Source organism: Mucilaginibacter sp. dw_454 (assembly GCF_018449775.1).
Taxonomy (GTDB): domain Bacteria; phylum Bacteroidota; class Bacteroidia; order Sphingobacteriales; family Sphingobacteriaceae; genus Mucilaginibacter.
Window position 1 is genome coordinate 1 of record NZ_JAAVVB010000004.1, and the last position, 57,671, is coordinate 57,671.

The 57,671-nt window shown below is 42.4% G+C and carries 48 protein-coding genes (1 of these 48 running past the window's edge); 32 read left to right on the forward strand and 16 right to left on the reverse strand.

Annotation, left to right across the window (positions count from 1 at the left end; all coding sequences use genetic code 11):
• The 3 genes from HB679_RS13400 to HB679_RS13410 all read left to right on the forward strand — a co-directional run.
• Positions 1-266: hypothetical protein (locus tag HB679_RS13400; protein WP_214072508.1), on the forward strand; the 266-nt coding region annotated here is incomplete at its 5' end.
• Between the two features lie 43 nt (positions 267-309).
• Positions 310-1,680: an RsmB/NOP family class I SAM-dependent RNA methyltransferase gene (locus HB679_RS13405; protein WP_214072509.1), complete on the forward strand. Its 1,371-nt coding sequence runs from the start codon at positions 310-312 to the stop codon at positions 1,678-1,680.
• Positions 1,681-1,846: 166 nt separating this feature from the next.
• On the forward strand, positions 1,847-2,917 hold the full coding sequence (locus HB679_RS13410) for a glycoside hydrolase family 130 protein (RefSeq protein WP_214072510.1): 1,071 nt from the start codon (positions 1,847-1,849) through the stop codon (positions 2,915-2,917).
• A gap of 155 nt (positions 2,918-3,072) precedes the next feature.
• Here HB679_RS13410 and HB679_RS13415 read toward each other — a convergent pair whose 3' ends face one another.
• A complete protein-coding gene (locus HB679_RS13415; protein WP_214072511.1) occupies positions 3,073-4,017 on the reverse strand; it encodes a rhodanese-related sulfurtransferase in 945 nt (314 codons plus the stop codon).
• A gap of 128 nt (positions 4,018-4,145) precedes the next feature.
• Complete coding sequence (locus HB679_RS13420; RefSeq protein ID WP_214072512.1) at positions 4,146-6,635, reverse strand: DUF5686 and carboxypeptidase regulatory-like domain-containing protein; 2,490 nt, start codon at positions 6,633-6,635, stop codon at positions 4,146-4,148.
• 125 nt (positions 6,636-6,760) lie between these two features.
• Here HB679_RS13420 and kbl point away from each other — a divergent pair, with 125 nt between their 5' ends.
• From kbl to HB679_RS13450, 6 genes are all read left to right on the forward strand, one after another.
• Entirely contained in the window at positions 6,761-7,951 is a 1,191-nt protein-coding gene (kbl, locus tag HB679_RS13425; protein WP_214072513.1) for a glycine C-acetyltransferase, read from the forward strand.
• 210 nt (positions 7,952-8,161) lie between these two features.
• Positions 8,162-9,196: a phenylalanine--tRNA ligase subunit alpha gene (pheS, locus tag HB679_RS13430; RefSeq protein ID WP_214072514.1), complete on the forward strand. Its 1,035-nt coding sequence runs from the start codon at positions 8,162-8,164 to the stop codon at positions 9,194-9,196.
• 5 nt (positions 9,197-9,201) lie between these two features.
• Positions 9,202-9,618, forward strand: a complete 417-nt coding sequence (locus tag HB679_RS13435; RefSeq protein WP_214072515.1) for a hypothetical protein — start codon at positions 9,202-9,204, stop codon at positions 9,616-9,618.
• 5 nt (positions 9,619-9,623) lie between these two features.
• Entirely contained in the window at positions 9,624-10,205 is a 582-nt protein-coding gene (locus HB679_RS13440; protein ID WP_214072516.1) for a TetR/AcrR family transcriptional regulator, read from the forward strand.
• Between the two features lie 266 nt (positions 10,206-10,471).
• Positions 10,472-11,251, forward strand: coding sequence for a hypothetical protein (locus HB679_RS13445; RefSeq protein WP_214072517.1), 780 nt, complete (start codon positions 10,472-10,474; stop codon positions 11,249-11,251).
• A 223-nt stretch (positions 11,252-11,474) separates the two neighbouring features.
• Positions 11,475-11,726, forward strand: a complete 252-nt coding sequence (locus HB679_RS13450; protein ID WP_214072518.1) for a helix-turn-helix transcriptional regulator — start codon at positions 11,475-11,477, stop codon at positions 11,724-11,726.
• 39 nt (positions 11,727-11,765) lie between these two features.
• On the opposite strand, the gene HB679_RS13455 is transcribed toward HB679_RS13450, so the two are convergent.
• Entirely contained in the window at positions 11,766-12,164 is a 399-nt protein-coding gene (locus HB679_RS13455; protein WP_214072519.1) for a DoxX family membrane protein, read from the reverse strand.
• A gap of 186 nt (positions 12,165-12,350) precedes the next feature.
• Between HB679_RS13455 and HB679_RS13460 the strand changes: the two genes are divergently transcribed.
• From HB679_RS13460 to HB679_RS13470, 3 genes are all read left to right on the forward strand, one after another.
• Positions 12,351-13,142: a 5'-nucleotidase, lipoprotein e(P4) family gene (locus tag HB679_RS13460; protein ID WP_214072520.1), complete on the forward strand. Its 792-nt coding sequence runs from the start codon at positions 12,351-12,353 to the stop codon at positions 13,140-13,142.
• A 174-nt stretch (positions 13,143-13,316) separates the two neighbouring features.
• Positions 13,317-14,183 (forward strand): aldose 1-epimerase family protein, encoded by an 867-nt coding sequence (locus HB679_RS13465; RefSeq protein ID WP_214072521.1) that lies wholly within the window; start codon positions 13,317-13,319, stop codon positions 14,181-14,183.
• 12 nt (positions 14,184-14,195) lie between these two features.
• Positions 14,196-14,957, forward strand: a complete 762-nt coding sequence (locus tag HB679_RS13470; protein ID WP_214072522.1) for a class I SAM-dependent methyltransferase — start codon at positions 14,196-14,198, stop codon at positions 14,955-14,957.
• Positions 14,958-14,990: 33 nt separating this feature from the next.
• Here HB679_RS13470 and HB679_RS13475 read toward each other — a convergent pair whose 3' ends face one another.
• From HB679_RS13475 to HB679_RS13485, 3 genes are all read right to left on the reverse strand, one after another.
• A complete protein-coding gene (locus HB679_RS13475) occupies positions 14,991-17,789 on the reverse strand; it encodes a DNA gyrase/topoisomerase IV subunit A (protein ID WP_214072523.1) in 2,799 nt (932 codons plus the stop codon).
• Positions 17,790-17,960: 171 nt separating this feature from the next.
• On the reverse strand, positions 17,961-19,496 hold the full coding sequence (locus HB679_RS13480; RefSeq protein WP_214072524.1) for a CotH kinase family protein: 1,536 nt from the start codon (positions 19,494-19,496) through the stop codon (positions 17,961-17,963).
• A gap of 145 nt (positions 19,497-19,641) precedes the next feature.
• Positions 19,642-20,154: a YdeI/OmpD-associated family protein gene (locus HB679_RS13485; protein WP_214072525.1), complete on the reverse strand. Its 513-nt coding sequence runs from the start codon at positions 20,152-20,154 to the stop codon at positions 19,642-19,644.
• Between the two features lie 157 nt (positions 20,155-20,311).
• Here HB679_RS13485 and HB679_RS13490 point away from each other — a divergent pair, with 157 nt between their 5' ends.
• The gene (locus HB679_RS13490; protein WP_214072526.1) at positions 20,312-20,734 is read left to right on the forward strand and encodes a hypothetical protein; all 423 of its coding nucleotides are present in this window, start codon (positions 20,312-20,314) and stop codon (positions 20,732-20,734) included.
• 65 nt (positions 20,735-20,799) lie between these two features.
• On the opposite strand, the gene HB679_RS13495 is transcribed toward HB679_RS13490, so the two are convergent.
• From HB679_RS13495 to ftcD, 4 genes are all read right to left on the reverse strand, one after another.
• Positions 20,800-21,285 (reverse strand): cytidine deaminase, encoded by a 486-nt coding sequence (locus HB679_RS13495; RefSeq protein ID WP_214072527.1) that lies wholly within the window; start codon positions 21,283-21,285, stop codon positions 20,800-20,802.
• A 152-nt stretch (positions 21,286-21,437) separates the two neighbouring features.
• Entirely contained in the window at positions 21,438-23,342 is a 1,905-nt protein-coding gene (locus HB679_RS13500; RefSeq protein WP_214072528.1) for a DNA topoisomerase IV subunit B, read from the reverse strand.
• A gap of 178 nt (positions 23,343-23,520) precedes the next feature.
• The gene (locus HB679_RS13505; RefSeq protein ID WP_214072529.1) at positions 23,521-24,144 is read right to left on the reverse strand and encodes a hypothetical protein; all 624 of its coding nucleotides are present in this window, start codon (positions 24,142-24,144) and stop codon (positions 23,521-23,523) included.
• Positions 24,145-24,255: 111 nt separating this feature from the next.
• On the reverse strand, positions 24,256-25,266 hold the full coding sequence (gene ftcD / locus HB679_RS13510; protein ID WP_214072530.1) for a glutamate formimidoyltransferase: 1,011 nt from the start codon (positions 25,264-25,266) through the stop codon (positions 24,256-24,258).
• Between the two features lie 142 nt (positions 25,267-25,408).
• On the opposite strand from ftcD, the gene HB679_RS13515 reads away from it, so the two are divergent.
• From HB679_RS13515 to HB679_RS13540, 6 genes are all read left to right on the forward strand, one after another.
• Complete coding sequence (locus HB679_RS13515) at positions 25,409-26,257, forward strand: ABC transporter ATP-binding protein (protein WP_214072531.1); 849 nt, start codon at positions 25,409-25,411, stop codon at positions 26,255-26,257.
• Entirely contained in the window at positions 26,241-27,017 is a 777-nt protein-coding gene (locus tag HB679_RS13520) for a hypothetical protein (RefSeq protein WP_214072532.1), read from the forward strand. The genes HB679_RS13515 and HB679_RS13520 overlap by 17 nt, the downstream gene beginning before the upstream one ends.
• A gap of 3 nt (positions 27,018-27,020) precedes the next feature.
• Positions 27,021-27,407 (forward strand): GntR family transcriptional regulator, encoded by a 387-nt coding sequence (locus tag HB679_RS13525; RefSeq protein ID WP_214072533.1) that lies wholly within the window; start codon positions 27,021-27,023, stop codon positions 27,405-27,407.
• Positions 27,394-28,080 (forward strand): DUF2807 domain-containing protein, encoded by a 687-nt coding sequence (locus HB679_RS13530; protein WP_214072534.1) that lies wholly within the window; start codon positions 27,394-27,396, stop codon positions 28,078-28,080. Before HB679_RS13525 ends, HB679_RS13530 begins: the two co-directional genes overlap by 14 nt.
• Before the next feature lie 203 nt (positions 28,081-28,283).
• Positions 28,284-31,070: an outer membrane beta-barrel protein gene (locus HB679_RS13535; RefSeq protein WP_214072535.1), complete on the forward strand. Its 2,787-nt coding sequence runs from the start codon at positions 28,284-28,286 to the stop codon at positions 31,068-31,070.
• A gap of 7 nt (positions 31,071-31,077) precedes the next feature.
• Complete coding sequence (locus HB679_RS13540; RefSeq protein WP_214072536.1) at positions 31,078-31,848, forward strand: GLPGLI family protein; 771 nt, start codon at positions 31,078-31,080, stop codon at positions 31,846-31,848.
• A 4-nt stretch (positions 31,849-31,852) separates the two neighbouring features.
• Here HB679_RS13540 and HB679_RS13545 read toward each other — a convergent pair whose 3' ends face one another.
• Both HB679_RS13545 and HB679_RS13550 read right to left on the reverse strand, forming a co-directional pair.
• Positions 31,853-32,929, reverse strand: a complete 1,077-nt coding sequence (locus HB679_RS13545) for an alpha/beta hydrolase-fold protein (RefSeq protein ID WP_214072537.1) — start codon at positions 32,927-32,929, stop codon at positions 31,853-31,855.
• A gap of 249 nt (positions 32,930-33,178) precedes the next feature.
• Positions 33,179-35,044: a chloride channel protein gene (locus tag HB679_RS13550; protein WP_214072538.1), complete on the reverse strand. Its 1,866-nt coding sequence runs from the start codon at positions 35,042-35,044 to the stop codon at positions 33,179-33,181.
• Between the two features lie 227 nt (positions 35,045-35,271).
• Between HB679_RS13550 and HB679_RS13555 the strand changes: the two genes are divergently transcribed.
• From HB679_RS13555 to HB679_RS13585, 7 genes are all read left to right on the forward strand, one after another.
• Positions 35,272-36,387: a carboxypeptidase-like regulatory domain-containing protein gene (locus HB679_RS13555; protein ID WP_214072539.1), complete on the forward strand. Its 1,116-nt coding sequence runs from the start codon at positions 35,272-35,274 to the stop codon at positions 36,385-36,387.
• Positions 36,384-37,505, forward strand: a complete 1,122-nt coding sequence (locus HB679_RS13560) for a carboxypeptidase-like regulatory domain-containing protein (protein WP_214072540.1) — start codon at positions 36,384-36,386, stop codon at positions 37,503-37,505. Before HB679_RS13555 ends, HB679_RS13560 begins: the two co-directional genes overlap by 4 nt.
• Positions 37,502-38,617 carry a carboxypeptidase-like regulatory domain-containing protein gene (locus HB679_RS13565; protein WP_214072541.1) on the forward strand — a complete coding sequence of 372 codons (1,116 nt, stop codon included), beginning with the start codon at positions 37,502-37,504 and terminating at the stop codon, positions 38,615-38,617. Before HB679_RS13560 ends, HB679_RS13565 begins: the two co-directional genes overlap by 4 nt.
• 7 nt (positions 38,618-38,624) lie before the next feature.
• A complete protein-coding gene (locus tag HB679_RS13570; protein ID WP_214072542.1) occupies positions 38,625-39,740 on the forward strand; it encodes a carboxypeptidase-like regulatory domain-containing protein in 1,116 nt (371 codons plus the stop codon).
• A 6-nt stretch (positions 39,741-39,746) separates the two neighbouring features.
• Positions 39,747-40,862 carry a carboxypeptidase-like regulatory domain-containing protein gene (locus HB679_RS13575; protein ID WP_214072543.1) on the forward strand — a complete coding sequence of 372 codons (1,116 nt, stop codon included), beginning with the start codon at positions 39,747-39,749 and terminating at the stop codon, positions 40,860-40,862.
• 261 nt (positions 40,863-41,123) lie between these two features.
• Positions 41,124-42,245 (forward strand): carboxypeptidase-like regulatory domain-containing protein, encoded by a 1,122-nt coding sequence (locus tag HB679_RS13580; protein ID WP_214072544.1) that lies wholly within the window; start codon positions 41,124-41,126, stop codon positions 42,243-42,245.
• Between the two features lie 357 nt (positions 42,246-42,602).
• Positions 42,603-43,742: a putative sensor domain DACNV-containing protein gene (locus HB679_RS13585; RefSeq protein ID WP_214072545.1), complete on the forward strand. Its 1,140-nt coding sequence runs from the start codon at positions 42,603-42,605 to the stop codon at positions 43,740-43,742.
• A 113-nt stretch (positions 43,743-43,855) separates the two neighbouring features.
• Here HB679_RS13585 and HB679_RS13590 read toward each other — a convergent pair whose 3' ends face one another.
• Positions 43,856-46,102: a glycoside hydrolase family 95 protein gene (locus HB679_RS13590; RefSeq protein ID WP_214072546.1), complete on the reverse strand. Its 2,247-nt coding sequence runs from the start codon at positions 46,100-46,102 to the stop codon at positions 43,856-43,858.
• Between the two features lie 79 nt (positions 46,103-46,181).
• Complete coding sequence (locus HB679_RS13595; RefSeq protein WP_214072547.1) at positions 46,182-48,086, reverse strand: GxGYxYP domain-containing protein; 1,905 nt, start codon at positions 48,084-48,086, stop codon at positions 46,182-46,184.
• 233 nt (positions 48,087-48,319) lie between these two features.
• Here HB679_RS13595 and HB679_RS13600 point away from each other — a divergent pair, with 233 nt between their 5' ends.
• The 5 genes from HB679_RS13600 to HB679_RS13620 all read left to right on the forward strand — a co-directional run bounded on the left by HB679_RS13600 (position 48,320) and on the right by HB679_RS13620 (position 55,136).
• Positions 48,320-49,561: a sugar MFS transporter gene (locus HB679_RS13600; protein WP_214072548.1), complete on the forward strand. Its 1,242-nt coding sequence runs from the start codon at positions 48,320-48,322 to the stop codon at positions 49,559-49,561.
• 127 nt (positions 49,562-49,688) lie between these two features.
• Positions 49,689-50,096 carry a BlaI/MecI/CopY family transcriptional regulator gene (locus HB679_RS13605; RefSeq protein WP_214072549.1) on the forward strand — a complete coding sequence of 136 codons (408 nt, stop codon included), beginning with the start codon at positions 49,689-49,691 and terminating at the stop codon, positions 50,094-50,096.
• 18 nt (positions 50,097-50,114) lie between these two features.
• Positions 50,115-52,115: a M56 family metallopeptidase gene (locus HB679_RS13610; protein ID WP_214072550.1), complete on the forward strand. Its 2,001-nt coding sequence runs from the start codon at positions 50,115-50,117 to the stop codon at positions 52,113-52,115.
• A 36-nt stretch (positions 52,116-52,151) separates the two neighbouring features.
• Positions 52,152-52,652: a hypothetical protein gene (locus tag HB679_RS13615; RefSeq protein WP_214072551.1), complete on the forward strand. Its 501-nt coding sequence runs from the start codon at positions 52,152-52,154 to the stop codon at positions 52,650-52,652.
• A gap of 36 nt (positions 52,653-52,688) precedes the next feature.
• A complete protein-coding gene (locus HB679_RS13620; RefSeq protein WP_214072552.1) occupies positions 52,689-55,136 on the forward strand; it encodes an outer membrane beta-barrel protein in 2,448 nt (815 codons plus the stop codon).
• Positions 55,137-55,238: 102 nt separating this feature from the next.
• Here the strand turns inward: HB679_RS13620 and HB679_RS13625 are convergent, their stop codons facing one another.
• The gene (locus tag HB679_RS13625) at positions 55,239-55,997 is read right to left on the reverse strand and encodes a basic secretory protein-like protein (protein ID WP_214072553.1); all 759 of its coding nucleotides are present in this window, start codon (positions 55,995-55,997) and stop codon (positions 55,239-55,241) included.
• A gap of 134 nt (positions 55,998-56,131) precedes the next feature.
• On the opposite strand from HB679_RS13625, the gene HB679_RS13630 reads away from it, so the two are divergent.
• Positions 56,132-56,578, forward strand: coding sequence for an anthrone oxygenase family protein (locus HB679_RS13630; protein ID WP_214072554.1), 447 nt, complete (start codon positions 56,132-56,134; stop codon positions 56,576-56,578).
• A 56-nt stretch (positions 56,579-56,634) separates the two neighbouring features.
• On the opposite strand, the gene xylA is transcribed toward HB679_RS13630, so the two are convergent.
• Positions 56,635-57,671, reverse strand: partial view of a xylose isomerase gene (gene xylA, locus HB679_RS13635; RefSeq protein ID WP_214072555.1) — the 3' portion only. It continues 292 nt past the right edge of the window; only the last 1,037 of its 1,329 coding nucleotides appear in the window; its start codon lies beyond the right edge, outside the window; it ends in the stop codon at positions 56,635-56,637.

Below are 57,671 nucleotides of genomic sequence, written 5' to 3' on the forward strand. Positions count from 1 at the left end.
TTTGGTGGTTGCAATCTCAATTTCCAAGTGTTTCCCGTCAATCGCTGGCGGGCTGCAAAGGTATCATTCGTTTCGATATCTACCAAGTGTTATTTTACTTTTTTTATATCTATTTTCAACCTTGCAATTTCAAAAAACAACCGCTCTTTCTTCCTGAGCGGGTTGCAAATGTAGGAAGAATCTGTCATCCGCCAAAGAAATTCTTCGCTTTTTTCAACAATGTTTATAACGTGCTGAAAAACAAGTATTATAAATCACATCAATAGGCAAACAATAGAGTAATTTTTGATTTCGTATATTTGAAATCACATGCAAAACCATCCATTTCCTGCAAATTTCCTGGAATCGTTAGCAGACGAGCCAGGCTTTGATCATAAAAATTTTGTCGAAGTACATCAAAAAAATGATGCACCGACGTCTATTCGTATCAATCCTTTCAAAAAAAATGCGAAAAAAACCGATGAACAAGTGCCCTGGTGCGCCGAAGGTTTTTATTTAGGTACACGACCATCCTTTACTTTCGACCCCTTATTTCACGCGGGAGCCTATTATGTACAGGAGGCATCGTCTATGTTTGTTGATCATATATTAAAACAGATCAAGCCCGATGCGCCAGCGAATATCCTTGACCTATGCGCCGCCCCGGGTGGTAAAAGCACCCTGCTTAATTCGGCCATGACTGCTGATGATTTGCTTGTGGCTAATGAAATTATTAAAACACGGGTGCCCGTGCTTGCCGATAACCTGACCAGATGGGGCACTGCTAATACTATTGTTAGCAACAACGATCCGAGAGACTTTAGCAGGCTAACCAGTTTTTTTGATATCGTTTTGGTTGACGCACCATGTTCTGGCTCCGGAATGTTTCGTAAAGACCCGGATGCGATGGACGAATGGAGCGAGGCAAATGTTAACCTATGTCATCAGCGGCAGGAGCGTATCCTGGCAGACATTTATCCTACCATAAAAGAGGATGGATACCTTATATACAGTACCTGCTCTTATTCGCGCCAGGAAAATGAGGATATCCTGGATTGGCTATGCAATACTTTTGCCTTGGAGAGCATCCGCATACCTATTAATGCAGCGTGGGGAATTGTCGAAACGCAATCGCCGGAAAAGAAAGCCTGGGGGTATCGCTTTTATCCGGGTAAGGTTAAGGGCGAGGGTTTGTTTGCATCGGTTTTAGTTAAGCGCGAAAGCAGCGGCAGCTTTGTATCCTTTAAAAATAATAAGAACCAAAAGGTGCCAATGAATGAGTTGGAACTGATCAAACCTTATATCAAAGATCCATCCGCCTTTTACTTTTTTAAGGTAAATGATGACTGGATGGCCATTAACCAACAACATAAAGAGAGCCTCAATTTATTGCAACATCACCTGTATATTAAAAAATCGGGGGTACGGATTGGCAAAATAGCGGGCCGTGATTTGATACCGGATCATGAATTGGCGCTAAGCAATATCGTCAATAAAGATAACGTGGCGCAAACCGAGTTAGATTATGACCAGGCAATACTTTATCTGCGACGTGAGAACTTGGATATTGATGAAGCAAAAAAAGGCTGGAGTTTGATGAACTTTGAAGGGCAGCCGCTTGGATGGGCGAAATTATTGCCGAACAGGGTTAATAATTATTACCCGAAGGAGTTAAGGATATTATCACAAGGGCCAAAGTAATCCCGACCCCTTTGTCATTCTGAGCATAGCGAAGAATCTGCGCGCGTTCGATAACCTGTCGGCAGATTCTTCGCCATGCTCAGAATGACAAACTATTTATACTAATCTCTCCAAACCTTATACTATATAATACTGTTAAAAAAACAAACAGTATATATAATATAGTATGAAAGACATTGCCCGGCGTTTTCCTGAAAATCCATTGTTATCTCCCATTGATTTAAAATGCAGCGAAGACGGCCTGCAGATAATCTGTTTATTGAACCCTGGCGTTTTTACTTTTGAGGGAAAGACCTGGCTCATCGTTCGTGTGGCTGAGAATGCTGTGCAAAAGGAAGGATCTATATTCTTCCCGGTGTTGAATGAATTGGGTAAGACCGAGATCATGGAACTACCATCAGAACACCCTGAGCTGATCACCACCGATCCTCGGGTAATTCGTTATATGGGATTAGATTACCTAACCACCCTATCGCACCTGCGTTTGTTGAGTAGCGACGACGGTGTTCATTTTTATGAACCAGAAGGTTACCCAGCCTTGTTTGGCATTGGCGCTTCTCAAGCTTTTGGCATTGAGGATTGCCGGGTGACATTATTAGAAGGGCAATACCATTTAACGTTCACCGCAGTTTCGGGCAGTGGTGTAGGCGTGGGCATGCGTACCACCACCGACTGGAAAACTTTTAAAAACCACGGCATGATCTTGCCCCCACATAATAAAGACTGCGCTATTTTTGAGGAAAAGATAAATGGAATGTATTACTGCCTGCACCGCCCAAGCAGCGTTGATATCGGCGGTAACTTTATCTGGCTGGCCGAGTCGCCGGATGGTGAGCATTGGGGCAATCATAAATGTATAGTTAAAACCCGCAAGGATAATTGGGATTGTGAACGCGTTGGGGCAGGTGCCGCACCGATTAAAACAAAAAAAGGCTGGCTGGAAATATATCATGGTGCTAATAAAGAACATCAGTATTGCCTGGGCGCTTTTTTACTCGATTTAAATGACCCGTCAAAAGTATTGGCCCGTACGGATGCGCCAATTATGAAACCTACTGAGCCGTATGAGTTAAGCGGATTTTTCGGCAACGTGGTATTTACCAATGGCCATATTGTAGATGGTGATACTATTACTATATATTATGGTGCTTCAGATGAGTTTGTTTGCGGGGCGAAGTTCTCTGTTAAGGAGATATTGGCGGCATTGGGGGGTATAAATTTGAGCGCTTTCAAATAGAGTCTTCGTTATTCTACTATTATATAAAATAAACTGTCATTGCGAGGAGGAACGACGAAGCAATCGCAAGGATGCAATGTTCGCGATTGCCGCGCTCCGCTCGCAATGACAATCAAAAAAAGAGGCTGCCCAATCAGGCAGCCTCTTTTTTTAAGCTAAATTACTTTTTCCTTTTTATTTACCGGCTGTGGTACCTTAACATAATAACCCGTACCATCGTAAACTCGCTTGCGCGGATGTTCTTTGCAAGCGTCGCTGCAGCAACCTTCCATAGCTGTGCCGCATTCGTCACACTGCGTAAAGTGCTCGTTGCACTCAGGGTTAGCGCAGTTGATCATTTTTTCGGTAACCTTGCCGCAATTGTAGCAGGTTGATATGGCTACCGGGTTAATGGTATTGACCTCCACCGCAAGGCGATTGTCGAACACATAACATTTGCCTTCAAAATCCTCGCCGCCGGCTTCTTTACCGTATTTTATAATACCGCCGTGCAACTGGTATACATCGGTAAAACCTTCGTGTAGTAACAGGGCCGATGCTTTTTCGCATTTGATGCCACCGGTACAGTAGGTAATAATCTTTTTGTCTTTGTATTGCGCCAGCTCATTGATCATATCCGGGAAATCGCGGAAGTTTTCAATATCTAACGTGATAGCCTTTTTAAATTTGCCCAGATTATGCTCGTAGTTTGAACGTACGTCTAAAATGATTACGTCCTCCTCATCCTTCATCTCCAAAAAATCTTTTGGTTCCAGATGGATGCCGGTTTTTTGTTGGGGATTGATGATGTTAGGGTCGCGCAGGCCGGAGTGAACGATCTCGTCCTTGTAACGCACATGCATTTTCACAAACGATGGCGTATCTACCTCATCGACTTTAAAATCAATTGAAGCAAAACGCGGATCGGCATGCACGACATCCATATAGGTTTTACAGGATTCTGCAGAACCGGAAACTGTACCGTTTAAACCCTCAGTGGCCACAATAATGCGCCCGGTTAAATTAAGTGACTTGCAAAATTTTAAATGATCGGCAGCAAATTGCTCCGCATCGGCTATTGTCGAATAACAATAGTATAATAGTGTATTGTATTGTGCCATAAAATCATTGATGCCGCTGCAAACGGTGTTAAATGAAGGGCAAAGATAGGGTTTTGAGCTGAAAGCTGAAAGTCTAAAGCTAATCTGCGCTATCAAAAGCTTTATGCATTTAGCTTTCGCCTTTAGGCTTACCTGATACCATAAAATATCCTGATCCCCTGTATGTATTTCTTGTCGCCGGCATAAGATACACCATAGTCAACACGGAAGATAAAGCGCTGCAGGCCCACATAAAATTCGCGGTAATCTTTATTGTTTTTCTCCGTCAGGTAGTTGGCGCCGATAATTTCTTCTAGTTTTAGTTTACGCATAAAACCGATATTATTTAACAGCGTGCCCGCGAAATTGTGCTGGTAATGCGCTTCCAGGTAAGCGCTGTTGGCGCTAAACTGGTAAAATGGCAAGAAGTGAAAACTGCCCACATAGGTTGGGTCGAAGGTGGTACCCTGGTTACCCAAAAAGTGGTTATAATCCATAAAGTACAAGTTCTTTTTGGTAAAGAAATCACCGGCCGAGAGTTTGAACGAAGAATAGCCCATCAACCCTACTCGTATTTTATCCTGTGATAAGTCTATCGATCCAAAATCATAATTAGCATCAGACCCAAAAACACCCGGGATAGCCTTACGATAATTAACCGTTAGCACCGGATAAGCCGATGGCAAGTAGATCTTCCCGGTTGGCCGGGTGATGTATTGCTGATCGAACGTAAATTTAACGGAGGTAGTTAGCGTCAATGCCTGATTTTGCGGGAACAGCTCTGAACGATCGGTTGCCGGTACGCTATCAGGCGCCAGCGGGTTGTTGGAGGTAAAAGTCCGCTTTGATGATTTGAAAATGTGTGCGTACGAGTTATTATAAAGTTGGGTACGATTAGCGTATGAGAGCGATGCTTTGAATAGCACACCATTGGCCAGTTCGCGCATAAAACCAACATCGCCAAATTCTGAGCGGTAATATTTTACGTAGTTATTATTACTCAAGAGCGTACTTAGCGTATTGAAATATAGCGAGCGTGTACCAACATTATTCAGGTCTAATATATCGTTACCAAAATCCAGGAAGAAACGCCCTTCGTTAAACGGATCATACTTATAATAAGAATGTATGTTGGCGCTAAATAATTTATCGGATACACCATATCGTAAGTTCGGTGTAACACTTAAAGTTTTAAAGTCGTCGGAAGTTGTAGATAAGCGTGCTTTTAAGTTCAAACCAACGCCTTCAACCGTATTATAAAACAGCGTTTGGTTAAATGGAAAAACATAAAGCGAATCTTTTCTATCCCTGCTGGTCATGGTAAAACCAAATATGGTATATGGAATGATTAACACCCTGTTTTTGCTTTTTTGCAGCGAATCAAGGTAAGGCTTGGTTTTTTGCAGACGGGCTATGCTATCCTTTTTCTGATAGTCGCGCGTCTCTTGCAAAGTCAATGGTACCGGGCGGCTTTTAAACCAATAATCGGCATTCTTTAAACTGGCAGCAGTGTCCAAACGCATAATCTCGCCGTTGAAGAAATGCGGCGGATAGGTTACGTTAAACTTATAATTATTATATATACTGATATAGTATCCTTCAAATTTAAAACCCAGCACATCGCCATTATAATCGTACTGAACAGAAGCCGGCATCCAGGTGCTATCTGCAACCGGGATATATTGCTGGCTAATTTTCATGGTATCAACCAAATTCAGGCGATTTATTTTATTGGTGAGTTGCAGATCGACACTGTAAATGCGCCAGTCGCGCTCTAAAATATAGATATAACCTTCAAAGCTATATTCACCATCGCCACGAGGCGTTAGCTTAATCTTATCTATAGTTCGGCCGTTTTCTACTGTCGTACCTTCTAAATGAAATCTATAATAGCTAAAAGCGTTCTTCGCGACCGGCGATACAAAAGCATGGCTGCTCAGTCCCTGTATCGTGAATAAATTCTCATAGAAATTGGCTTGCAGATCTGACGCCTTATTATAGCTAAACGTTGGCGAAATACCCGCTACACGGGATGAAAGTGTTATCTCTTTCTTTTTATCGGGACGTTGGTAACTAAAATCAGATATCGATTCTGACTGGTATAAAATCCCCCGGCCGTTGCTGTCCAGATCAAGCACTTTTGATACGCCGTTGGTTAGCAGTTTCTTTGGTGCGCTGGTTAATTTCTGCACACCTTTAACATATACTGCGCACGAATAGGAATTGATCTGGTTCAAATAAAACTCTCGTTTAGCAATAACCTTACGCATAATCATGGAGGCAGCGGTGTCGCGGTTACGCTTATCGACAACATTTACCGTTTTAAGCTGAAAGATCTCATCCTGTAGTTGGACATTATGTAGTATTGCCCCATCGGTGATAGTAATATGGTCGATGTGTTCCTGATAGCCCACATAGCGGTAAATAACATCGTATTCGCCGGCACTTAGGTTAAATTTGTAAACACCCTGCTCGTTAGTGGTGGTTCCATAAGTACTGTTTCGGATATAGACTGATACGAACGAAATTGGCGCGCCCTTGCTATCAGTAACATGGCCCGATAATATATACTGTTGTGCCGACGCCTTAAAGACAAAAGCGTTGAGTGATAATAAGACTAATAGTAAATATCTTTTCATGTAGTTCCACAAATAATGTTTTTAGCGCCTAAATGTTTGAGCAAACACATATTATTATTTAAAACGCAGGCGCTTTGAAGCTAAATGCCCATTAATGCTTAGTTTTGCAAAAATTAACTGTAAACATGTATAACACACTACAACCGGTTTTGCAACAAGAGCTTGCAGGTATTGAAGAAGCAGGCCTATTTAAAAAAGAACGCATTATTACCTCGCCGCAGGGTGCGGACATTACCGTGCAGGGCGGCAAAGAAGTTATAAACTTTTGTGCCAATAACTACCTTGGTCTTTCGGGCGATAAAAGGGTAATTGAAGCTGCTAAAAATGCAATGGATACGCATGGCTACGGCTTGTCGTCTGTTCGTTTTATTTGTGGTACGCAGGATATCCATAAAGAATTGGAGAAAAAGATTGCCGATTTTTTAGGCACCGAGGATACTATATTATATGCAGCAGCTTTCGATGCCAACGGTGGCGTGTTTGAACCATTGTTTGATGCACAGGATGCGATCATATCTGACGAGTTGAATCACGCTTCTATCATCGACGGTGTGCGTTTGTGTAAAGCACAACGTTATCGTTATAAACATGATGACATGGCCGACCTGGAAGCCAAGCTACAGGAAACTGCCGGTTTACGTCACCGTATAATTGTTACCGATGGCGCGTTCTCTATGGACGGCACCATTGCCCAACTGGATAAGATCTGCGCTTTGGCCGACAAATACAACGCTTTGGTGATGATTGACGAAAGTCACTGCTCTGGCTTTATGGGTAAAACCGGTCGTGGTACGCATGAGCATCATGGTGTAATGGGTAAGATCGATATCATTACCGGCACCTTGGGTAAAGCTTTAGGCGGTGCGTCTGGTGGTTTTACTTCTGGTCGTAAAGAAATTATTGATATGCTGCGTCAGCGTTCAAGACCGTATTTATTCTCGAACACCCTGGCTCCTGCTATTACCGGCGCTTCGATTGCGGTTTTGGATATGTTGAGCGAGACTACACAACTGCGCGATAAATTGGAAAGTAATACTCAATATTTCCGCAAAGCGATGACCGATGCGGGTTTTGATATTAAGGCAGGTGTGCATCCTATCGTCCCAGTGATGTTGTACGATGCTAAACTGGCGCAAGAGTTTGCTGCCAAAATGCTGGACGAAGGCATTTATGTAATCGGGTTTTACTACCCGGTGGTTCCGCAAGGTAAAGCGCGTATCCGTGTTCAAATTTCTGCTGCGCATGATAAGCAACATTTGGATAAAGCCATTGCTGCATTTACTAAGGTTGGTAAAGAGTTGGCAGTGATAAAATAATACCCGGATGTCACTGTGAGAAACGAATCTATCTATCTGATATAGTTCGCGATTGCCGCGCTATCGCGCGCAATGACATTCGGTTTGTCATTGCGAGGGCCGAAGCAATCGCACGCTGTAAAATTCGCGATTCTGGTGCAATGACAAAATATATTAAATTTGCCACTCGTTCATTTTAAAGATGGATGGCACAAAAGGAAACTTAATACAATGCAAGAACAAATAGATCAATATACCGCCGAAATTAACGCTTTTTCGCCTGCTAACGCAGATGAACTGGAAACCTTCAGAATTAAATTTTTAGGTACCAAGGGAATCATCAAAGATCTTTTTGAGCAATTTAAAACTGTTGGCCCTGAAGAGAAACGCACCTTTGGTAAAGTCTTGAATCAGTTTAAACAACTGGCCGAAGCAAAGTATAATGATCTGAAAGAGAATTTCAGCACCGATCAGGGTTCGCAAAAATCTGATCTGGATTTGACCTTGCCGGGCGATAATTTTCAGGTGGGTTCACGTCACCCATTATCATTGGTGCGTAATGAGATCATCGATATATTTAAACGCCTGGGTTTTGTTGTTGCCGAAGGACCGGAAATCGAAGACGATTGGCATAACTTCTCGGCCCTGAATTTCCCTGAGGAACACCCGGCCCGCGATATGCAGGATACCTTCTTTATCAAAAAGAACAATGGCAAAGACGACATCGCTTTGCGCACCCATACATCATCGGTACAGGTGCGTATGATGGAGAATGGCAAACCGCCGTTCCGCGCTATAATGCCGGGTCGCGTTTATCGTAACGAGGCTATCTCTGCACGTGCGCATTGTTTCTTCCACCAGGTAGAAGGTTTATATATCGACGAGAATGTTTCCTTTGCCGATTTGAAACAAACACTGTATCACTTCGTTCAAGAATTATATGGCGAGGGCACGCAAGTTCGCTTCCGTCCATCTTACTTCCCGTTTACTGAGCCATCTGCAGAGATGGATGTATCATGTACTATTTGTAAAGGCGCAGGTTGCAATATGTGTAAATACAGCGGTTGGGTAGAGATATTAGGTTGCGGTATGGTTGACCCGAACGTTTTAGAGAACTGCGGCATCGACAGTAAGAAATTTACCGGCTTTGCGTTTGGTATGGGTATGGAACGTATTGCCAACTTAAAATATGTGATACGTGATCTGCGTTTATTTAGTGAAAACGACGAACGTTTCCTGAAACAGTTCCAAACTGAAATTATATAAAAACGATGGTTAAGAAATTAGGGGTAGTATTTGTATTGATTTTAAGTAGCCTTGCCTGCGGTAAAGCCAGCGACTATGTCCCTAATGTTTCGGTTAACTTCCAGATGGCTTTGACAGACCCACGTTTAAATGCTTTGCATAACACCGGCGGCGCTGTACTTGTTAACGGCTATGGTGTAGCCGGCTTAATATTATACCGCAAAGCGGATGGAAGTTATGCCGCTTACGACCGTTGCAGCGCTTATTTGCCTCAAAACAAATGTGCTGTTACTTTAGACAATCCTTCGCTTACCTGCACCGACCCATGCAGCGGTTCTAAATGGATACTGGAAGACGGTACTCCTACTAAAGCCCCGGCTATAAAATCATTGAAAGCGTATGCTGTAAATACCAATGGTTTTGAGATATTTGTACAGAACTGATCTGAATGGAAGCCGATAAAATTAAAGATAGCATTAAACGTGCAGCGCAAGAGCTGTTTCGCAAATTTGGATACCATAAAACCAGCGTAAACGAAATTGCCAAACGGGCCAAAATTGCCAAGGCTACTATCTATAAATATTTTGACAGCAAAGAGCACGTACTGCATACGCTGCTAATGGATTATATCCGCACCAGCGTTGATGAGCTGATCCTGTCTAACGCGGCCGAAACCGACGAAGAAACCCACCTGGGTAACCTGATCATGAAAACCTGCAGATTGAGCTACACAGTCTGCAATGAGTTTATCGGTTGGGATTTCATTCGCGAAAGCACCAACTCTCAAGATTTTTTAAAAAATTTAAGTAATGAGTTAGAAGATTTGTTGCTGGCTTCTTTCATCCGCATCAGTGCTATTCGTAAAATTGAAAACTATCATCAGCGGATGCGCTTTTTAATAAAATGCAGCAAAAGCATCGTTTTCAGCTTCGCATTTACTTCGGTTAGCGATTCGGATGTGCGCAAAAACTTTGTATCCTTCCAAAAAGAAATATTGCCTTACCTGGTAAGGGCGGCTATTACTATCTAAAAATCAAGAATCATTTATTGTGAGCCAGGTACGCTCAGTGAAACCTTAAATGTGATAAGGTTTAGGTTATTCAATTTTACCGATAATCTTTGGCTTTGTCGATATATAATTCAAAAACAGGTATTTCTACGTGGTGTTGAATGTTAATGCGTTTGCTTTTCATAATGGGTGATCTATTTAAAAAAACTAAAAACTTTTTTGAACGTTAAACCATTAATCATATAGTTAGTCATAGAAATGTCTTGAAACTTAGTCATCTAGAAACAATGAAAACAATAAAATTAGTTCTAATTGTACCGATGTTGCTTTTTGCAATCTCGTGTAAAAAGGACAATAACAAAACCGCCGCCAACTCTAATATCTCTGTAGATGTTGCTGCTGATCTCACAGTAAGTTCGGTTGCTTCAAACTCGTTGGGTTTTGCAAGTGTGGCCGATAATATTAGTGCCAATGCGCAAGCCGTTAGTTCGGCAGGTAATGGCCAGGCAGTGAACTCTACAGCGCCTAACGCTGTAATCCGTCAAACATGCGGAAGTACAATATCTGATAGCTTAAGTTTTTCTGGCACCACAAATGCAGTATCAATTGATGCATTTTATAAATATTCTCAAACGTTAAACTGTAACAACGACAGTCCCGACAATCTGGCTAACGTGATAACCTTTCATGGAACGTTTGACGGCCCGCGCTTATCTTCATCTGTTTCAGGTACCTCTGCGGTTACCATCAGCGGCTTAGCAAGTAGCGCAAACAATTTTACCATAAACGGCCTTTACAGCCGCAAAGGGTCATTCACTTCAAAAGTTGATGCCAAATCCAGCGGAAGCAGCGTGGTAGCTATTACTGTAACTAATGTTACGCTAAGCAAACCGGGCCGCGTTATTACGGGCGGCAGTGCAAATATTACTGTGTCAGGCACCGTACCTGCCGGTGCATTTAGCTTTAACAGCACCTTGGTATTTAATGGCAACAACCAGGCTACCCTAACTATAGGCGCGTCGGTATATATCATTAATTTACTTAACGGCACCTACACCAAGCAATAAAGAAACTACCTCACTTACCTATGAAAAAAGAGACGCCAGGGAATTCCCTGGCGTCTCTTTTTTGTTAGAAATCGTCAAAACGATTAAACACCACAAGATTACCGACTGATAATCAACAACATAAACCAACAATGTTCATTTTATTCATTATCAATCATTATCGTTCATTGGCGAAATAGTTGCTTGCCATATTATAATTTTATAATACAAACTAAGCACTGTTATGAACGTAGACAACCAATTACAAGCCGTAGCTTCCAACATCAGAAACAGACGTATTGATTTACACCTGTCGCAAGTACAGATGGCCGGACTCTTGAACATTACTCAAAATGCTTACAGCAAAATTGAAATGATCAAAACTAAAATGTCTGTAGAGCGTCTTTGTGAAATTGCAGAGATCCTAAAAATATCGCCGCGCCAGCTTTTGACAGTAAACATACTAACAATGCACCCGGCAAAAAAAGCAAGTTGAGCTTTATTACCGGGCGCAATATATATCGTTAAGCTTATATTAGCCTACCGTTGGCTTTGCTGTAAAAATGGTGGTATAGTACTTTATGTAAGCTATACATAAAAAGATATTCAATACTAATATACCAATGCCCATCGGCGCACCTGCAGGAGCTAATATGGTATGGAACAAGCAAATGTTTAAGCTAATTGGCAATAGTACCAATAGAAAGAAAGCGGTGTAACGATTAATTAATAAGAATATACCGCTTAAGATTTCAAGAACCTTCATGTACTGGAAAAAATAACCAGAACCCCAAAGCCCGCCAGAAAAGGCCATAGCTTCTTTACTCATGGGAGGTTGAGCCATATGTAAAACTTGAGGGAAGAAGAAATTCAGTCCAAATACTACAAAGATCAAACCCAGTAATATCCGGGCAATTAATACTGCAATTTTCATAATGTGGTGGTTTTATAAGTTAAACTAATAATTCATTTTAAAGTTTCTCAAAAATACATGTTTAAACAAGTATTTTACAAATTGCAATGTCATTGTTTAGTTATATTACTGATACGGCGAAAAACAGTTAAAGGTTGATTGTTAATTTACTGTTAACATTAAGCTCGAATTACTATACTTGCCTTAATGAAAAAACTTTTACTCCTTTCTATTTCGTGCTTGTATTTTTTCGCAGCACAAGCACAAGACACTCCTTTATCAACCGCCAATGCCGGTAAAGTTTGGTCGTTATTATATCAACAGCGGGCGGCCGAATATAAGGCCTTATGCTTCCAGGCTTACAATATAGCTAAATTACGGTTAGACGAAGCTTTAAGGCATAAAGGCAAGAAGCCCCTGGCCGTGGTAACCGACATAGACGAAACCTTATTGGATAACAGCCCGCTGGATGCAGCGCTGGCTATTAATAACCGTGAGTTTGATCTGAAAGCCTGGAAACAATGGACCGCTAAAGGTATTGCTGATACAGTTCCGGGGGCACCGTCATTTTTTAAATATGCAGCCTCAAAAGGTGTTGCGGTATTTTATATTACCAATCGTGATGAGGATGAACGCCCGGGTACCACCAAAAACCTGAAACTATATAACCTGCCTTATGCAGACAACCAACACATCATCCTGAAACAAAATACATCCAGCAAAGAAGCACGTCGCCAAGAGGTCTTGGTTAAATACAATATCGTTTTATTATGTGGCGATAACCTGGCCGACTTTGACGCGTTGTACGATACTAAACCATCCGAAGAAAATCGCGCGGCAACTACCGAGCACTTAAAAAAGCAATTTGGTAGTAAATATATTGTGATACCAAACGCAGCTTATGGTGATTTTGAGAATGCTTTATTCAATTACAATTATAAGCTGAGTGGTGCGCAAAAAGATTCTATTATCAAATCATTGATTAAGGTTGACAGATAGTAGCGCGACGACAAGCCTGTTTTAACAAAAACGAAACAGGATGACGATTAACGTGTTAAATAGTGATTGAAGAATAGCTTGAGCTAAGGTAGATTTTATTGAATATATATTGATAATTTTATCCTAAGATTCTGATATGTCAGGATTGTTTCAACCACTAATAACCGTATACCAATGACAATTATCGAGAACCATCTTTTTAAGGTAGCCATCCGCAATCAGGGCGGCGAATTAACCTCGTTTTATAACAAAACCACAGGAGTTGAACACCTATGGCAAGCCGACCCAAGCGTGTGGCCATGGCATGCACCAAACCTATTCCCTATTGTTGGGCAATTGATAGACAATCAATTACTGGTTGCTGGGCAAGCTTACGAATTGCCGCGTCATGGCTTTAACCGTACATCGGAATTATTGTTATTACAATCTAACGAGGTGTCTGCCTGGTTCTCTTTGCCATATTGCGAAAAAACGTTGGCAAAATATCCTTATAAATTTGATTTTCAAATCCATTACGACCTTATAGATGACGCTTTGCGCGTAACCTATAAACTGATCAACCTCGATAAAAAGCCTATTTACTTTTCGGTCGGCGGGCACCCGGCGTTTAACGTTCCGTTTAATAAAGGCGAGAATTATGAAGATTATTATTTGGAATTTGAGGTTGATGAAAAGCTTAAGACTCATTTATTATCGACAGAGGGATTATTTAACGGAGAAACAGAGCCGGTAGCTACAGACGGCGGAAAGCTGCATCTTACCCGTGATATGTTTAACAAAGACGCGCTGGTATTTAAAAATTTGAAGTCGAGAGTGGTTAGCATCAAAAGCACTAAACATGATCAGACGCTTACAGTCGAATTCCCGCATTTTAATTACCTGGGCCTTTGGGCCAAGCCCGGTGCAGACTTTGTTTGTATAGAACCATGGCTGGGTTGTGCCGATAGTGTAGATAAACATGTTGACATAAGTGGAAAAGAAGCGATACAAAAATTACAAGTTGGCCATGTTTTTGAAGCCGCATTCTTTATTAGCATGTAACTCAGCCATTTTATGACCATAGCCCCTACTTTACGTTTCAGCAACCGTGTAAACAATTATGTAAAATACCGTCCGGGATACCCCGATGAAGTGTTAGATTTTTTACGACAAAAGGCAGGGCTATCGGCTGATTCAATTGTTGCCGATGTAGGCTCGGGCACAGGCATATTTACCAAATTATTATTAGATAAGGGCTACAACGTTTACGCTGTCGAGCCTAACGATGCCATGCGCAAAAGCTCGGTTGAACAATTAACCGACTTTGATAAATTTCAGGCAGTAAACGGCACTGCAGAAGAAACTAATCTGCAAGACGGTAGTGTTGACCTTGTAGTATGCGCGCAGGCGTTCCATTGGTTTGATCAGCAAGCTTGTAAGCCTGAATTTAAGCGGATATTAAAACCAAAGGGCCAGGTAGCATTGATATGGAACAACAGGCAAACAGAATATGATGCTTTTGCGGTTGGTTACGAACTATTGCTGCAAAAGCAAAGCTCTGACTACGCTGAAGTAAATCATCGCAATATAACAGATGTAGATTTTACCAATTTCTTTAAGAACGGGAAGTATCAAACCGGAAAGTACCAGAACATCCAGGTTTTTGATAAGGAGGGGCTAATTGGCCGTGCATTTTCGTCGTCATATATCCCACCAAAAGATACAGAAGCCGGTCAGGCTTTTTTGGCCGACCTGACAGCGCTTTTTGATCAAAATCAGGCTGACGGCACTATTAACTTTGTGTACCAAACAGAGGTATATTTAGGAAAGGTATAATAGCTTATCGCGATTATACCTTTCTTTTACTTTTTAGAATAATCCCAACTGCCCGGTGTCATCTATGTCAATGTCGTCCGGGTTGGTGATCTCAAAATCTATCTTCTTAGGTTGAGCTGTTTCTGATGCAGGTTCAGGCGCTTTCTCAGGCTTCTGCGCAACCGGAGTTTCTTCAACCAGCTCGTCGATATCATCCGGTGCATTTACTTCGGCAGTTGGCTCTTCATCAATTACATTTTTAGCCTCAGGAGTGATAACTATCTCTGTATCGGCTACCGAATCCGGGCTTGGATCCGGCACGTCGGCTTCATCATCATGTTCGGTTTCCAGGGTCACGCTTTGCACCAAATGTACAGATAGGCGGTTACCCATGGCTTTCATCCCCTTTACGTCAATCAAATCGACCAGGTTAAGCTCAACAGTCTCTGGTATCTTTGTTGCACCTTTCAATTGGTCAACCTTTACCACTACCTGCGATGCGCCGGAAATTACCACCATTTTCGACCCGCTTTCATCACTAATTATACTTGCTTGCTTACCAATAGCTGTATTTTCGAATACAAAACGTTTGATGAGGTAGTTTTTAGATTTCCCTTCGTAATGCACCACCGAGTACACTTTTTCAGGATTATACTTTTCTATCACCACCATTTTATCATCGAAATGATTGTTCAGATCGAAACTGGTTAGTTCGTAAATACCATTCGAGAACACGGTTAGGATACGATCATCGCCATCAAACTCTCCCAGGAATTTACCGCGGCCATCCACGTTCAGGCGTTTTAATATTTCGTCAAACCAAATCTTACGGCCTGCCAGCGTTGATAAGCCTTTACTTTTCAGAATGATTTTTTTAACCGGGTATTTGGTAATGATATTACCCATTGATCCGCGGCCTTTGATGGCCAGCTGTGCAAAGTCTTCATCAAACTGCAATTTCTTTAACTTGGCATGAGGTTTTAGTTGAACATTTACTACCTCGGCCTCGCCATTTGGGTTGGCAGAGAAGTAAAGTACTTTTGAACCCTTGCTACCTTTGGTCAAATCGTATTCCTTATCGCGGGTTACACCGGTCACGGCAAAACGTTTGATATAACTTACCCCACTGGTGCCATCTTTATAAACCATGTTATACACGGTGCGTTCATCGTTCTTTTTAAATACCGCAACGTGGATGATCTCTTTCCCCACAAAAACTTTTTCCTGCACTTTGGTGATCACGCAACGTCCATCCTCTCGGAAAACAATGATCTCATCAATGTCAGAACAATCGCCAACAAAAGTTACAGATTCGTCTTTCTTTAAGCCGGTACCTATAAAGCCATCAATTTTGTTAGCATAAAGCTTAACGTTAGCCAACGCAACTTGCGATGCATCCACTTTGTCGAATGTGCGCAACTCGGTTTTACGCTCGCGGCCCTTACCGTATTTCTCTCTGAGTTTTTCAAACCAGTCGATAGTATATTCAACCAGATGTTTGAGGTGATTTTTTACGGCCTTGATCTCGTTCTCCAGGTTCTTGATCTGCTCATCTGTTTTCTTAAAATCAAAGCGGGTAATGCTGCTCATTGGTTTATCAATCAGCTTGCGGTAATCCTCGGCCAGGATAGGGCGATAGAATAAAGGTAAAAACGGATCAAATAAACGGTTTAGTACCACCAACACTTCATCAAAAGTGCCTGATGTTTCATAGTCAGGGTGCTTGTACATCCCCTCCTGGATAAAGATCTTAAGTAATGAGCTAAAGAAAATCTTTTCCATCAGCTCCTTAAGTTTTATCTGCAGCTCCTGCTTTAACAACTCTTTGGTAAAATGCGTGCTTTCGGTAAGCATGTCATTCACGCTCATAAAGCGCGGCTTGTCGTCCTGTATTACGCAGGTGTTTGGCGATATAGAAACTTCACAGTCAGTAAATGCATACAGCGCATCAATAGTTACATCCGGCGAAATACCCGGCGCCAGGTGAACCACAATCTCAACATTCTGAGCGGTATTGTCTTCTATCTTTTTGATCTTGATCTTACCCTTATCATTGGCCGATATAATGCTGTCTATCAAACCACCTGTAGTAGTGGTGAAAGGTATTTCGGTAATTGCCAGCGTCTTTTTATCGCGCTCCAGGATCTTTGCACGTACACGTACACGGCCCCCGCGCTGCCCATCGTTATAAGCCGAAGCGTCGGCCATACCGCCCGTTGGGAAGTCGGGCAGTAAATTAGGGGTTTCGCCCTTCAGAACCGCTATCGAAGCATTTAATAACTCTATGAAATTATGCGGTAAGATCTTGGTAGCTAAACCTACAGCAATGCCTTCTGCTCCTTGCGCCAACAGCAACGGAAACTTAACAGGCAGCGTAATAGGCTCTTTATTACGACCGTCATAACTAGCCTGCCAAATAGTAGTATCTGCATTAAAAACAACCTCTAAGGCAAATTTCGACAAGCGCGCCTCAATATAACGTGGGGCCGCCGCCGAGTCGCCGGTTACCGGGTCGCCCCAGTTTCCCTGGCAATCTATTAATAAATCTTTTTGGCCAATCTGCACCATGGCATCGCCAATGGAAGCATCGCCATGCGGGTGATACTTCATGGTATTACCAATAACGTTGGCAGCTTTGTTAAAGCGGCCATCGTCCATTTCTTTAAGCGAATGGAGGATACGGCGCTGCACGGGTTTTAAGCCGTCATTAATATGCGGAACGGCACGGTCAAGAATTACATATGATGCATAATCCAGGAACCAGTTTTCATACAGTCCGTCGAGTGAGGTTACGTTGTGTATTTTTTCGTCTTTGTTATCAGGTGTCGCGTTTTCGTTCAGATCTTCACTCATTACTTACAAAAAATTATTTGGATTGGTAAAGATAGTTAAATGTGCAAATCTGTCGATGCCGGATTGCCGTGATTTTATACACATTTACTACGTTTTACACGTTAAAAACTAAGGCTGATGCTATTACCTAAAATAACATCAGCCTTAAAGCTTATAAAAGAAATAACGCGGCTACATATTGGCGTTCATCCAGTCAATCCGGGTTTTGAGCCATGATTTCAGGTAGTCAATTTCGCCCTGGTATGAACCAGCGATCTGCGAATTGGGCCACACATAAACGTTAAGTATTGGCCACGTAGCGAAATTTTGTTGCTGCGATAAATTAAGATAGGCAGCATTTTTATCAATATTGTTTAAGATAAGAGGCAGTGTGGGTTGTAGTGCCTGCCAGCGTTGTTTTACCCTGGCATTAAAAGCCGGGTCCTGAAACAACCGGCTAAACCAGTGTGCATTTCTTACCCACCAACCTGTCGGGTCGTTAGATTCTGTACCCACATAGTTTCCGGCCGCAATATCAAAATCCCACACAGGGCCCATCCCTAATTTCCCGTTCAAATCCTTATAATAATAGATACTACTAAAATCGTCCGCATCATTATCCTTCATCAACTCCTTTACTAAATACCAGTCTATAAACGAGTCGACGTTGATATATTTTGTGTAACCGTTAACCGGATCAGCGAAATTATCTGCAAAAATAGCGTCTTCTGTTTGTTGAACGTAGTTGTCAATGTAAGCTAACTGTTGCGCTGTAATGGCGTCAGGATCACTAATAGTAAACGGCAAACCTGCGTTTGAGTAAAAATAGTAATCAGCGTCTAACCTTTGATCAAGCTCCAGTAAGTATCCGCCGCTGATATTACTGTCATCGTTATCAATAGTTGACAATTCATTAATATTTACTCTATTAGGATCAACCTCCACCTGTTCTGTAAGCGTGTAGCCTCCCTGATATACCCCATTCATTACCACTTCAACAAAACGGTAGTGCGGTGTAAAATCGGCACCAAACTGGTGGCCCATATCAAATGCAACTGCATTTCGTAGTAATGATTTATCACTGTAATTAGCCAAAAGCACCCAGTTTTTTGCAGCCGGCAAACCTAACATCGACTGCTTATTATTGAATTTTATGCGATAAGGCTTTTTAGGCATAGCCCAGGTAGTGTTTCCACGGCCTTTTATATTTAATCCGACGTTTGAGGGGAAGGTAGCAAATTGGCCATTCACGTTAATATTTAAACTACCTGTTACATAATCATCTTCTGAAACCACAGGTGCCGACGTGTTTAAAAACAATATTGGGATACCGGTAAAGTTTGTAATAGATACTTTGATATTTTTAGCTTCACCATTTGGGTTGGTATAGGTATAAATAACGGGTTGTGTGAAATCATTTACTGTAACACCGCTTTTTTGCGATACGCCGTTAACCTTCAAGTTGGCATTAACAGGTTCAAAACTTAGTACAAATGAACGATTAGTTGAAATGCCAGGTACGTTAACATTTACAGAGTCGCCAACCAAACTAAGTTGAATACCCGCTGAATCTATGTTGCCGTTATTACTTTTTGATTCCAAAAAAAGTTTGACCGTGGTGTCAACGGCGGTCACCTCTGTTTTGGTAATCGGATTTGTTTCGACTGAGTTTTTTTTGCAACCGGTCAATGCCACAATCAGCAGCAGACCTGGTAATAGGTTTTTCATAATAAACTTTAGGTAGGGGTAGTATTAAAATAGGGGTAAGCAAACGTAAATAATTACCATGGCACCACAGCCTGCTAAAGCTATATTAACAAGATTTTTACGTTTAGTTAACGTAGCGGCTATTAATTTGGTATGTATAAATAGCCTACTCTCTTTCTTTTTTTATTTCGCGAAGCATTTGATTATAAGGCCACTTGCGTAACATGGCGTTCATGGTATTTACAATACGTGTTGTCCTTGTTTCCTGCGTTTTGGCACTTTCTATCCACTTAATAAAGTAATTGCGGTGCGACATAGCCAGGCTATTAAATTGAACTAAGGCTTCAGGGTCAAAGTCAAAGCAATCTTGCAGATCTGATGGGATATAAACCTTAAAATCGGCATGTTCTTCCAACTTTATAGTTAGCGTCGCGCCGGCTTCCTTGCGGATAGCTTTGCGGATATCGGCTTTGATAGGCATGATAAATTTACCTTCGCCCATGGGCATTAATGCAAATCCGCTTATAGCGTAATTGTCCAAAAAACCTTTTACACGGAATGACTTTTTATTGTTGGGTTTTAACTGTTGCGCTAGATCTGCAGGCACTTCAATATATCGCCAACCGGTTTTTTCGCCCATTTCGCCAAACTGTAACATCGTGGTTTCGAACTCAATCATGCTATAAATATGGCTTAAAATTGAGTTCTATCAAAATCGTTCAAATGTTAAATCTTTGTTAATTCTCAAATAAATATCTTTTTTACTGTAACGTTTCAGCAAGTAGCACTGTCTTATGGATATAAAATTTAATTAATAACCTTAAATACCAGATATTATGAAAACTCTAAAATCAATCCTGTTAGGCTTAACTCTTGTAGTAGCAACCACAATAGCAAATGCATCAACTCCACCGGCAGCGCTTTTATCTAAAAACGACGTATTAAATATTTATGTAAATGCCGTAGTACACGGTAAAGTAGACGGTGTTGAGAGTGTATTGGCTAAAGATGTTAAATATGTGATTTACCGTAACGAAAAAGAATTTGATCTTAATAAAGCACAAATTATTGAAACATTAAAAGGTTCAGAAAACGTTGACCAAAATTGTACTTACACCACTTCAATTATGGACGAAAGCGATAAAAAAATGGTTGTAAAATTAACCTTACGTTATGACGGTTACATCCGTAACACCATGATCACTATCGCTATGAATAAAGGCGATTTCCAAATCACTAAAATTGAAAGCGAGTCTTAATTTAGTTTAGTTTTGTTTATAGTTAAATGCCCGCCATTAGGTGGGCATTTGTTTTTTATGCCTGCTTACGACAGCCTGTCCTCGAAAAACAAAAATGGTAAAAAGCTTTCTATGCCATTAGTTACCCAAACCGGACCCTTAGCAACAAACAGGATGACTTTTACGGGTGACTGCTGCATCTTCTCGCACTCGGCCAATACCTGCAGGCATGAGCCGCATGAGGTTACTGGCTTTTGCAGTTCAAACTCATCTGTATGTGCAGTAACAGCCATACTTTCTATAGGGTCATCTGGGTGGTTAGCGCCCCAATAAAACAAAGCCACCCGTTCTGCACAAAGGCCTGATGGATAAGCAACATTTTCCTGGTTACTGCCATGTATAATTTTGCCGCTTTTTAAACGCAAAGCTGCACCTACGCTAAATTTTGAATATGGCGAATGCGAATTTTCCATCGCCTTTACTGCCCCGGCGCACAATTCCTGATCTATGTTAGCTAATTCATCTACTGAAGAATACTCTTGAAAAGCTATTTTAATTTCGTGGTTAGTCATTTATCAACCCCTCTGAAAAAAGGAGGGGAAACAAGATAAGGAAAATTTTGATATAAAGTTTAAAATAATTGTCATTGCAAGCAAAGCGCGGCAATCGCAAGGATGCTTTAACGCGTGCGATTGCCGCGCTTTGCTCGCAACGACAGTATCGATTAACTTGCTATTGGCAACTCTTCTGAGTTATTGTCTGCGGTGTCATCAACAATAGTAGGATTCACCGTTTCGTCATCCTTCTCTACGCGCAGGTTACCAATAATATGCTGCTGCCTTGCCGGAGTGTTTTTACCCATAAAATATTCTAACAGGCCTTTTATATTGGCATCTTTCAATATCACCGGATCAAGGCGTATGTCTTTACCAATGAACAAGCCAAACTCATCCGGCGAAATCTCGCCCAAACCTTTAAAGCGGGTTATCTCTGGCTTGTTGCCTAATTTGGCAATGGCGTTACGACGTTCTTCATCGCTATAGCAATAAATGGTTTCTTTTTTATTGCGCACGCGGAACAGCGGGGTCTGCAATATCGATACATGGCCAGCCTTTACCAAATCAGGGAAAAACTGCAGGAAGAACGTCATCAGCAACAAACGGATGTGCATACCGTCTACATCTGCATCAGTAGCTATTACGATATTGTTGTAACGCAAATTGTCAAGACCGTCTTCAATATTCAACGCGTGTTGCAATAGGTTAAACTCTTCGTTTTCATAAACCACTTTTTTGGTTAAGCCGAAACAGTTTAGCGGCTTACCTTTTAAGCTGAACACCGCCTGGGTCTGCACATCGCGCGATTTGGTGATGGACCCGCTTGCCGAGTCACCTTCTGTGATGAATAGCGTGGTGTCTTGTTTACGCTCGTGGTTATCTTCGAAATGCAATTTACAATCGCGCAGCTTGCGGTTATGTAATGATGCTTTTTTGGCACGCTCATTAGCCAGTTTTTTGATACCGGCAATATCTTTACGCTCGCGTTCAGACTGCATGATCCTCTTAAGCATCGCATCAGCTGCTGCCGGGTTTTTATGCAGATAATTGTCAAGCTCTTTTTTAACAAAATCATTCACAAAGCCACGAACCGATGGCCCTTCCGGGCCAATATTTAATGAACCCAGCTTGGTTTTGGTTTGCGACTCGAACACCGGCTCCTGCACTTTGATTGAAATCGCTGATACGATGGAAGCCCGGATATCTGAAGCATCAAACTCTTTTTTATAAAACTCGCGAATAGTTTTTACTACCGCCTCGCGAAAAGCTGCCTGGTGCGTACCGCCTTGCGTAGTGTTCTGCCCGTTTACAAATGAGTAATATTCTTCACCATATTGTTGGCCGTGGGTCATGGCTATCTCTATGTCCTCGCCTTTTAGGTGGATGATAGGATAACGAATAGTCTCGGCATCGGTATTTTTGGTCAACAAGTCATACAGTCCCCGCTCCGAGAAATATTTTTGGTTGTTAAAGTTAATGGTCAATCCAGAATTAAGATACACGTAATTCCAAACCATGCTATCTACAAACTCAGGGATGTAGCGGTAATGCCTGAAAATGCTGTCATCAGGCAGGAAGTTAATGGCCGTACCATTGCGTTGAGTGGTATCTTTTTCAGGATCTTCTTTTGTCAATTCGCCTTTTTCAAATTCGGCTATTTTGGTGCGACCATCGCGATATGATTGTACGATGAACGAAGACGACAAAGCGTTAACCGCCTTAGTACCCACACCATTTAAACCTACAGACTTTTGAAAAGCTTTACTATCATATTTACCACCGGTATTTATTTTTGATACGCAATCTATCACTTTACCCAACGGGATACCGCGGCCGTAATCGCGTACGGTAACTTTATGGTCACTGATGTTAATCTCAATAGTTTTGCCTGAACCCATCACAAACTCATCGATCGAGTTATCTACAATCTCCTTCAGTAATACATAAATCCCGTCATCATTTGCCGACCCATCGCCCAGTTTACCAATGTACATACCCGGGCGCAGGCGTATATGTTCCTTCCAATCTAACGACCGGATGCTGTCTTCACTATAATTTACTGGTTCTGCCATTTTTTAATTCTATAGAAAGGGCAAGAATAAGCCCTAAAGCAAAAATAAAGTTTGATTAACCAAAATACGTGTTAGAAACTTTTAACTTATCAACACTTTGGGTGAGTGATTGGAGATTAGTTAATTAGAGATTAGTTTTTGATGAATAAAGTTGAGATGAATAACTAATCTCCAATCACTATTCCTTAAACTTCAAACAGCTGGCGGCTGAGTTCATGTTTTTGAAAAACTCAGGCCCTTTATCATTGGTAAAGCAAATGGCCATTACGGTGCCGACGCTATTTTTTTGCAGTACTGTAACAAAAGCATATTTATAGTGCCTGGTTATGGGGCTATCGTCAATACTCATTAAATAAGTACAGCCGGCATCGGCATTGTATCTGTCAAGAATATACTGGGGCAAAGTTCTCTTTGAATAATCTTTTTCTGATGTGAAGGACGTTATTTGATCTTGAGCTACATTTACAAACAGCGAATCGGGGTTACTGACGCGGATATTTTTATCTGTCAGTAATTTTTCGTTCTCTTTCTGTGTATTTACCCTAAACCAAATCTCGAAATCGGCATCGGGCAGCATCATGGCATAATCAAACTGGTAACTATCTGTGTTAGGCGCTTTTATTTCTTTAAACCCTTCGGGGAAGTTAAAAGTAAGATCAATTTGTGCTAATGAAGTATTGAAGTTTTTTAATTGACTTTGAGTTACTATACCATTATGGTTAGTTTGTGCTAAAGCCGATCCTGCCAGAAGCAGCATCAAAGTAAGGAGGAATAAATTAACCTTAACTGTGATAAGTCTCATGATAAAAATTCAAAAACGCTATGTTTTTGCTTTATAGTATTCTATAATAAATTTATTAATAAATTTTAATACCAATTTAATATTTAAACAATTGGATGAAACTGAACAGCACTAGCCTAGCTGGTACTCGATAATACGTTTCTGCGGCTCAAAATGAGCCAACTCATTTAACCCCATAGCCTGTATGGCGGCATCAATCAGTTTGGTTTCGTTTACAACATAGGTAATGCCTTGCTTCTGCAAAAAATATCGGCCGGCATCTGTCATTGCTTTTAAGGGTATCATACCAATTAACTCACTGCCGGTTACGCTCACGCCGTAATCAGCTGCTTTGGCGCATACTTCGTCAAACACCACGTGTATGGGCGTTGCCGAAATATTGGTTAAATTCATAGATACCTGGGCCTTTTGATATTCATCAATGTACCAGCCAATGGCTTTTACGTATTTTAATGTTCCGGGGATGCGTTTTTTTCCACTTTCATCAACAATAATTTTTCCGGTTTCTCTCACGTCCTGCGCTATCTCGTTGGCAATGTGGGTTGAAGCTGTATTTAGGTTGATATTATAAGCAATCAAAAAATCGCGGGCACCTATTACGGCAGCACCTCTTTGGGCATCCATTTCGGCAGGGCCATAATCGGGTTTCCAGCCGGGCAGTGCTATTTTTTTAAAGAACCCTTCATATTCGCCGGCACGAATAGCAGCCAGGTTACTGCGCTTTTTATCGGGCTGAGAATCTTCATATAAATAAACGGGGATCTGCAGCTCCTCGCCCACCCGTTTAGCTAATCTATCGGCATACACTACCACCTCATCCAAAGTAATATTGCTAACCGGGATAAGCGGGCAAACATCCGTTGCGCCCATACGCGGGTGGGTGCCTTTTTGGGTGCGCATATCAATTAGTTCGCCGGCTGTTTTTATGGCTAGAAACGCGGCTTCAATAACTGCTTCAGGTTCGCCGGCAAAGGTTACTACCGTACGGTTGGCATCGCGGCCCGGGTCGACATTTAATAACTGAACATCTGCTACCGAACCTATGGCAGCGGTAATACTTTGGATGATGTCATGATCAACACCTTCGCTAAAATTAGGGACACACTCTATGATCTGGTTCATTAAGCCGCAATTTAGATAATATTCAGCGCTATGAAAAGTAGCGTCAATCTAAACCTTTTGAAAATATTTTTTCAGAAAAATTTTGATATTAATTTTATTGATCTACATTTGCAGTGTACTATTAAACTAATACACATACACAATGATCGAAATCTCAAACTTATCATTTGGTTACGGCAAACATAAGTTGCTTGACAATTTGAGCCTGTCGTTAAAACCCGGGCTTATTTACGGTCTGCTGGGTATGAATGGCGCCGGCAAATCCACGCTATTAAAAAATATTGCGGGCCTGGCAACACCATGGTCTGGCAGCTGCACCGTTAACGGCGAGATAGCAGCCAGGCGTAATCCATCGTTTCTGCAAGAGTTGTTTTTTGTGCCCGAAGAAATTTACCTGCCACCCGTTACCGCAAAACAATTTGCCAAAAGTACCGGCCATTTCTACCCAAAGTTTGACAGCAAGCAGTTTGAGCAGTTGTTAACTGATTTTGATATCCCCGCCGACAGGAAATTAACCAAGCTATCGTTGGGGCAGCAAAAAAAAGCCTACATCGCTTTTGCGCTGGCAACTAATACCGCCCTGGTTATTATGGATGAACCTACTAATGGCCTGGATATTCCCTCAAAAGCGCAGTTTAGAAAACTGGTGGCATCTGTGTTAACCGATGATCGTTGCCTGATCATATCTACCCACCAAATACGCGATCTGGATAACCTGATAGACACCGTATTGGTGCTGCATAACAACCAAATTGTGCTCAATCAAACGCTCGATCTGATCAGCGAAAAGTTGAATTTCGGCATTATCCAAACCAACAGTACCGATTACATTTATGCCGAGCAGCACCTGAATGGCCTGAATGCCATCACCAAAAATACCGACGGCAGCTTTACCAAAGTAGACATGGAACTACTGTTTAATGCTATTATAAGTAATAACCCAAACCTTATCACCTTATTAAACCAACCCGGCCATGAACAATACATTTAACCTGAAACGCTTTAGCTGGTACTTTAAAAAACATACCCTTGACCATGGCCGCACTTACGTTTTATCGTTAGCGGTAGCTATGGGTATTGTTTTTTTGTTTTTGGCGATACCTGCTTTGGTAGGCAGCGGCCCAGTAAGCGATAGCTACCAGTACACCATGTACCTGGTTTTGATATGGTTGGGCGGCAGCATATTTACCAGCACCATTTTTGCAGAACTTGGCGATCGGAAAAAAGCCATTTTACCATTAACCCTGCCGGTTTCTCACCTGGAGAAATTTTTGGTAGCCTGGTTATACACGTTCCCTATTTTCCTGATCTCGGTCAACGCTTGTTTTTTTATTATAGATAGTTTGGTGTTAAGCATTAATCACCCAACCGTTACGCCCTTTAAACTGGTACACTCGTTAATTACCCAATCGCCTATAGTCATAGCATTGATCATGTTTGTTTTATTTCAAGTGTTTTGCTTCTGGGGCGCAATTTATTTTAAGCGTTTGCATTTTATAAAAACAGCGTTTGCATTCTTCCTTGCGCTTTTAATAGTTTCTCTGCTTAATAAGGTTATTTTATGGCTGATTAGTGGCGGCAAATTTTCTTCGTCCAGTTTATTTTTCGAAAGTAACATTACTGTAAATAACAACAACTACTGGTTAACGCTTGGCAATAATATACACCTTGTGCAATGGGTTATTTTTGGATTAGCTCAACTTTTATTGTTCGTGAGCACCTTTTATAAACTAAAAGAAAAACAGGTTTAAGCCATGAACTTTAAAGATAAAGAAGCGATATACCTGCAAATAGCCGACTACGTGAGCGAACGTATCACCCTGGGTAAATGGCTGCCCGAAGCTAAAATACCGTCGGTACGCGAGCTGGCTACCGAGTTGCAGGTAAACCCAAACACGGTGATGCGCACTTATGAGTATCTGCAGCAAAAAGAAATTGTATTTAACAAACGCGGCCTGGGCTTATTTGTAATGGCCAACGCTATTGCCCAGATCAAGACCATACGACGCGAGCGCTTTTTACAGCAGGAACTGCCCGACTTTTTAAATAGCCTGTACCTGTTAGAGATACAGCCCGACCAGGTTTTGAAATATTACGAAGACTTTAAAAAAACTAAGGACACGCAAAATGAAAACAAGTAATAAATTACTGATAGCCATAGCGGCATTGATCATTCTCTCCCTGGTATCATTTGATATCGCATTACGTGCCGAGTATAAAAAAGGCGATTACAGTGGCCGTCATTACAATGAAGTATCTGTCCCGGTTAAGGATTTTGATGCCATAGAAGATTATACGACCTACACCACTTTTACAGACATTTCCTCGGGCCAAAAACAGGAAATATGGGTTGGGAAAGAAGCCCAAAATGACCTGGTTTTTACAGTCGAAAACCGCATTTTAAAGATCAGATTCAAAACAATTAGTACCGACAAAAACCGGGTGTATGCTATCCATATCACTTGCCAGCGGTTAAATAGTTTAAAAACAGCAATGATTCGGGGAGATATGGCTGTGCAGGTGGGCGGCAATACTACGCTTGCTATAATCAATCAAGACTCTATCCGTATAGAAAATAACGTACCGGGTATTGTGAATTTTACGCCCGTGGATGTTAAAAAGATAGATGTCACCATGAATCAGGGTACGTTAAACATTGGCGGTAACGGCAATGTAGAAACCGCTAATTTTAATATCCATAATAAAAGCAGCCTCAATATTGGAAACATAAAAATGGCCAAAACCAGCTACAATCTTGACGATAGCAGCCAGGTAACATTATCTGGCTCAATGTGGCATAAGTTTTCGCATTAAACTATAGCATAAATTTCAACCCAAACCTTTAACCAAAATGCTTCCTGTTTCAGGAGGCATTTTTTTTATATCCTAAACTGTAACGGTCGCTTCTTTCTTACGTCATATGGGCATATCACAATGTTAAATTTCGTTAATAAATGTTAAATCGCTTGCACTACTAAAAACTTAGTTATACCTTGGCCATCGCCTGATACTAACCTATGAAAATCACAACCTGGCTGGCAGCACTGTTGGTGTTGTTTAGCTTTACCACTGCCTACGCACAAAACAACTATGCTGTTAAAGGCCTGGCAATTGATACAGCCGAGAAGAAAGCCTTGCTTAACAGCAACATCATGGTCTTGAACGCAAAAGATTCGACCCTTAGAAAATTTACCCGTGCAAAAGCCGACGGCTCATTTATTATTAATAACCTGGTGGCCGGAAAATTTATAATGGTGCTATCCTATCCCGGCTATGCCGATTACTCGGAAAATTTTTCGCTGGACGAAAAAAACCAGGATCATGATTTTGGCAAAATAGGTATGGTGTTAACATCGCGCCTATTAAAAGATGTTATTGTTAAGGGCCATACAACCGCCATTAAAATAAAGGGAGATACCACAGAATTTAACGCCAAAGCTTATGTGATACAACCCAATGATAAGGTTGAGGATTTGATTAAGCAGTTTCCGGGCATACAGGTTGATAAAGATGGCAAAATCACCGCACAGGGCCAAAAGGTTGGCAAGGTATTATTAGATGGCGAAGAGTTTTTTGGCGACGACCCTACGCTGGTTACCAAAAATATCCGCGCGGATATGGTTGACAAGGTGCAGCTGTACGACAAGAAAAGCGACCAGGCCACATTTACCGGTATTGACGACGGCGAAAAAACGAAGACCTTGAATATTAAACTAAAAGATGGCAAAAAGGCCGGCTACTTTGGTAAGGCAATAGCCAGCGAAGGCACTGACAAGTATTACGCCGGGCAGCTGATGTACAACAAGTTTGAGAACAAGGAAAAAATGTCGTTTTACGGCATTGGCTCAAACAATGGCACCACCGGCCTTGACTGGGATGATGCCCAAAAATACGGCGACGGCAGCAATGCGCAGACCACCGACGACGGCTTCACCTATTTTAGCAATAACAACGACTTATCCTATAATGGGCGGGGATTACCTAAAGCAACCACGGGGGGCGCCCATTACGATAACAAGTTTAATAAAGACAAACTATCTGTTAACGCCAACTACAAAATAGGCGGCCTAAGCATTGATGGTACGCAAAGCACTATCACACAAAATAACCTGCCAGACAGGGTCATTAACACCAACAGCATACAGAACAATCACAACTCAGTCTTTCGAGAAAAACTGGATGCAACATTCAATTTTACACTGGATACCAGTGCGAATTTAAAAGTGATGGTTGACGGTGCTTATAAAAACAATAAAACCAACACCAATAGCGCAGATACCAGCCGCAGGGTCGACAACACGCTGTTAAACCTGAATAATACCAGCAATATTAACAGTGTCGACGATCATAAATTTGATGCCAGCGCTTTTTACACCAAGAAATTTAAGAAAAAGGGGCGGACGCTATCGGCATTGATCAATGGTTCGTCTGATGAAAATACTAGTTCGGGCTTTTTGAAATCGAAACTCAATTATTTTGATGATGCAGGGGCTTTAAGTACTACCGAGTTAACAGATCAGCACAAAATATCCGCCAATAAAACCCAAACGTTAAGTACTAATATAACTTATACAGAACCGCTGAGTAAGGCTTTGGCTATCATATTCAATTATGGTGTTTCCATTAATCATTCAAGTTCAGACCAACGTGCTTACAGCCGTCCCACTGCCGATGGCGATTACACCGTACTGGTTGATTCATTGAGTAACTATTTTAAACTGAACCAATTTTCGCAACAGGCAGGGGCTATATTTAATTATGTTAAAGGCAAATCAACCACCAATATTGGCACCCGGATAGCCGATGTATCGTTCAATCAATTTAATCTTTATACCGGCAACGAGCTAAAACGCCAATTTATTAATTGGTTTCCGCAAATCAACTATACCTATAAAATTTCGCAGCAAAGCTGGTTCAGGGCAAACTATAATGGCGCTACCCAACAGCCTACTATCACACAGATACAACCGGTTAAAGACAACACCAACCCATTATTTGTTACTTTAGGAAACCCGAATCTTACACCTTCATTTTACAACCATTTTACCACTTCTTACAACTCTTATAAAGTTATCAGTAGCGAAAGCCTTTATATAAGTGGCGATTATGGTTTTACAACCAATGTTATCGTGAACAATACTTCTACCGATGTTACTGGCAAAACCATCAGTCAATATTTTAACCTTAAGGGTAAAACGCAACACAGTTATCGTGGCAATGTGTATTATGACCGCAAGGTAGGTAGCTTCAACATCGGTATTAATGGCAACCTCAGTAGCTGGACCACTTACAACACGGTAACCAATGCGGTTAATGGAGTTAGCCAGTTAAATACTACCAAAAACAACTCTTATAACGGTGGCTTAAGTTTAAGCAGGTATGTTGAAAATAAATATAATTTTTACATATCGGCAGGCCCAAGTTATACAATTAACCAAAGCTCATTACAAGCTATGTACAACAGCAATAGCGGGGGCTTTAACGGGCATTATTGGGCGGGTATATATTTTCTGCACAACTGGCAACTTAGTTCTGATGCCGACTATACTTACACGGCCAAAACCGCAGCTTTGCCGCAGTTTGAACGCACGTTGCTAAATGCCTCCGTAAGCAAAACTTTTTTTAAGGAGAAAACCTTAAAGATTATAGGTACGGTAAATGACATTCTGAACCAAAACCAGGGCTTTAATCGTTACGCCAACGGCGGCATCATAACCGAGCAACGCTACTCAACCATTAAAAGGTATTTTATGCTAACTGTGTCTTATGACTTCTCAAAAATGGGCATTGGAGCTACCAAATAACACAACAATGAAAAACTTGATCATTACCATTTGCAGCTTTGTTATACTGGCCGGCAGCTGCCTGGCACAGGAAGCGCATTTCACTACATCGGGCGTTATTGAGTTTGAGAAAAAATCGAACATGTTCGCTATCATCAGCAAGCAAATAGACAAAGACAACGAAGCCTGGTACGAGAAACCTTTTGAGGAATACAAAAAAAATAACCCACAATTTAAAGTATCAAAAAGCACCCTTAAGTTTGGTAACAATAAAACCCTATTTGCACCGGTTGCCGATGAAGAAAAGCGCAATAACAATTTCAACACAGTAATAGCAGATCAAAACTCAACCATTTATACCGATTTTAACCTGGGCATGAGCACCGCGCAGAAAACAGTATTTGAGCAAACATTTTTATTGAAAGACAGCACCCGCAAGATCAACTGGAAAATAACCGATGAAACCCGCGATATAGCCGGTTATCCCTGCCGCCGGGCTAACGCTATCATCATGGATTCAATTTACGTAGTAGCTTTTTATACCGATAAGATTCTGGTAACCGGCGGTCCCGAATCTTTCAGCGGTTTACCGGGTATGATACTGGGCGTAGCTTTGCCACATGAAAATGTGGCCTGGTTTGCCAGTAAAGTTACAGACATGACCATTGCCGAAAACGAGATCGCCCCACCAAAAAAAGGCAAGCCGGTAGATAATAAATTATTTGTAGAAACGCTTAACAAAGCACTGAAAGATTGGGGGACCTGGGGGCACTCCTATCTCAAAGCATTTCAGTTATGACAGATCAGTTTAGCAAATATTTACAGAAAAATTGATAAGTAAGTTCAGTATCCTTAGCGTTAAAAACGTGGCCCAGGTTGGGCTGCACTTCAATATCCAGTTTATCTAAAGAATTTGCCTTTTTATAAGCTTCTGTTATGGTAGCAAAACCAATTTGCGCACCGGGATATGGATTATTCTGATCTTTATCCTTACTTAAAATTAAACATGGCCGTGGGGCCAGCAGGCGCAGCATAGACGGGCAATCAAACTCGCCGGTAATACCGGGCAAGATCTTGTCCCAAACTGCTTTTACATTTCGTTGGTTAACGGTCGAGTCGCCCAGGTCGCGGGCTGCTTTTTTGTGCGCATCGCCAATGGTGCCGGCCCTTCCCTGCCATTTATCATTATCCAGCGACCATTTAAAACTTTGTACTGAGATACCCAGCGCCGTAGCATAAACCCGTGTGTCGACAGATGCTGCCATCCAGGTTTCAATTCCGCCCATGGATATACCACCCATACCAATGCGGTCGGCTTTTACATCGGGGCGGGTAACCAGGTAATCCACCAGTCGCCACAAATCGTAGGAAGTATCATATAAAAACGGATAAGCATGGTGCGTCGCATCGTTAGTTTTGAAAGCCTGATAGGCGGCTTCAGTATATTCTTTTGAACCATGCGCCCCACCCGGAATGCGCTCGCCATGATATCGCGCATCTATAGCTACACCCATAATGCCGGCTTTGGTCAGGCGGGTAAATAAGGCTTTAGTATCGCCGCCATCCTTATTACCACCGGTGCCATGCAAAAATATCGCTACCGGGAATTTACTTTGCCCGGCACGTACCGGCTTATATATCAGCACCGGCATACGCTCCCTGGCTTCGGTATAAATAAAGCCGCGATCAACCTCGATAGAATCTTTACGCACAACGGTAAACTCAGGCTTTGGGTCAACTTTTGGGCGATCAAGCAGCGCCTTAAAATCTTTGGTTACCTGGTTTGCTGGCGGATATTGCGGTGTCTGCGCAAATACAGCCGATAATGACATCGACAGTAAAAAACAAACGGTTATTTTTTTGAGGCGGATGAAGAGCATGGCGTTCTAGTTGATTGATAAAGATACCATTAAACCAAGCTATGCGATTTTTGTATACCGATTGTTACAACATCTTCATCACCCTCTTTCCCGCTTGCGGAAGAGAGGGTCGACAAGCGAAGCGATGTCGGGGTAAGTCTTAGCGGACAGGCTAGACAAGCAGCGTCGTTGACTCACCCGGTCTTCACTTCGTTCGACCACCCTCTCTTCGCCTTTGGCGGAAAGAGGGTTAACATTATTATCAGTATTTCAACTCGCCTGCTTACCTCTCACCATCATCTTAATTCTGCGGCGCTTCAATGATATCTTTACATGAGCAGATTCATTCTTTTCGATATTTTGGGTGTAGGCTTTGATCAGGTCTTTATAAGACAACACGCCGATTACGATATTGCGATTAACCGACGCCATTACCGGTAAAACTTCTATGTCGTTTTTCGACATCCGTTCTATAGCCCGGCTCAAGGAATCGTCACTAATAACCGATTCTTTGACTTGTGTATCAAGTAACGCTTTGATGGGCTGATTGACATCTAACAATGTATTGTACAGATCTGCAAGACGGATGATGCCCGCATATTCGCCTTGATCATTTATCGCTACAAACTGGCTTTCGTCGCGGTGATTGGTGCTAACCCATTGCTGTGCATCGTAAATACTGGTGCCTGCATTGATCAGGCTTTCGGCGCCTTGCACTACCTGCGCTACGGTCATTTTCTGCATCAGATCGGGGCTAAATGAATCGGGCACGGTCAAACCGCGACGAACGATCTTTTCGGTCATGATGGTGTTCTCCATTAAAAAGAAAGACACAATATAGGCCCCGGTGCAGGCACCCAGCAAGGGCAATAAAGCATGCGACTGCATGGTGGCTTCTAATGCAAAAACGATACTGGTTAAATAAGCTCTGGACGCACCTGCAAACATGGCCGACATGCCAATTAACGCTGCCAGCGGGATATTAATACCCGCATCAGGATATACTTTTAAAATAACTATACCGATAACCGCACCGGCCGCACCGCCCATGGTCAATAATGGCGCCAACGTACCACCCGAAGTACCGCTACCCAAAGCAATGGCCCATGACAGAAATTTAAAAATACACAGCGTAAGCACCAGCTTTAATGGCCAGTTGCCAGTTAGTAAACCGGTAATGTTATCATACCCAACACCCAAAGTGTGGGGGAAATAAAACCCGATAAGGCCAACTGCCAATCCACCAATGGCGGGCCACCACATCCAGTGGATGGGCAGGTGCTCAAATAGGTCTTCAACCCAATAAACTATTTTGGTAATGCCGATGGAAAGAAAGCCTATTACTATCCCCATGCCGCTGTAAATAGCCAATGCCTGGTTAGTTGGGATGGCAACATCCGGCATAGCAAATACCGGCCCCGACTCAAACAGTAAATGATGACCGGCCGCCCCGGTAATGCAAGCCAGCGCTACCGGCAATATCGCCCGTGGCGAAAACTCGAATAACAATAGCTCTATAGCCAGAAAAACTCCGGCTATAGGCGTACCAAATATGGCCGACATACCCGCCGTAGCACCCGCCGCCAGGATGATCTTACGCTCGTTTGAAGTAACTTTGAAGATCTGCCCCAGGGTCGAACCCAGCGCGCCACCCGTAGCTATGATTGGGCCTTCAGCACCAAAAGGGCCGCCGGTGCCTATGGCTATAGCCGACGAAAGCGGTTTTAACAGCGCAATGGCCGGCTTAATATTACTTTCATTAACCAATATCTGTTCCATAGCTTCGGGGATGCCGTGCCCGCGGATAGCTTTTGACCCATACAACGCCATAAAACCCACCACAATGCCACCTACCGCCGGGATAACAATTACCCAGGCGCCCAAATGATTATTAGCCGGGCTATGAAAAGCCAGATTTATTGAGCCAAAAAAGGCTATATTGGTTACCAGGTTAATTAATGATACCAATACTTTAGCTATAAAACTTATGGCAACGGCAACGGCCACGCAATAAATGCAAATGGTAAGCAATCTGCCTTTTACAATAAGGGCCTTTTTAGGGTTGCCCTGAGCTATTTCTAAACTGTTTAATAATGGCGCAACAGGAATGCCATTGGATGTGTCTGCGTTTTTCATAATTAAAAAGCGAATTATAATCGCGATCGGGGAGATCTTTGAATATTTAAAATCGTGCAAATTTATATTTTATATCATATAAAAACTAGTTATTTATTATAAATAGTTCAATTTTTAATTATTTAAATCATATTTAATCTCTTTTTAAAAAATGACATAAAAGTCAGTGCAACATACTTGCAATAAGCAGGTTTAAAGTCTAATTTAGCTAACACCTATTCCTCTGTATGAAACCTACGTTGCGTAACCTCATTTTCTGTTTGTTGCTGCTCATCTGCTCCAGGGTATCGGCGCAGAAAAATGTATATATCATTAGCGGCAAGGTTACCGGCGAAAACAACCTCCCTGTTAATCACGCTACCGTATTTATTAACGGCAGCCAGATGATTGCCACAACCAATGCCGAAGGGAAATTTGAAATAGCACTTACAGACCCCGGCTCCTACCAGGTATCTGTAAAGGTAATGGGCTATGCCCCCTACAGCCAGGATGTAAGGGTAAAAGATAAATCTGTCGTGGCTAATATTGAGCTTACTGTTAAGTCAATTATGTTGCAGCCGGTAGATGTTGGCGCCAAAACCAGCTGGGCAAAAAACTATGCTATATTCAAATCTCAATTTTTAGGTACGTCAGATAATGCTAAGAATTGTGAAATACTCAATCCCGAAGTTCTTAATTTCAAAACCAATAAAAACTTACTAAGCGCCGAGGCCGACGACTTTCTGATCATAGAAAATAAAAGCCTGGGATACCGTATAAAATACGCGCTCAAAGCTTTTACTCACAACACCACCGAGTTAGTAACCTCTTACGACGGCGACACCAATTTTGAAGAGTTGCAAGGTACAGATGAGCAAAAAAAAGAATGGTCTAAAAAACGCCTTGAGGCTTATAAAGGCTCCATGATGCATTTTATGCGATCTGTTTTTAATAACAAAACTGCCAGCGAGGGCTTTGTTGCCTACAAATCAATCAAAGCAAACTTGGGTTTTATGCGAATAGATACCATACCTGTGAAGTTTGAGACTTTGGTAACCGCTTTAGACACCTCATTTATATCGTTGAAATTTGTAGGCCTGCATATTATTTATGATCCTGAAAACGCTGTTGCTATCAGTAAGGGCCAGGCTAAACTTACGCCCACTCCTATCGTTGGTCATAATGTAACCAAAAATATCTCAGAGCTTTTCTTGTATCTGAAAGAGGCTATTGTTGACGGGCAGGGCGGCGTGTTTTCAGGCTATCGCACATTTTTAATACGGGGCGACTGGACCAATAAAAGAATTGGCGACGAGCTGCCATTTGAATATGAGCCCGATGCAACTAACACATCATCGCCATGAAGCAGTTATTTTTTATGCTGATGCTGTTAATAGCTTTCAACGCATCGGCCCAAAATAAATTGAGTATTACGGGTAAAGTTACCGGCGAAGGCCAAAAGCCAATTGCCGGCGCCACCATATTTATTGGCGGCACCCAATTTGCCACCGCAACTAATGCCGATGGGCGGTTTGAGATAACGGTACCCAATGCCGGCTCTTATCACCTATTGGTTAATATGCTGGGTTACTCGCCCGCTGGTAAGGACGTAATGTTAAGAGACAAACCTATCGATTTAGCTATTAACCTGATAGTTAAGCCCATTCAATTGCATCCGGTTAATATAGGCGCTGATAAAAACTGGGCTAAGAATTATGCAATTTTTAAAAAGGAGTTTTTAGGCAATACAATCAATGCCGGCGGATGCACGATATTGAATCCCGAGGTAATTTACTTCAGCACACGTGAAGGCCAGCTTTATGCCGATGCTGATGATTTTCTGATCATTGAGAATCATAAATTAGGTTATCGCATAAAATACCTGCTGCAAACTTTTCGACACAAAATAAATACCATTAACACGGCTTATAATGGCGATGCTGTTTTTGAAGAATTACCCGGCACGGGTAAGCAGAAAAAGGAATGGGTGAAAAATCGGCTGGACACTTACCAGGGGTCTATGATGCATTTCTTTAGAGCTGTTTTTAGCAAAACAGTTATGGAGAACGGCTTTATAGTTAAGCAGGTTTATTTGTTAAACGGCAATAAGCATTATGATGAACAGCCTGTAAATTTTGATGAGTTAGCATTCCCGCTCGATACGTCGTTTGTCTCATTCAGATTTACGCATCTTGACATTACTTATAACCCCAAAAAAGTAGCACGCTTATTAAAGCGCTCCAATAAATTGGCTAAGAAAGACAAGGCCGTGGTAGAAAACTTACTATTGTCAAAAAAACCACCTTCGTACGAGTCTGAATTGCTGCTGCCTTTAAAAAACGAAGCCATTGTAGATGCAAGGGGTAGCGTGCCCTCGGGTTATTTAACAACCTTTTTTGTGATAGGCGACTGGATCAATAAACGCGTAGGCGACCAGTTGCCATTTGAATATCGGCCATACATCAATACATCATCGCCATGAAACAATTATTTTTCATGCTGCTGATGCTGATGGGTTTTAATGCATCGGCACAAAATAAATTGATAATTACCGGCAAAGTTAGCGGCGAAAACCAAGGGCAAATTATCGGTGCCACTATATTTATAGCCGGCACACAACTGGTAACCCAAACCGACGCCGATGGCAAATTTGCCATTATAATGCCTAACGCCGGGGCATACCATCTGCTGGTTAAAATGCTGGGCTATGCAGTTGAAAGTGAGGATGTGCTATTAAAGGACAGGGATATTAACCTGAATATTATCTTGAAAGTTAAACCCATCGTATTGCGCCAGGTTACCATAGGCGGCGATAAGGAGCGGCGGTATCACCTATCTGTATTTAAACAAGAGTTTTTAGGCCGAACTAAAAATGCACGCTCGTGCCAAATATTAAACCCTGATGTTATTAATTTTAGCACCAGGAAAGGCATAATTTCTGCCGAGGCTGATGATTTTCTGATCATTGAAAATAAAAACCTGGGGTACCGTATAAAATACCTGCTTAAATCCTTTGAGCATAACATTTTCAGACACACTGCTTATGACGGAGATGCCATTTTTGAAGAATTGCCCGGAACAGATAAGCAAAAACTCAAATGGGCGCATAACCGGTTAGAAACCTACAAAGGTTCAATGATGCACTTTATGCGCGCGGTTTATAACAAAACGGTATTGCAGGAAGGGTTTATTACCCACCATCTTTATAATGATTCTTACGGCCGCGACAACGACCGGGATGATGACAGTTTTTACTACGACCCCAGGATAATCAATTTTGATACGCTAACAACTGTTACTGATAACTCGTTTATTGCTTTCAAATTCAGCAGGCTGTATATAACCTATGACCCGGTTAAGGCCGCAAAATTATTAAAGTCGGGCGCACCTGCGATTACAAATTTCAAACCATTATATGCCGGCGACGATTCGTCATCAAGCCTGATAGCGTATTTTAAAAACGGTGTTGTTATTGATGCCAGGGGCGCCATCAACAAAGGCTACGTGGTTTCATTCCACATCAAAGGACCCTGGACCTATAAACGCGTTGGCGACCAATTACCTTTTGAATATCAACCACCAAAAGCACCTTGATACTGTCATGAAACAACTATACCTTGCCTTATCGTTTTGTATTTTAGTGTTGAGCGGTTTTACAGCGTCGGCACAAAATAAATATAACATAACCGGAACCGTCGAAGACGAAAAGGGCCAGCCTTTAAAAAGCGCGACGGTTTTCCTGAGCCAATCGCAAAGCATAACAATTAGTGACGATGCCGGCCGTTTTGGGTTTAGCCAGATGGACCAGGGGTCTTACCGGTTAATTGTTACCATGATTGGCTACGCACCTTACACACAAGACTTTACGCTTAGGGACAAATCTACAGACTTTAAAGTGATACTTAAGCTAAAGCATATCGAACTTAAACCCGTTAACGTAGGCGGCAAAGATCACTGGAACGACCAATATGAGCTTTTTAGGCAGGCTTTTCTGGGCACTTCTATCAATGGCAAATATTGCATAATTAAAAATCCAACCACTGTATATTTCTCAACCAGGAAAGATACTTTGATTGCTAACGCCGATGATTTTCTGGTTATTGAAAACCCCAGATTGGGCTATCGCATAAAATATCTCTTAAAATACTTTACCTATAATTATAAAAGCCGGATAGCATTGTACGACGGCGAAATTAGCTTTGAACCCATGACCGGGATGCCTAAACAGCAAACCGATTGGGACGAGCACCGGCTTGATGCCTACCAGGGTTCATTTATGCACTGGTTAAGATCTGTTTATCATCACAACACGGCTGCAGAAGGATTTGTGGTTAACCCGGTTTACAGAGATTACAAGTTTTTTAACATGCAAACGGCAGAAGCCATAAGGGCTGTGGATATAGATTATCGACCGGTAAATTTTGATACTGTTGCTCACGTTGTTAACAGCTCATTCGTGGCGCTTAAATTTAATTCCTTTTTTGTTTATTATAATCCTAAAAGGGCCGCTTCGCCGAGAAAGGATACGGTAGCTGTTAAAAGAAGCGATGTGATAGACAAGACCACCAGTTTGGTTAAACTTTACGGTAAAGAAACGCTGATTGACAGCAAAGGCGCCCATAGCGATTTCCGCGATTTTTTATTAGATGGCCAGTTTGGTCATAATCGCCTTGGCGATCAGCTGCCTTTCGAATATCAACCACCTGAAACACACTAATACGGCATGAAACAGTTATATTTAATCTTACTGTGTGTTGGGTTATTGCTGATAGGTTTTACAGCATCTGCACAAAATAAGTATACCCTTAGCGGCATAGTGAGCAACGAAGATGGTAAACCTTTAAAAAGCGCCACGGTGTTTATCAGCGGCTCGCAATTGATTACGATGTGCGACGGGGCCGGCAAGTTTAGATTTGATAAAGTGGAACAAGGTAACTACCAGTTAACCGTAACTATGGTGGGCTATGCTCCGTTTTCGCAGAACATAGTGGTGCAAGGCAAATCTGTACAAGTAATGGTTAAGTTAAAACTTAAACAAACCGTATTGCAGCAGGTAAATATAGGCGGCAAAGATAACTGGGCAGAACACTTTAAATTGTTCAGGAAGGTGTTCCTCGGCACATCGAAAAATGCCAAAGCGTGTGTGATCGTCAATCCCAAGGTAATTAACTTTACTACGAAACGGGGCGTGCTATTGGCAGATGCAGACGATTTCCTGATCATTGAAAACCCAAGGCTTGGCTATCGTATTAAATATCTTTTAAAAGATTTTGGTTATAACGCAGGCAGCGACCTGGCCCTTTACAATGGCGAAACCAGTTTTGAACCCATGGACGGTACCCCAAGCCAACAGCGTGCATGGAATGAAAACCGTTTGGAAGTTTACAAAGGTTCCACCATGCATTTTCTGCGAGCAGTTTATCAGAATGATGTTTTAAAAGAAGGTTTTATCATTAACCAGGTTTATAAAGCTTATGATGACCCCGTTTTTTCTGATAATGATCATCCAAGATTGTTAATTGACCAACGGCCCATTAAGTTTGATACGTTGGTGAACGTTATAGATACATCGTTTATAGCCTTAAAATTTAAATTATTGATGTTTACTTACAATCCGGGGAAAGCAAGATCGACAAAAACCAATAGCGCTTACCCTATTATGAAAGTAGTTAGGATAACCGACCGCATCAGTACCATAAAATTATACAGTAACCAGGCGGTTATCGACCGTACCGGTGCACATCAGGATTTTCGTGACTTTTTGATTGAAGGACCATTAGCTAAGGACCGCGTTGGCGATCAGCTGCCGTTTGAGTATCTGCCGCAGGCGAAAGAGTAACCACTTCTATCGTCCAAACGGGGATGTCATGCTGAGGCACTCGAAGCATGAGCGTTGGCCCGGACAATGGAGGCTGCACATTACCTCACCGCGTCATCGTGAGCGAGGTACGAGCGTGACGATCTCAGGAGCGCTTAGCCTGTCTTTTGTACAGAGATCCTCACGCTACGCTCAGGGTGACGTGAAGGAAACCTCGCTGGATAACGCAATTATGCGCTATGGCCAAAACAACCGTAATAATTGTAATATATTTGGCTAATCATGACCACCAAGCCCCTATTACTTACCCTGTTTAGTATTTGCTTCGCGATGCTGGTAAAGGCGCAGGTATTTATCCCTATTACCGGTACGGTGGTTGATGAAAAGGGCGATTTAGTAAAGGGCGCTACGGCATTTATTAGCGGGTCGCAGCTTACTACCATAACCGACAATAAAGGCAAATTCTATTTTAACAGCCTTACGGCCGGATCTTACCAGGTAATTGTAAAAATGATGGGCTACGCGATATTTGATCGTAACATCGTCATACAAAATAAACCCGTTGATGTAAACGTAGCGTTGATTATTAAGCCCATAATGCTTAACGCAGTAACCATTGGCCCCGGCGATAGCTGGGATAGCTATTATAATTTGTTTAAGGGGCAGTTTTTGGGCACCTCGCGCTTTGCAGATGGCTGCGAAATCACTAACCCTAAAATCCTAAGCTTTAATTATAACAAAAGCAAAGGCATCCTGACCGCCGAAGCCGACGATTTTATATTAATAGAAAACCGGCGACTGGGTTATCATATCAAATATTTGCTGCGCGATTTTCAATTCACTATCAACAGCAATACCGCCATTTTTGATGGTGATGCCATTTTTGAGGAAATGGTGGGTTCTAAAAGTACACATGAGGCTTGGGCCCGGAATCGTTATGATGCTTATAAAGGTTCGTTAATGCATTTCTTGCGAAGCATTTATGCAAATAACGCTTTAAAGCAGGGTTTTATCGCTAATTCGTTGGTTAAAGGGTTTTTAAAGGCCGAGGATGATAAAGATGTGCCGTTTATAACCATTGATACCCGCCCGGTTCATTTTGATTCGTTATTGACAGTTTTAGATACAACCTTTGTAGCCTTTAAAACCAGCCAGCTGTATGTTACTTACGATCCAAAAAAGGCGGCTTCATTAAAACCGGGCGATAACAAGCCTCATGAAAAAGATATCCCATTGGATGGAAAAGGCATTGAGGCTACTATGGTTAAGTTGCCTTTTAAACAAGCCATCATAGACCGGAAAGGCAATTACACCAACTACCGCGCTTTCTTTATTCATGGCGATATGGCCACCAAACGTGTGGGCGATAAATTACCGTTTGAGTATGAGCCACCGGCGAAGTGATAAGAAGTTTCAATATAATCCCCAATACGTCATCGTGAGCGAGGTACGAACGTGACGATCTCCGGATGGCTCGCATAGAGATCGTCACGCTGTCGCTCACGATGACGTGGTGGGGAGTAAAAGGTAACAATGAAACAAAAAAATACTTTTAAGTCATTTTTATTGTTTCATTCTGTTTCACCATATTTTTATAAAATACTATACATCAATCAATTAATCTAAAATTCTGTTTCACTTGTTTCATCTGTGTCACACGCACGTGAAACAAAACACGTGTGTGCTCAAATGTCAAATTTTACCATTGCATGTCGCGACCTTTAAAACATTAAAGATACATTTGAAGTATAATTACAATCAATGCTGTCAGAACCAACCTACATACCGGCCCGCATAGTAGCTACATCGCTTGAGTTGCACTTCGTCAAACATTTGTCGGTAGCAAGGGAGCAGGGTAGCGATAATTTGGCGCATCCGCCGCAATCGGCTATTATCGAATCGGTCATTGATGTGGCATTTTGGGCAAGCTTACGTAAAGAAGAAGGTCATCCCCCTAAAATATCCATAGCCATACTACAACCTGAACAGGCCAGCCACCCGTTGATATTTGGTAACCGTATCCGCTTAACGCCCGATAACTTAACCAAACTGGCGCCTGCCGTTGAAAGCCCCGGTATACACCTGGGGGTTTGGTATGATGATGACGAACTGTACGTTTGGGGCACTACGCTTACCATACCGGGCATTTGCTTTGTGCTGGAAGTGGTAGAGCCAGGCCTGTTGGTTATCAAGCACAGCCGTACAGACGGCTTCGGCAAGTTCCTGAACATTGCGGTATTAAAGGGTGACGACATTAAGATCATTGACGAGCAGAACACGGGCATGCAGAGCCACCCCGCTCTACTAGACTCACTACCCAAAATGGCGACGCCCTTTGTTAGCGGCTCTATCAACCTGATGTTGGAGCTGGCCGGTTCTATGCGTAAACATGGCCGCGGCGGGCTGGTGCTAATTGTCCCCGAAGACGGTCACAAATGGCAGGAGTCCATTGTACAACCTATCAACTATGCGGTAACGCCCAGGTTTAGAGGTATCACTAAATTAATGCTGATAGACAGATGCGAACGTGTTAAAACCGATTGGCGCGATGCATTGGTACGTGCCATAGACATTGTAGGCGGATTTACCGCAGTAGACGGTGCTACCGTAATGAACCGCAATTACGAACTAATAGCCTTTGGCGCTAAAGTGGCCCGCTCAGGCATGAGTTCGCCGGTTGACCAAATCATAGTTACAGAGCCGGTTTTAGGAGGCACACCTACCATACTGCACCCCAGCCAAAACGGCGGCACACGACACCTGGCAGCGGCACAGTTTATATTTGATCAGCGAGATGCTATAGCATTGGTAGCTTCACAGGATGGCAGGTTTACAATCTTTGCCTGGTCTGAAGCGCTGCAAATGGTGCATGCACACAGGATTGATATACTACTGCTATAGCAGCAAGGGTCATCCTGAGCTTGCCGAAGGATAGTTTGTATTGGTTTACAGAAGCGGATAACAACCCCCGCCCGCAAAATCCCCCGACAAGCTCAGCATGCCTGCATTCAAAGTTAATTAATGAAGGTATATATCTTACCGGTTTGGGTATTAAATCTATATTTAAAATCACTACCGCTAGTTGTTTTGATTACGCCCGGTATAGTAGACTTTAACGCACTTAAAGTACGCAACCGGCACTCGCCTCCTGCCAGCGACTTGACTACCAGCTTAGTTAGCTTACCGTCTTTCCATTCCATATCAGCAATTTCAAAATCGCCGCGGGCCATGAGGCCTTGCACACTACCGGTGGACCATGCTTTGGGCAACGCCGGTAAGATCTGGATCTCGTCGGTTTGGCTTTGCAGCAGCATTTCGGCAACGCCGGCAGTATAACCAAAGTTACCATCGATCTGAAATGGCGGATGCGCACATAACAGGTTGGCATAGATCCCGCCACCGTTATTGTAGTCGATACCGTTGCCACCAACAGGTGTAATGAAGTTAGAAATGATGGTATGTGCATGATCGCCATCTTGCAGCCGCGCCCAAAAGTTGATCTTCCAGGCCATTGACCAACCGGTTGATACATCGCCACGAGCCAACAAGCTCACTTTAGCCGCTTGCGCCAGTTCAGGTGTTTTAATGGTGCTGATCTGCCTGCCCGGATGCAAGCCGAACAGGTGCGATGCATGGCGATGTGTATCTTTAGGATCATCTCGATCGGTTTCCCACTCTTGTAGCTGCCCCCATTTGCCAATCTTTGGTTTCAACAGGTGATCCTTCAGGTCGGCGATATGGTCGCGATAGGTTTTGTCTATGCCCAGCGCATCTGCAGATTCAATGTAATTGGTAAACAGATCATAAACGATCATCTGGTCGTAGGTCACACCGTCTTCTGTCGGGCCATGCTCCGGCGACCAGCCCATTGGCGATACCAAAGTACCATCCGGGCGATGCTTGAGGTGATCGTCCCAAAACTCAGAGATCTCTTTCAGTATAGGATAAGCAAAGTTCTTTAAATAGCTCTTGTCTTTAGTAAAAGCATAATGCTCCCAGATAGCCTGGGCATACCAGGCGCTGGCCGGTGGGTTCCATAAATAGCTTTCGCCGCCCATGGGGTTACTTTCGGTGCGCAGTGTCCAGCCGCGTACGCCGGGGTACTCCTTTTGTGTATTGATCTTCCTGATCTCGCGGATAGCGTTAATATGATCCAGATACGGAATGGCACACTCCGATAAATTAGTCGGTTCGGCCGGCCAATAGTTCATTTGGATGTTGATGTTGGTATGGTAATCGCCACCCCATGGCGGGTTATTGCTGTCGTTCCAAAGGCCTTGCAAATTAGCCGGTAGCCCGCCTTTGCGCGATGAACTAATGAGCAGGTATCTGCCATATTGGAATATAGTTGCTTCCAGGTCCGGGTCTAAAGTCTTTTTATAGTTGACCAATCGTTGAACGGTGGGTAGCATTAAGGTCGAGAATGGCGTCGCACCCAAGTTCAAATGCACACGGCCGTATAAGTGTTGATAGTCGGCAATGTGTCTTTGCAATAGCACAGCATAAGGTTTAACATTATCAGACTTAAGGATACTATCGATTTTAATAGACGGTGCCTGGCCTCGCCAATGTGTAGCACGACTGTTATTAAAATCAGTAGCAGCAGTAAACAGAATCGTGATTACGTCAGCTTTGCTTATCTTCAATTCATCGCCTTCGGTACCATCCGTTTGCTTGCTCAAAGTGCCGCCTTCCAGTTTTACTAATGCAGTGGCTTGATATTGCATACCGCTTGACAGCTTGCCGCTAAACGTTAAACGATTGCCGTTTGCAGTTGCGGTATTCATACGCTCGTCTTTTAAATGCAGAAGACCAGACAATGCTCCCTTTTTACTGGCAGTATAGCGTAGCACCATCACCTTATCCGGAAAGCTGCAAAAGTATTCGCGTTTGTATTTGATACCGCCTTTGGTATAAGTTGTGGTATGTATTGCACGGCTCAGATCCAGTTCTCGACGGTAGTCCGCGGGGATGTCGCTTTCTGGCGCATTATTGAAATCGATCAGCAAATTACCGAACGCCTGATATGCGCCACGGTTTTGCTCGTCGCCCACCCAAAGTGTATTGTCATTAAATTGAATCCGTTCCTGGCTAATCCCACTGAAGATCATCCCGCCTATGCGGCCGTTACCAATAGGATAGGCATCCGTCATCCAGGCTTTTGCGGGCTGGTTATCCCACATTTTTTGAGCTTGGGCGTTGCCAATAATCGATAATAATGCGATGCCCGTAACGAACAATCTATGGCTGATCAGCTTCATGTGTGCTAATTTAGTATAATGGTATCTGTCAAAACTAAATGATTATGGCATTGGTTTATTCAGCCTTTTATGCATTTCATTACTTGATTTTGCCTTTAGCCGCATCAGGGTTTTGCTTCAGGTAGATACGGTACAACTCAAAGAAATCTGGCGCGGTAAGCAATTCAATGTTAGGATCCAACTTCTTTAATTCGGCCACTACCTGCACATACCATGATGGACTCTTCAATATATTACGGAACCAATGGAACGGCACCTTACGATCACGGATCCTATCATAAACCATCCGGGCGGCTACCTTGGGATCGTCCTGGTTCACATCAGCGTCCGACCGCATTACCGGCATATCGCCATGCAACAAAGTAAGCGGCACTTTTTGCGGTACAATCCCATTCGGACTAAAAGCCGCGTAAGCATCCAGTCCCTTTTGATTTAGCGGCGGCGCCTGTCCGTCAATGATAAAGCCGGTTATGGTTAACCCCCATTGCTGGTAATAAGGCTTGTTGTGGGCTACCCAGGCATCCAGGCCATCAGGCAAACCAGATATCGGCCTTGGTACCTGCAGCATACCTGGCATTAAATAGCCCGCGCCATTATCCGCGGCAGCGAAATAATCATTAGCGCTTGCCGTTTCGCGGCGGTAATCTAACGCCATCGGTACACGCTCGGCTAATACCGGGCTAATGCACCACATCATCGGCACTTTACCACGGTCGGGGCTGTCCCATAAAGTCGGCGTAGTTTGTGATACCCACGATGAAGCATCATAATCGCCCACATAAAATATCAGGAAGTTGCGTCCCTTGTAGTCGATCTTACCATCTGCCGTTAAATAGCCTTTTTTTTGTAATTCGGCAGGCGTTGTCCAGTTTTGTTTGTATTCTTTTTTAAGCGGATAGTGCTGCCAGAACGAGGCATTAGCCAATGCCCCATAACCAATAGCATCGGCGTCCTTAAAAGCGTTGTATGCGCTTATGATACGCGAGTACTCCCACTCCGTTGCAACATCCTCGTGCTTGCCATTAGCGTGTTGGGTATACTTAAACGCCCACGGTGGGAAGCCGCCCAGGTAAGCATAATCTTTGCCTTTGTTTTGGTTATAAGCAGTGAGCAAAATCTCTTTTAAAGTATTTACGTCTGTCCCCACAGCCTGACCGGGATCATCAGTAGCAGGCTCGTCCGCCCAGGGACTCAAATCAAAAAAGAAACCACGTCGACTGATAAAGAAATCGTGATTAGACAACGTATGATGATTATGATTAACCAGGAAAGGCTGTTTCAACCATTGCTGATCGATATAATAAGCGCCGTATTTAGTATTGACCCTGCCGGTCTTCATATACTTTTCCAGGAACCATAGATAGGCATCGTCCTTAGCAGAGCCGCTTGATGCACGCGTTGTACCTGGAATTGTTCCCTTTCCGGTAAAGATTGATGAGCCATCTTTATTAACCAAGCTGATACGCACCGGGATTTTCGGTCCGCTGGTTATGATCTTTGAATACAAACTTTCAGGGTCTGTATCGTATCGTACAACAATTAAATCTTCCACGCCAGCTATCGATGAAGCTACGTTACTGGTTGCTGCCACGTTTGGATCATAAATAACAGCACCCTTAATTTTATTTCTATAGGCCGATATAACATCCACCACATTCTGATACAGCACGGTATCGCGCTTGCTTAGCCATTTACCCGGCGCGCGATATTTGTTCCACCAGTATCTGTCGATATCGGCACTACCGTTCTTAATCAGGAAGATATAAAGCTGCGGCGTGTTTCTGTTTACAATACCTTGCAACGAAGCTATGGTATGTACATAATCCCAGGCATTGTTAATAGCACGCTGATCTCCCTTTTCAAACTGTAAAGTAAAACCCAAGTCTATCATCCCGACAGGCGGCAGTTTTTTCGATTGAGCTACAACGGTATAAAGACTCGAAACAACCAGCACAAAAGCCAGCACAAATACGCTTTTTTTCATCGACAGAAAGTATAATTGGTATTACCAAATGTAAGCTTTACCAACAATTATTTAATGTGGCTTTTATTATGATATGCTAGATAAAATTTGTTTTTTTGGCTTAGATATAAATTATTGCCCAACCAGCGGGCACTTATAACCAATTTTAACTATTAAACACCTTTTATTCATAATACTTACTGATGCATCAATTGCAGTGTCTTGCAATTAATTCAACTTAACCAATTAAACAAATGAGCCAAAAAGCAGCATTTACCGAGAAGAAATTCGTTGTTACCTTAATTTTTGTCACGTCGCTATTCCTGATGTGGGGCGTATTGCACTCTATGAGTGACATATTGAACAAACACTTTCAAACCGTATTAAATATCTCAATTGGCGATTCAGGATTAATTCAGTTTTCTGTTTTCGGCGCCTATTTTGTCATGAGTATCCCTGCTGGTTTATTCATGAAGAAGTACGGCTATAAACCAGGCGTGATTTTGGGCTTATTGCTCTTTGCAGCAGGCTTGTTTTTATTTGTACCTGCGGCTAATGCAGCATCATTTACTTTTTTCAGGATTGCATTATTTATAGTAGGCTGCGGTATGGCTACTTTAGAAACAGTTGCTCACCCTTTCGCCGCTTCGCTTGGTGACCAACGCTCCAGCGACCTGCGCGTAAACTTTGCGCAAACTTTTAATGCGGTAGGTACCATTATCGGCCCGCTGATTGGTGGCTTCTTTTTGCTAGGTGGCGATACAGTAAAAAACACAGATCTTACTTCGGTTAAAACCCTTTACGTAAGCATTGGCATTGTAGTATTATTAATAGCTGTAGCGTTTGTGTTCTTAAAGATCCCAGCGTTAACAGATCCTCACGAGGTTGTACATTCTGACGACCCAGAAGCAGTTAATGTAGATGTAGCTCCACAAAAACCGTTGATACAACACAGTCATTTTGTATGGGCATGCGCCGCGCAATTTTTCAACGTTGCTGCACAAGCAGGCACCTGGGCATTCTTTATCAATTACGGCACTAATGTTATGCATTTTAGCGATACCAAAGCAGCTTACTTTTTTAGTTTATTTATGGTAATGATGCTAGTTGGCCGTATTGTTGGCACATCGTTGATGACTGTTATAGCACCTAATAAATTATTAGCAACATTTGCCGCCGGTAGCATTGTAATGTGCCTGATTGTTGCACAACATTTAGGCTGGACATCGTACATTGCGCTGCTGATGATCAACTTTTTCTTCAGCATTATGTTCCCTACCATCTTTAGTTTAGGATTGAAAAACCTGGGCGCCAATACCCAAAAAGCTTCATCTTTCATTGCAATGGGTGTTGTGGGCGGTGCGTTCTTCCCGTACATTATGGGCCAGGTGGCTAATCATAATGTGGCACAGGCTTACTATATGCCAATTATTTGCTACGTGGTGATCTTCCTTTTCGGCTTCAAATTCTATAAAGTTAAAACCGCAAAAGCTTAAGCTTTTCAAGTATAAATCATTGAAAGCCCGAACCATATGGTTTGGGCTTTTTTGTTTAAAATAAATTTATTTTCAAAAAAATCAACCTACCTATTGCATCGTACGAAAACTTTCCTACCTTTGATTTATGGAACACCCAAATAACGACGAAATCAAGAAAGCCGAGCCCACCAAGGCCGAGTTGGAAATATTACAGGTATTGTGGCAGCACGGCCCGTCAACCGTTCGTTTTGTAAATGATGCATTGATAGCGCAGCGCGATGTTGCTTACACCTCTACCCTAAAGCTCATGCAGATCATGGCCGACAAGGGAATCCTGAAAAGAGATGAGAGCCAGATGAAACACATTTATCATGTGGTTGAGGCCAAGGAGAAAACTCAGCATCAGCTGTTAGATCGTTTTGTAGATTCTGTTTACCAGGGATCGTCAAGCAAACTGGTCATGCAGTTGCTGGGCAACAAAAAAGCAACCAAAGAAGAGTTAGAAGGCATCCGCAAAATGCTGGACGAAATTGAGAAGACCAATAATCAATAATACTTAACCTAAATTATTATGGAATTTTTAACCATCACATCATTTGCAACCGACCGCCTTGTTGGCGCGCTTTGCAACACCTTAGTGCATTCATTATGGCAAGGCCTGATATTGGCAGCCGTAACCGGTTTAATTGTATTGCTTACCCGCAAATCGAGTGCGGCGTTGCGTTACAATTTACTGATATCGGCACTGGCATTATTTACTGTTGGGGTTATAATAACCTTTGCAACACAAATGGGCCGGTCAATAACATCACCTGTCAATACGGTGGGTGCGATTAGTAGCCATCTTGAAATTGTGCGTGTATCATCCACAGCTCCTGTTCAGAGCTTTTCTGAAAGTGTTTTCAGTTATTTAAATGACCATCATAATACCATTGTATTAGTTTGGTTCCTGATCATTTGTGCCAAAAGCATCCAGTTAATTGTAGGATTATTAGGCGTACGCAGATTAAAACACACCAACGTGCACCAGGTAAATATTGAATGGTATCAGCGCCTGCAACAATTGGCAGAAAATCTGAATATTAATAAAAGCATTGCACTGCTTGAATCTGGACTGGCTAAGGTGCCGCTGGTTATCGGCGCATTTAAACCGGTGATATTGATCCCGATAGGTTTGATAACTACGTTGAGTATCGAAGAGGTTGAAGCAATTTTGGTACATGAACTTGCTCACATTAAACGTCGCGATTATTTAGTAAATCTGCTGCAAAGCTTAATGGAGATTGTGTTCTTTTTTAACCCCGCGGTGCTTTGGATCTCACAATTAATTAAAACCGAAAGGGAAAATTGCTGCGATGATCTGGCTGTAGCGCAAAGCAGCAACAAGTTGAACTACATCCGTGCGTTAGTATCATGCGAAGAGTACCAGGCTGCTGTTCCGGCCTATGCAATGGGCTTTGCGGGCGATAAGAATAATAACCTGGTGAGCCGTGTTAAACGCATGGTAAGTAACCGTAACCATACCCTTAATTTATTCGAAAAAACAGCCTTGGCGATATGCCTGGTAATATCTGGATTATGCTTGTCGGCGTTTTCACAAAGAGCAAGAATACACCGCATAACCGATGCGGTAGCTCAAGCTATTAGCCACCGGGAAGTACAAAGTTTAAAACCGGCAAAACCGGTTGTTCTTTCTTCAGAAACTAAAAAGTTAGCACAGCAAACGCAGTTGTTAAAGGATAACAGTGGAAGCGTACAAACGCTTGAAGATGTTTTGCAACCACTGGGCGTAAACAGCACCGGCTGCGGCCCCTGCGATAGCAGTAATATGAATTTGAATACCAGGCTCGACACTATAAAAACGCATTTGGGAGCAATTGATACCAAACACGTAATGACTGTTAAAGTCGACCCTGGCGTAGAAGTGAATGTGCCCGCAGGATACAAATACGCTGTCAAAGCTGCCCCCAATGCCGTAGTAAAGGTGGATGCTAAAGGAGTGACACACGTAACTTCTACTCAGAAAATGAATGTAACTGCTAACGCCAAGGTGAATGTTATTGCAAATTCACAAGTGAGTGCAAACACAAACTCTAATGTGAGTGTAACTATTGATACGCCGGTAGTTCATGCAGAAACTCACGATGTAGTTTATTCGGCTAACGGCCAGGCAAATTATGAACCAAACAGGCCTTATAATGCTAGTTCCAGGTTGAATACCTCTATACCGGTTTATTCATCAAACATTACCGGGAACTACGTAGTCAGTCGTTTTTCTGTTAATATGCCAGATACCAACAAGAAACCCAAAGCGGTCATAGCTAAATCAGGCAACACTTCCTGGGTTAAAAAAACAAACACTAACCTCTATATAAACGCGGGCGACCTGGGCAGCGCCTTGTACGATGCTCATCTCATCAAAGACAAAAAGAATTATAAAGTAACCCTAACCAATAAAGAGATGGTTATCAATGGTGTAAAACAGCCCGAAAACATACATCAAACTTATCTAAAACAATACCAGAAAGAACTTGGCGACAAAGTGGATGTGGCGATTGCTGTAACTAATTAACGCTATAGTCTTCTTATAACAAATTAACCCAAAATCATGAACGCTTTTAAAATGGTTTTATTAACCGTATGGGCTGGCTTTACCTTAAATTTTGCCCGGGCACAAACCACTTTTGTAGTTTATTCTGTTAACAGCCAGGGAATCTATGTGCCGAACCGGACTCATAATAATGGCTCCAAGTTAAATACTGTTATACCGGCCAATCGTAAGATTTCCGAAAAACATGCAGTAACTCGTTTTTCTGCTATTATGCCCGATACTAACAAGAAAACAGCTACTAAGGCACACTTAAATGCAAACTATTCAAGGCCCGAAATCTACATATCCCAACCAAAACCTGCCCCGGTGGATATTAGCGACCTGTTGCTTGATGCTCATCTGATTAACAACAAAAAGAATTTTGACATCATTTTAAACAACAAGGAATTTGCTGTTAATGGTGTTAAGCAGCCTGAGAGCGTCCATCAAACATTTCTTAAACGATACCAGACCGATCCTGGCGATAATGTATACGTGGCGATTTCTGTAACTAATTAATATTATCGTCGTCTTATAACAAACTAACTTATTATCATGAAAATTTTTAAAACGGTTTTATTAGCCGTGTGGATATGCTTTGCATTCAATTTCGCGCAGGCACAAACCACCGGTATCAAAATCTCGGGCGCTGTAACCGATATCAGCAATAAACCTATCGATGGCGCAACTGTAAACTTGCTAACTACAAAAGATTCCGTTGTTGTTAAATCATTGGTTTGCGATGCAAACGGCAAGTTTACTTTCGAAGATATTAAAACCGGCACCTACCAGTTGCGCGTAACAACTGTTGGCTTTAAAAATTATAAAAGCGCAAATTTTTCTGTTGACAATAAATCAATCATACTTCCGGCTATTCAATTGCAATCAACCAGCACCTCGTTAAAAGAAGTCGCGGTAACCGGGCAAAAAGATTTTGTTGAGCAAAAAATAGATCGCACGGTAGTTAATGTAAACGCACTAATATCTAACACAGGCAGCAATGCGCTCGAAGTTTTGCAAAAAACACCGGGCGTACAGGTAGATGTGGATGGTAATATTACTTTTAAAGGAAAAAGCGGCGTTCTGATCATGATAGATGATAAGCCGACTTATCTGTCGGCTGCTAACCTGGCTACCTACCTGCGTTCGCTTCCATCGTCATCATTGGATAAGATTGAGTTGATGGATAATCCGCCGGCTAAATATGATGCGGCGGGTACCGCCGGTGTTATCAACATCAAAACAAAAAAAAATACCATCAGGGGTTTTAACGCATCATTTAGCAGTAGCTATGGCGTTGGCTTTTATGGCCGGTTAAGAGAAAGCCTTAATTTGAATTATCGGGTAGATAAGGTTAACCTATTTGCTAATCTTTCTTACAACTATAATAATAACTATCGTAAACTAGAGATAGACCGCAACTATCTCCATCCGGATGGATCTCCTGATTTTAGCTTTAAGGATATTTCTATTTTCAGGCCGGCAGAGAATGATTACAATGCTAAAGTAGGAGCAGATTTCTTTATTTCGCCCAAAACTACCTGGGGCGTAGTACTTACCGGGGGTTTATCAAATGGAAAAGATAACAGCCCGGTATACAGCTCGTTTTACAATGTAGGCGGCGGATTGGACTCGACCATCAATACCCAAAATATATCGCACAATAAATTTAACAGCGGCGGCATTAACCTTAATTACAGCCATAAATATGATACGACAGGTACCGCTTTAACGTTCGATCTGGATTACATCCGCGACATTGCAGGCGCTAATCAAACATTCATTAACAATACAATTGCTACCGACGGCACCCTACTCAGTTCGCAAACCATTGCTAATAATCTGCCTGGGGCAGTTAATATTTACGCCGCTAAGGTTGATTTTGTTAAAGCTTTAAAAAACGACGGCAAGTTTGAGGCCGGCATTAAAAGCAGTTATGTAAATACCGACGACGCCGCCAATTACTTTAATGTTGTTAACGGTGTAAGCACCATTAATTACGATAACACCAATCACTTTTTATACAAAGAGAATATCAACGCGGCTTATGTAAATTATAACCAAAACTGGAAACGCTTTGGTATACAAGCCGGCTTACGTGCGGAGAATACCAATGGCAACGGCCACCAATTAGGCAATGCGCAAAGGCCAGATTCATCGTTTGTTAATCATTATACCAACTTTTTCCCTACCGCTTATTTATCTTATAAACTAGATACAGCAGGACATAATACTTTGGGTGGGTCGTACGGTCGCCGTATAGACCGCGCCGGTTATGGACAATTAAATCCGTTTATAGAAATCATAGATAAGTTTACACAATTCCGTGGCAATCCATTTTTAAGGCCAACTTTTACCGATACCTACAAAATACAATACAGTTATAAAAGCCTGCTTAGCGTAGCATTGCTTTACAACTATGCTACTGATGTACAAAATGAGACTATTTTTCAGGACGGAAACATATTTGTGAGTACGCCGGGTAACATCGGTTACCAGAAAAATTTTAACCTGTCGGCAAATTTCAACCTTCACCCCACAAAATGGTGGACAGCCAACATATATGCTGATGAAACACATAACAGCTATAAAGGTGTACTTGCTACTGGTATTATTGATCAATCCGGCTATACGTTTTCGGCAAACGCCAACAACCAATTCACTATAGGTAAAGGTTGGAGTGCCGAACTGAGCGGATTCTTCCGCACAGGTGGGGTTTACGGACAATTTAGATCTATTCCTACCGGGATGGTAAACTCGGGACTTCAAAAGAAGATCTTAAACAACAAGGGCAGTTTAAAACTGGCTATTAACGACATGTTTAAAACCTTTAGCCCAAGCGGTACCATAACCAGCATAAATAACAGCGAGGTTACTTACCATAACCTGATAGATACCCGTGTAAGTACACTAACCTTTACCTATAATTTTGGCAAGACGCTTAACAACCCGCCTAAACGCCAGGTGGGTAGTGCCGATGACGAGCAAGGCCGTGCGCATTAATCTAATTGTCATTGCGAGCGTAGCGCGGCAATCGCAATGACAGTTAACAACAAAAAAGGCCCGATGATGTCATCAGGCCTTTTTTGTTTATGTTCAATACATTTACGATTTCGGAAAAGTAGCCGCATATTCGGTCCACAACTCATCTAAAGTTTTACCGGTTTGATCTTTCCAGATACCATCTGTATAAGTATGCTCACGCATGGCATTGTTCAGGTTTATAACCAGATCCTTTTTGTAGTTTTTCTCAATCCACAGCAAGAAACGGGCGGTCACACGGTAACTGGCGGTGTAATCCTGCATTTTTCCATCCTTGTCTGCTCTTAACTTCTCGGGCAAAAACCATTTAGCGCCGGCGTTATCTACGCCATAAACCGCGCGTACATAATCGGCAATACCTTCTGTTAACCAACCCGGGCCGGCGCCATTACCGTAATCCTGAACAATGTGCATTACTTCGTGTGTAACTACATCAATATCAGTAGGCTTTTTTAACATCCACGGCGGGTTAAAATGGACAGTCATGTTTGCTGTTGCAGCTACACCTTTATAATTACGATCAACAAAAAACACCACTCTTTTTGCCGTGTTTTTATTGTAAGTATTGGCTTCTTCCTCATATACCTTAAAGAAGGTTTCGATCATCCGTTTTTTTATATCGACACCTTCTTTTTCAAACGTGGTGTCATTATTGGCGAACACTAACGTATAGCCATCGCGGGTTGTCGAGTCTACTGAAAGCGCGCTGCCATCGTTCCATGTTGATCTTTGACGATGTTGACGCGGCTTTTGCGGTTGATCTTGCGCTTTAACCTGCGTAAATGCGGCAGCGGCTAAAATCATTATTACTATTTTTTTCATTAATTGATATTTAAGGGGTTAAAAATTCTGCCTAAACATTCCAAATATAGATGAAGTAACAAAATGAGCATGTAACAATATTAAATCACTACTAAATTAAAAGGTTTTAGGCTGACGATCGTCTACCCTTATATATGACGCGCCTCATCAACCTCATTGCTACGTTTTTACTCATGCTGGTAACCGGCATATTCTGGGGTCCATGGTTTGCGCTAACGCGATCATTAAGCATGTTTGAGCCAGCCGAGTTTATCAAAATCACTAAAATATTATCCAAAAACCTGGGGCCAACCATGCAATTCCTTTTGCCGGGTGCTATTTTAACGATGATTACAGCTACTTGCTTTTATCAACAAACCAGCTCACTTTATTTAAGCCTGCCGGCGATAGCTTTGATCGTCATAGCGTTAATTATAACCGTTGCTGTAGAGGTACCTATCGTAAAAAACGTTGAGCAATGGACCGACGCTATCCTACCCGCTAACTGGCAAGTCAAACGCGATCGATGGCTCAAATTTCATGTATTCAGGGTTCTATCAGCCATATTAAGTTTTGCCTTATGGATAGCAATCTTTATCTAACAAAAAAATCCGCCGGCTATTCAGCGCGGCGGATTTCAAATTTAATACTGTTTGGATTAAATATAACGGTTAATCAAATTCTCAATGTACTCTTGCTTGCCGCTGATAACTTTTGGCTCACCGTTCTCAACCGCGTAAGCGCGCAGGTCCTCCAAAGAAAGCTTGCCTTCTTCAAACTCCTTGCCTTTACCGGCGTCGTAAGAGGCATAACGATCTTTACGCAGTTTTTTATATTCTGATTTTTGCAGAATGTTATCCGCAGTGATCAAAGCTCTCGCAAAAGTATCCATGCCACCAACGTGTGCATAAAACAAATCAGCCGGATCTGTAGAGTTACGACGGATCTTAGCGTCGAAGTTGATGCCACCGCCCTGGAAACCGCCGGCTTCTAAGATGATCAACATTGATTCTGTTAGCTCATTAATATCAGTAGGGAACTGGTCAGTATCCCAGCCATTCTGCACATCGCCACGATTAGCATCTATCGAACCCAGCAAACCGCTATCGGCAGCAACCTGTAACTCATGCTGGAATGTGTGACCGGCTAATGTAGCGTGGTTAACTTCGATATTTAGTTTAAAATCGCCCAGCAAATCATATTTCTGCAGGAAACCAAATACGGTAGCAGAGTCATAATCGTACTGGTGCTTGGTAGGCTCGCAAGGTTTTGGTTCTATAAAGAATGTGCCGGTAAAACCTTGTTTGCGGGCGTAATCTTTCGCAGCGTGTAAAAACTTAGCTAAATGCTCTTGCTCGCGTTTCATGTTGGTATTCAGCAAGGTCATATACCCTTCGCGACCGCCCCAAAAAACATAGTTTTGGCCACCCAAAGCGATGGTTGCATCTAAAGCAGCTTTAACCTGCGCGGCGCCATGCGATAATACGTGAAAATCTGGGTTAGTAGCTGCACCATTCATATATCTGTGATGCGAGAATAAGTTGGCAGTGCCCCAAAGCAGTTTAACACCGCTATCGGCTTGTTTTTGTTTAGCATAATCAACCAGTGCCGATAAACGACGCTCATTTTCTACGATATCATTACCATAGTCAACCACGTCAACATCGTGGAAGCAATAAAACGGCAAGTTCATTT

Bases quoted from the DNA above. Each gene is read 5' to 3' on its own strand.
- HB679_RS13405 (WP_214072509.1), top strand. From the start codon at position 310: ATGCAAAACCATCCATTTCCTGCAAATTTCCTGGAATCGTTAGCAGAC.
- HB679_RS13410 (WP_214072510.1), top strand. From the start codon at position 1,847: ATGAAAGACATTGCCCGGCGTTTTCCTGAAAATCCATTGTTATCTCCC.
- HB679_RS13415 (WP_214072511.1), bottom strand. From the start codon at position 4,017: ATGGCACAATACAATACACTATTATACTATTGTTATTCGACAATAGCC.
- HB679_RS13420 (WP_214072512.1), bottom strand. From the start codon at position 6,635: ATGAAAAGATATTTACTATTAGTCTTATTATCACTCAACGCTTTTGTC.
- kbl (WP_214072513.1), top strand. From the start codon at position 6,761: ATGTATAACACACTACAACCGGTTTTGCAACAAGAGCTTGCAGGTATT.
- pheS (WP_214072514.1), top strand. From the start codon at position 8,162: ATGCAAGAACAAATAGATCAATATACCGCCGAAATTAACGCTTTTTCG.
- HB679_RS13435 (WP_214072515.1), top strand. From the start codon at position 9,202: ATGGTTAAGAAATTAGGGGTAGTATTTGTATTGATTTTAAGTAGCCTT.
- HB679_RS13440 (WP_214072516.1), top strand. From the start codon at position 9,624: ATGGAAGCCGATAAAATTAAAGATAGCATTAAACGTGCAGCGCAAGAG.
- HB679_RS13445 (WP_214072517.1), top strand. From the start codon at position 10,472: ATGAAAACAATAAAATTAGTTCTAATTGTACCGATGTTGCTTTTTGCA.
- HB679_RS13450 (WP_214072518.1), top strand. From the start codon at position 11,475: ATGAACGTAGACAACCAATTACAAGCCGTAGCTTCCAACATCAGAAAC.
- HB679_RS13455 (WP_214072519.1), bottom strand. From the start codon at position 12,164: ATGAAAATTGCAGTATTAATTGCCCGGATATTACTGGGTTTGATCTTT.
- HB679_RS13460 (WP_214072520.1), top strand. From the start codon at position 12,351: ATGAAAAAACTTTTACTCCTTTCTATTTCGTGCTTGTATTTTTTCGCA.
- HB679_RS13465 (WP_214072521.1), top strand. From the start codon at position 13,317: ATGACAATTATCGAGAACCATCTTTTTAAGGTAGCCATCCGCAATCAG.
- HB679_RS13470 (WP_214072522.1), top strand. From the start codon at position 14,196: ATGACCATAGCCCCTACTTTACGTTTCAGCAACCGTGTAAACAATTAT.
- HB679_RS13475 (WP_214072523.1), bottom strand. From the start codon at position 17,789: ATGAGTGAAGATCTGAACGAAAACGCGACACCTGATAACAAAGACGAA.
- HB679_RS13480 (WP_214072524.1), bottom strand. From the start codon at position 19,496: ATGAAAAACCTATTACCAGGTCTGCTGCTGATTGTGGCATTGACCGGT.
- HB679_RS13485 (WP_214072525.1), bottom strand. From the start codon at position 20,154: ATGATTGAGTTCGAAACCACGATGTTACAGTTTGGCGAAATGGGCGAA.
- HB679_RS13490 (WP_214072526.1), top strand. From the start codon at position 20,312: ATGAAAACTCTAAAATCAATCCTGTTAGGCTTAACTCTTGTAGTAGCA.
- HB679_RS13495 (WP_214072527.1), bottom strand. From the start codon at position 21,285: ATGACTAACCACGAAATTAAAATAGCTTTTCAAGAGTATTCTTCAGTA.
- HB679_RS13500 (WP_214072528.1), bottom strand. From the start codon at position 23,342: ATGGCAGAACCAGTAAATTATAGTGAAGACAGCATCCGGTCGTTAGAT.
- HB679_RS13505 (WP_214072529.1), bottom strand. From the start codon at position 24,144: ATGAGACTTATCACAGTTAAGGTTAATTTATTCCTCCTTACTTTGATG.
- ftcD (WP_214072530.1), bottom strand. From the start codon at position 25,266: ATGAACCAGATCATAGAGTGTGTCCCTAATTTTAGCGAAGGTGTTGAT.
- HB679_RS13515 (WP_214072531.1), top strand. From the start codon at position 25,409: ATGATCGAAATCTCAAACTTATCATTTGGTTACGGCAAACATAAGTTG.
- HB679_RS13520 (WP_214072532.1), top strand. From the start codon at position 26,241: ATGAACAATACATTTAACCTGAAACGCTTTAGCTGGTACTTTAAAAAA.
- HB679_RS13525 (WP_214072533.1), top strand. From the start codon at position 27,021: ATGAACTTTAAAGATAAAGAAGCGATATACCTGCAAATAGCCGACTAC.
- HB679_RS13530 (WP_214072534.1), top strand. From the start codon at position 27,394: ATGAAAACAAGTAATAAATTACTGATAGCCATAGCGGCATTGATCATT.
- HB679_RS13535 (WP_214072535.1), top strand. From the start codon at position 28,284: ATGAAAATCACAACCTGGCTGGCAGCACTGTTGGTGTTGTTTAGCTTT.
- HB679_RS13540 (WP_214072536.1), top strand. From the start codon at position 31,078: ATGAAAAACTTGATCATTACCATTTGCAGCTTTGTTATACTGGCCGGC.
- HB679_RS13545 (WP_214072537.1), bottom strand. From the start codon at position 32,929: ATGCTCTTCATCCGCCTCAAAAAAATAACCGTTTGTTTTTTACTGTCG.
- HB679_RS13550 (WP_214072538.1), bottom strand. From the start codon at position 35,044: ATGAAAAACGCAGACACATCCAATGGCATTCCTGTTGCGCCATTATTA.
- HB679_RS13555 (WP_214072539.1), top strand. From the start codon at position 35,272: ATGAAACCTACGTTGCGTAACCTCATTTTCTGTTTGTTGCTGCTCATC.
- HB679_RS13560 (WP_214072540.1), top strand. From the start codon at position 36,384: ATGAAGCAGTTATTTTTTATGCTGATGCTGTTAATAGCTTTCAACGCA.
- HB679_RS13565 (WP_214072541.1), top strand. From the start codon at position 37,502: ATGAAACAATTATTTTTCATGCTGCTGATGCTGATGGGTTTTAATGCA.
- HB679_RS13570 (WP_214072542.1), top strand. From the start codon at position 38,625: ATGAAACAACTATACCTTGCCTTATCGTTTTGTATTTTAGTGTTGAGC.
- HB679_RS13575 (WP_214072543.1), top strand. From the start codon at position 39,747: ATGAAACAGTTATATTTAATCTTACTGTGTGTTGGGTTATTGCTGATA.
- HB679_RS13580 (WP_214072544.1), top strand. From the start codon at position 41,124: ATGACCACCAAGCCCCTATTACTTACCCTGTTTAGTATTTGCTTCGCG.
- HB679_RS13585 (WP_214072545.1), top strand. From the start codon at position 42,603: ATGCTGTCAGAACCAACCTACATACCGGCCCGCATAGTAGCTACATCG.
- HB679_RS13590 (WP_214072546.1), bottom strand. From the start codon at position 46,102: ATGAAGCTGATCAGCCATAGATTGTTCGTTACGGGCATCGCATTATTA.
- HB679_RS13595 (WP_214072547.1), bottom strand. From the start codon at position 48,086: ATGAAAAAAAGCGTATTTGTGCTGGCTTTTGTGCTGGTTGTTTCGAGT.
- HB679_RS13600 (WP_214072548.1), top strand. From the start codon at position 48,320: ATGAGCCAAAAAGCAGCATTTACCGAGAAGAAATTCGTTGTTACCTTA.
- HB679_RS13605 (WP_214072549.1), top strand. From the start codon at position 49,689: ATGGAACACCCAAATAACGACGAAATCAAGAAAGCCGAGCCCACCAAG.
- HB679_RS13610 (WP_214072550.1), top strand. From the start codon at position 50,115: ATGGAATTTTTAACCATCACATCATTTGCAACCGACCGCCTTGTTGGC.
- HB679_RS13615 (WP_214072551.1), top strand. From the start codon at position 52,152: ATGAACGCTTTTAAAATGGTTTTATTAACCGTATGGGCTGGCTTTACC.
- HB679_RS13620 (WP_214072552.1), top strand. From the start codon at position 52,689: ATGAAAATTTTTAAAACGGTTTTATTAGCCGTGTGGATATGCTTTGCA.
- HB679_RS13625 (WP_214072553.1), bottom strand. From the start codon at position 55,997: ATGAAAAAAATAGTAATAATGATTTTAGCCGCTGCCGCATTTACGCAG.
- HB679_RS13630 (WP_214072554.1), top strand. From the start codon at position 56,132: ATGACGCGCCTCATCAACCTCATTGCTACGTTTTTACTCATGCTGGTA.